Source organism: Chitinophaga sp. GbtcB8, assembly GCF_019091455.1.
Classification (GTDB): Bacteria; Bacteroidota; Bacteroidia; order Chitinophagales; family Chitinophagaceae; genus Chitinophaga.
This window is the reverse complement of record NZ_JAGXJN010000002.1, coordinates 57,672-115,342: the sequence shown is the minus strand read 5'-3', so window position 1 is coordinate 115,342 and position 57,671 is coordinate 57,672. Positions and strand designations below refer to the sequence as shown.

41 protein-coding genes, 1 tRNA gene and 1 pseudogene (1 of these 43 only partly in view) are annotated in these 57,671 nt (G+C 48.5%); 22 read left to right on the top strand and 21 right to left on the bottom strand.

Translation table 11 applies throughout. The annotated features are described in order from the left end of the window. Positions 1-467: 467 nt before the first annotated feature. The 4 genes from KVT36_RS03520 to KVT36_RS03505 all read left to right on the top strand — a co-directional run bounded on the left by KVT36_RS03520 (position 468) and on the right by KVT36_RS03505 (position 5,540). Positions 468-1,562: a VWA domain-containing protein gene (locus KVT36_RS03520; RefSeq protein WP_217602118.1), complete on the top strand. Its 1,095-nt coding sequence runs from the start codon at positions 468-470 to the stop codon at positions 1,560-1,562. Between the two features lie 100 nt (positions 1,563-1,662). Next, positions 1,663-3,174 carry a sigma 54-interacting transcriptional regulator gene (locus tag KVT36_RS03515; protein ID WP_217602117.1) on the top strand — a complete coding sequence of 504 codons (1,512 nt, stop codon included), beginning with the start codon at positions 1,663-1,665 and terminating at the stop codon, positions 3,172-3,174. A 209-nt stretch (positions 3,175-3,383) separates the two neighbouring features. Further along, positions 3,384-4,682, top strand: coding sequence for a Gfo/Idh/MocA family protein (locus KVT36_RS03510; RefSeq protein ID WP_217602116.1), 1,299 nt, complete (start codon positions 3,384-3,386; stop codon positions 4,680-4,682). A gap of 120 nt (positions 4,683-4,802) precedes the next feature. After that, on the top strand, positions 4,803-5,540 hold the full coding sequence (locus tag KVT36_RS03505) for a DUF1080 domain-containing protein (protein ID WP_217602115.1): 738 nt from the start codon (positions 4,803-4,805) through the stop codon (positions 5,538-5,540). Here KVT36_RS03505 and KVT36_RS03500 read toward each other — a convergent pair. Both KVT36_RS03500 and KVT36_RS03495 read right to left on the bottom strand, forming a co-directional pair. Next, complete coding sequence (locus KVT36_RS03500; RefSeq protein ID WP_217602114.1) at positions 5,535-6,026, bottom strand: GNAT family N-acetyltransferase; 492 nt, start codon at positions 6,024-6,026, stop codon at positions 5,535-5,537. The genes KVT36_RS03505 and KVT36_RS03500 overlap by 6 nt on opposite strands. Before the next feature lie 75 nt (positions 6,027-6,101). Next, positions 6,102-6,172 (bottom strand) — tRNA-Cys (locus KVT36_RS03495). A 180-nt stretch (positions 6,173-6,352) separates the two neighbouring features. Between KVT36_RS03495 and KVT36_RS03490 the strand changes: the two genes are divergently transcribed. Both KVT36_RS03490 and dapF read left to right on the top strand, forming a co-directional pair. Continuing rightward, on the top strand, positions 6,353-7,231 hold the full coding sequence (locus tag KVT36_RS03490; RefSeq protein WP_217602113.1) for a nucleoside phosphorylase: 879 nt from the start codon (positions 6,353-6,355) through the stop codon (positions 7,229-7,231). A gap of 137 nt (positions 7,232-7,368) precedes the next feature. Continuing rightward, on the top strand, positions 7,369-8,151 hold the full coding sequence (gene dapF, locus KVT36_RS03485) for a diaminopimelate epimerase (protein WP_217602112.1): 783 nt from the start codon (positions 7,369-7,371) through the stop codon (positions 8,149-8,151). A 113-nt stretch (positions 8,152-8,264) separates the two neighbouring features. Here dapF and KVT36_RS33120 read toward each other — a convergent pair. After that, a pseudogene (locus tag KVT36_RS33120) lies at positions 8,265-8,372 on the bottom strand (hypothetical protein); the annotation flags it as partial. Here KVT36_RS33120 and KVT36_RS03480 point away from each other — a divergent pair. The 4 genes from KVT36_RS03480 to KVT36_RS03465 all read left to right on the top strand — a co-directional run bounded on the left by KVT36_RS03480 (position 8,323) and on the right by KVT36_RS03465 (position 14,796). Continuing rightward, positions 8,323-9,219: a magnesium transporter CorA family protein gene (locus KVT36_RS03480; RefSeq protein WP_368669998.1), complete on the top strand. Its 897-nt coding sequence runs from the start codon at positions 8,323-8,325 to the stop codon at positions 9,217-9,219. The pseudogene KVT36_RS33120 and the gene KVT36_RS03480 overlap by 50 nt on opposite strands. 34 nt (positions 9,220-9,253) lie before the next feature. Continuing rightward, positions 9,254-9,703 (top strand): NUDIX domain-containing protein, encoded by a 450-nt coding sequence (locus KVT36_RS03475; RefSeq protein WP_217602111.1) that lies wholly within the window; start codon positions 9,254-9,256, stop codon positions 9,701-9,703. A 227-nt stretch (positions 9,704-9,930) separates the two neighbouring features. Further along, positions 9,931-13,095, top strand: a complete 3,165-nt coding sequence (locus tag KVT36_RS03470) for a SusC/RagA family TonB-linked outer membrane protein (protein ID WP_217602110.1) — start codon at positions 9,931-9,933, stop codon at positions 13,093-13,095. 24 nt (positions 13,096-13,119) lie between these two features. Next, positions 13,120-14,796 carry a RagB/SusD family nutrient uptake outer membrane protein gene (locus tag KVT36_RS03465; RefSeq protein ID WP_217602109.1) on the top strand — a complete coding sequence of 559 codons (1,677 nt, stop codon included), beginning with the start codon at positions 13,120-13,122 and terminating at the stop codon, positions 14,794-14,796. Positions 14,797-14,909: 113 nt separating this feature from the next. Here the strand turns inward: KVT36_RS03465 and KVT36_RS03460 are convergent, their stop codons facing one another. The 3 genes from KVT36_RS03460 to KVT36_RS03450 are packed head-to-tail and all read right to left on the bottom strand — an operon-like array spanning position 14,910 to position 16,743. Then, positions 14,910-15,656: a class I SAM-dependent methyltransferase gene (locus KVT36_RS03460; RefSeq protein ID WP_217602108.1), complete on the bottom strand. Its 747-nt coding sequence runs from the start codon at positions 15,654-15,656 to the stop codon at positions 14,910-14,912. A gap of 50 nt (positions 15,657-15,706) precedes the next feature. Beyond that, entirely contained in the window at positions 15,707-16,489 is a 783-nt protein-coding gene (locus tag KVT36_RS03455; RefSeq protein WP_217602107.1) for a queuosine precursor transporter, read from the bottom strand. Next, positions 16,486-16,743 carry a hypothetical protein gene (locus KVT36_RS03450; protein WP_217602106.1) on the bottom strand — a complete coding sequence of 86 codons (258 nt, stop codon included), beginning with the start codon at positions 16,741-16,743 and terminating at the stop codon, positions 16,486-16,488. The genes KVT36_RS03455 and KVT36_RS03450 overlap by 4 nt, the downstream gene beginning before the upstream one ends. Before the next feature lie 151 nt (positions 16,744-16,894). Between KVT36_RS03450 and KVT36_RS03445 the strand changes: the two genes are divergently transcribed. Both KVT36_RS03445 and KVT36_RS03440 read left to right on the top strand, forming a co-directional pair. Further along, positions 16,895-19,408: a YfhO family protein gene (locus KVT36_RS03445; protein ID WP_217602105.1), complete on the top strand. Its 2,514-nt coding sequence runs from the start codon at positions 16,895-16,897 to the stop codon at positions 19,406-19,408. Continuing rightward, positions 19,405-20,535 (top strand): glycosyltransferase family 4 protein, encoded by a 1,131-nt coding sequence (locus KVT36_RS03440; protein WP_217602104.1) that lies wholly within the window; start codon positions 19,405-19,407, stop codon positions 20,533-20,535. The genes KVT36_RS03445 and KVT36_RS03440 overlap by 4 nt, the downstream gene beginning before the upstream one ends. Before the next feature lie 8 nt (positions 20,536-20,543). Here KVT36_RS03440 and KVT36_RS03435 read toward each other — a convergent pair whose 3' ends face one another. The 4 genes from KVT36_RS03435 to KVT36_RS03420 all read right to left on the bottom strand — a co-directional run bounded on the left by KVT36_RS03435 (position 20,544) and on the right by KVT36_RS03420 (position 24,309). Next, positions 20,544-21,371 carry a methyltransferase domain-containing protein gene (locus KVT36_RS03435; protein ID WP_217602103.1) on the bottom strand — a complete coding sequence of 276 codons (828 nt, stop codon included), beginning with the start codon at positions 21,369-21,371 and terminating at the stop codon, positions 20,544-20,546. Between the two features lie 90 nt (positions 21,372-21,461). Next, entirely contained in the window at positions 21,462-22,466 is a 1,005-nt protein-coding gene (locus tag KVT36_RS03430; RefSeq protein ID WP_217602102.1) for a glycosyltransferase family 2 protein, read from the bottom strand. A 5-nt stretch (positions 22,467-22,471) separates the two neighbouring features. Further along, positions 22,472-23,419 (bottom strand): glycosyltransferase, encoded by a 948-nt coding sequence (locus KVT36_RS03425; RefSeq protein ID WP_217602101.1) that lies wholly within the window; start codon positions 23,417-23,419, stop codon positions 22,472-22,474. Then, the gene (locus tag KVT36_RS03420; RefSeq protein ID WP_217602100.1) at positions 23,416-24,309 is read right to left on the bottom strand and encodes a glycosyltransferase; all 894 of its coding nucleotides are present in this window, start codon (positions 24,307-24,309) and stop codon (positions 23,416-23,418) included. Before KVT36_RS03420 ends, KVT36_RS03425 begins: the two co-directional genes overlap by 4 nt. A 92-nt stretch (positions 24,310-24,401) precedes the next feature. On the opposite strand from KVT36_RS03420, the gene KVT36_RS03415 reads away from it, so the two are divergent. Then, entirely contained in the window at positions 24,402-25,904 is a 1,503-nt protein-coding gene (locus KVT36_RS03415) for a lipopolysaccharide biosynthesis protein (RefSeq protein WP_217602099.1), read from the top strand. Positions 25,905-25,906: 2 nt separating this feature from the next. Here the strand turns inward: KVT36_RS03415 and KVT36_RS03410 are convergent, their stop codons facing one another. The 4 genes from KVT36_RS03410 to KVT36_RS03395 all read right to left on the bottom strand — a co-directional run bounded on the left by KVT36_RS03410 (position 25,907) and on the right by KVT36_RS03395 (position 29,014). Next, positions 25,907-26,638 (bottom strand): class I SAM-dependent methyltransferase, encoded by a 732-nt coding sequence (locus KVT36_RS03410; protein WP_217602098.1) that lies wholly within the window; start codon positions 26,636-26,638, stop codon positions 25,907-25,909. Continuing rightward, positions 26,628-27,389 (bottom strand): methyltransferase domain-containing protein, encoded by a 762-nt coding sequence (locus KVT36_RS03405; RefSeq protein ID WP_217602097.1) that lies wholly within the window; start codon positions 27,387-27,389, stop codon positions 26,628-26,630. The genes KVT36_RS03410 and KVT36_RS03405 overlap by 11 nt, the downstream gene beginning before the upstream one ends. After that, positions 27,382-28,224, bottom strand: coding sequence for a glycosyltransferase family A protein (locus KVT36_RS03400; protein ID WP_217602096.1), 843 nt, complete (start codon positions 28,222-28,224; stop codon positions 27,382-27,384). Before KVT36_RS03400 ends, KVT36_RS03405 begins: the two co-directional genes overlap by 8 nt. Before the next feature lie 118 nt (positions 28,225-28,342). After that, the gene (locus KVT36_RS03395; protein ID WP_217602095.1) at positions 28,343-29,014 is read right to left on the bottom strand and encodes a C40 family peptidase; all 672 of its coding nucleotides are present in this window, start codon (positions 29,012-29,014) and stop codon (positions 28,343-28,345) included. Between the two features lie 196 nt (positions 29,015-29,210). On the opposite strand from KVT36_RS03395, the gene dnaE reads away from it, so the two are divergent. The 3 genes from dnaE to KVT36_RS03380 all read left to right on the top strand — a co-directional run bounded on the left by dnaE (position 29,211) and on the right by KVT36_RS03380 (position 34,588). After that, positions 29,211-32,852, top strand: a complete 3,642-nt coding sequence (gene dnaE / locus KVT36_RS03390; protein ID WP_217602094.1) for a DNA polymerase III subunit alpha — start codon at positions 29,211-29,213, stop codon at positions 32,850-32,852. Positions 32,853-33,107: 255 nt separating this feature from the next. After that, positions 33,108-33,425: a thioredoxin gene (gene trxA / locus KVT36_RS03385; RefSeq protein ID WP_089909655.1), complete on the top strand. Its 318-nt coding sequence runs from the start codon at positions 33,108-33,110 to the stop codon at positions 33,423-33,425. Between the two features lie 110 nt (positions 33,426-33,535). Continuing rightward, a complete protein-coding gene (locus KVT36_RS03380; RefSeq protein ID WP_217602093.1) occupies positions 33,536-34,588 on the top strand; it encodes a class I fructose-bisphosphate aldolase in 1,053 nt (350 codons plus the stop codon). 3 nt (positions 34,589-34,591) lie between these two features. Here KVT36_RS03380 and KVT36_RS03375 read toward each other — a convergent pair whose 3' ends face one another. Next, positions 34,592-38,425: a gliding motility-associated C-terminal domain-containing protein gene (locus KVT36_RS03375; protein ID WP_217602092.1), complete on the bottom strand. Its 3,834-nt coding sequence runs from the start codon at positions 38,423-38,425 to the stop codon at positions 34,592-34,594. A gap of 137 nt (positions 38,426-38,562) precedes the next feature. Further along, positions 38,563-39,651, bottom strand: a complete 1,089-nt coding sequence (locus KVT36_RS03370; RefSeq protein WP_217602091.1) for a hypothetical protein — start codon at positions 39,649-39,651, stop codon at positions 38,563-38,565. 163 nt (positions 39,652-39,814) lie between these two features. Between KVT36_RS03370 and KVT36_RS03365 the strand changes: the two genes are divergently transcribed. The 3 genes from KVT36_RS03365 (at position 39,815) to mqnE (ending at position 44,948) form a co-directional block, all read left to right on the top strand. Further along, entirely contained in the window at positions 39,815-41,506 is a 1,692-nt protein-coding gene (locus KVT36_RS03365) for a nucleoside transporter C-terminal domain-containing protein (RefSeq protein ID WP_217602090.1), read from the top strand. Positions 41,507-41,634: 128 nt separating this feature from the next. After that, complete coding sequence (locus KVT36_RS03360; protein WP_217602089.1) at positions 41,635-43,767, top strand: M43 family zinc metalloprotease; 2,133 nt, start codon at positions 41,635-41,637, stop codon at positions 43,765-43,767. 2 nt (positions 43,768-43,769) lie between these two features. Next, positions 43,770-44,948 (top strand): aminofutalosine synthase MqnE, encoded by a 1,179-nt coding sequence (gene mqnE, locus KVT36_RS03355; RefSeq protein WP_254639827.1) that lies wholly within the window; start codon positions 43,770-43,772, stop codon positions 44,946-44,948. Between the two features lie 106 nt (positions 44,949-45,054). On the opposite strand, the gene KVT36_RS03350 is transcribed toward mqnE, so the two are convergent. Next, positions 45,055-46,344 carry a Gfo/Idh/MocA family protein gene (locus KVT36_RS03350; RefSeq protein ID WP_217602087.1) on the bottom strand — a complete coding sequence of 430 codons (1,290 nt, stop codon included), beginning with the start codon at positions 46,342-46,344 and terminating at the stop codon, positions 45,055-45,057. Between the two features lie 123 nt (positions 46,345-46,467). Between KVT36_RS03350 and KVT36_RS03345 the strand changes: the two genes are divergently transcribed. After that, positions 46,468-47,016: a DUF192 domain-containing protein gene (locus KVT36_RS03345; protein ID WP_254639826.1), complete on the top strand. Its 549-nt coding sequence runs from the start codon at positions 46,468-46,470 to the stop codon at positions 47,014-47,016. Between the two features lie 111 nt (positions 47,017-47,127). On the opposite strand, the gene KVT36_RS03340 is transcribed toward KVT36_RS03345, so the two are convergent. The 4 genes from KVT36_RS03340 to smc all read right to left on the bottom strand — a co-directional run bounded on the left by KVT36_RS03340 (position 47,128) and on the right by smc (position 54,135). Next, positions 47,128-49,431: a c-type cytochrome gene (locus KVT36_RS03340; protein ID WP_217602086.1), complete on the bottom strand. Its 2,304-nt coding sequence runs from the start codon at positions 49,429-49,431 to the stop codon at positions 47,128-47,130. Positions 49,432-49,554: 123 nt separating this feature from the next. Then, entirely contained in the window at positions 49,555-50,019 is a 465-nt protein-coding gene (locus KVT36_RS03335; protein WP_217602085.1) for an RES family NAD+ phosphorylase, read from the bottom strand. 8 nt (positions 50,020-50,027) lie between these two features. Continuing rightward, a complete protein-coding gene (locus tag KVT36_RS03330) occupies positions 50,028-50,537 on the bottom strand; it encodes an antitoxin Xre-like helix-turn-helix domain-containing protein (protein WP_217602084.1) in 510 nt (169 codons plus the stop codon). 67 nt (positions 50,538-50,604) lie between these two features. Beyond that, positions 50,605-54,135 (bottom strand): chromosome segregation protein SMC, encoded by a 3,531-nt coding sequence (gene smc / locus KVT36_RS03325; RefSeq protein WP_217602083.1) that lies wholly within the window; start codon positions 54,133-54,135, stop codon positions 50,605-50,607. Positions 54,136-54,515: 380 nt separating this feature from the next. Here smc and KVT36_RS03320 point away from each other — a divergent pair, with 380 nt between their 5' ends. Both KVT36_RS03320 and KVT36_RS03315 read left to right on the top strand, forming a co-directional pair. Beyond that, positions 54,516-56,951 carry a TonB-dependent receptor gene (locus KVT36_RS03320; protein ID WP_217602082.1) on the top strand — a complete coding sequence of 812 codons (2,436 nt, stop codon included), beginning with the start codon at positions 54,516-54,518 and terminating at the stop codon, positions 56,949-56,951. 338 nt (positions 56,952-57,289) lie between these two features. Beyond that, positions 57,290-57,671, top strand: the 5' end (the start) of a protein-coding gene (locus tag KVT36_RS03315) for an FUSC family membrane protein (RefSeq protein WP_217602081.1). 1,832 nt of this gene lie beyond the right edge of the window; the window shows 382 of its 2,214 coding nt (coding positions 1-382); the start codon lies at positions 57,290-57,292; its stop codon lies off the right edge, out of view.

The window sequence follows — 57,671 nt, the reverse complement described above, 5'->3', positions numbered from 1 at the left end:
TTTGTTCAAAAGGCGAAATATGCTTTGTTCAAAAGACGGCCCGCGATCATATTTCTATCTTGTTACGAAGGTCAAACTTTAACTTAGCTATCCAATCCCACCACCAATCACAAAAGCCCTGCTTAACTGCCAGCTATTCTCCATTCGCTTCCATCTCCGAAAACCGCTAACTGCTAATTGCCAACCGCTAACTGCTAATTGATAATTCGTAATTCCCAATTCTCTCCTCTTTTCCGTAATTTTAGAAAATGAAAACGGAGATGCATTAAAAACGGAAAAAAAGACACTACACGGAGGCAACCAAAGCGCCTTCTCTTACGAAATCATTAAAAATTCAATTTACACGATCGTCTTCACGCTTTAAAAAGAACGGAACCCACAGATCTCACGAAAGCACTTCGATCTATGGATCTCCCTGAAGACCAATCATTACGGTGCATTAATCATAGGATGAAATCAAAATTCAGATGAGAGGATTACAATTTTCCAGGTTTGTGCCTGGTGAAGATGACAAATCGCCCTTTGAGAAGCTCCTGAACCTTTTTACACAGTTGCTTACTTATACCAGCGGCGATGTTACGGAAGCCCTCCAATGGCTTACAGAGCTGGATAAAGAATACAACCTGACCAATGAAGAATATGGTATAGGCGATTTTATACAGGAGCTGAAAGACAAAGGTTATATCCGGGAAAATGAAGAGAGCGGCCAGATCAGCATTACCGCCAAAACCGAACAGGATATCCGCAAAAAAGCATTGGAAGAGATCTTCGGCAAGCTGAAGAAATCTACCATGGGGGATCATAATATCCGCAAATCCGGCCAGGGCGATGAGCTGAATGCAGACACCCGCGCCTACCAGTTCGGCGATCCGCTGGAACAGATAGATGTTACGGACTCCCTCCGCAATGCGCAGATCAACCACGGCATTGAAGCCTTTTCCATTAACCAGGACGACCTGGTAATAAAGGAAACCGACTTCAAAACACAAACCAGCACCGCGCTCATGATCGATATCTCACACTCCATGATCCTGTATGGCGAGGACCGCATTACCCCCGCCAAAAAGGTGGCCATGGCGCTAAGTGAGCTGATCACCACCCGCTATCCCAAGGATACGCTGGATATTATTGTGTTTGGAAACGATGCCTGGCAAATAGAGATCAAAGACCTGCCCTACCTGCAGGTAGGCCCTTACCATACCAACACGGTAGCCGGCCTGGAGCTGGCCATGGACATCCTGCGCCGCCGCCGCAACCCTAACAAGCAGATCTTTATGATCACGGATGGCAAACCCACCTGCCTGAAGAACGGGAAGCAGTACTATAAGAACAGCTTTGGCCTGGACCGCAAGATCCTGAACCGTACGCTGAACCTAGCCGCACAATGTAAAAAGCTGAAAATACCCATCACCACCTTCATGGTAGCCTCCGATCCCTGGCTGCAGAAATTTGTGACGGAATTTACAGAAACCAACAACGGTAAGGCCTTTTTCTCCGGCCTCGACAAACTGGGACAGTTCCTGTTCTACGACTTTGAAAGCGGGAAAAAGAAAATGCTGTAATTAACACACATCAATTTTAACACACCATTAATACCGGGATACACTATTATTGTAGCAGTACCCGACTATTAATTATTAATTCTTCATTATTAATTATTGTATGAATACGAACATAAGAACGCTGGGAGAACTGAAAAAGAGCGGCTATAAACCTAAAACAGTAAAGGAAGAGATCAGGCAAAACCTCATTCGTAAACTGCAACAGAAAGAAAATACCTTCCCCGGCATCATCGGTTATGATGATACGGTGATACCCGATACGGAAAGAGCCCTGCTGTCACGCCACAACATTTTATTCTTAGGGCTGCGCGGCCAGGCCAAAACACGCATGGCCCGCCAGATGATAGAGCTGCTGGATGAATACATTCCCATCATAGCAGGATCAGAAGTGAATGATAACCCTTTTGATCCACTGTCACGCTACGGCCGCGACCTTGTAGCGGAAAAGGGCGATCAAACGCCCATTGAATGGATCTCCCGCGATGCACGCTACGGCGAAAAGCTGGCCACGCCGGATGTATCCGTAGCAGACCTTATCGGGGATATAGATCCCATTAAAGCAGCTAACCTGAAGCTGAGTTATGCAGATGAGCGCGTGATCCACTTCGGCATCATTCCCCGCTCCAACCGCGGCATTTTTGTGATCAACGAGCTGCCCGATCTGCAGGCCCGTATACAGGTAGCCCTGTTCAACATTCTCCAGGAAGGCGATATACAGATCAGGGGTTTCAAAGTGCGCATGCCGCTGGATATCCTGTTCGTATTCACCGCTAACCCGGAAGATTATACGAACCGCGGCGCCATCGTAACACCGCTGAAAGACCGTATTGAAAGCCAGATCGTTACCCACTATCCCAAAACAGTGGAGAACTCCCTGCTGATCACGGAACAGGAAGCTGATGTGCACGATGAGCAGAAAGGGAAAGTACATTTATCCGACCTGGTAAAACGCCTCATAGAGCAGGTAGCATTTGAAGCCCGCAACAGCGAGTACGTGGATAAAAAGAGCGGCGTATCCGCCCGCTTAACCATTGCCGCATATGAAAATGCAGTAAGCGCCGGCGAACGCAGGGCCATCATCAACAAAGAAAAGGAAACGCACGTTCGTATAGCCGACCTGCAGGGTATTGTACCCGCCATTACCGGTAAAATAGAGCTGGTGTATGAAGGGGAGCAGGAAGGCCCGCTGCAGGTAGCATTTAACCTGCTGGATAAAGCCATGCGCACCCTGTTCTCCAACTACTTCCCGAACCCGGATTCATTTAAAAAGCGCAGCAAACAGGCAGCCGCAGCCCAGGAAAACCCTTACCGTGCCGTTATTCAATGGTTTGATAAAGGAAATACTGTGAACCTGCTGCAGGATGTAGGCGATAAACAATATGAAACCGCGCTCCAGAAAGTAGATGGCCTGAAGGACCTGATCAAGGGCAAGTTCCCGCACACCAATGGCAAAGAGCAGCTGCTGCTCATGGAATTTGTGCTGCATGGCCTGGCAGCCTACTCCCTCATCAGCAAAAAGATGGTGGAGAACGAAACCCGCTTCAGCGACCTGCTTGGCACCATGATGAACTTCACCATGGGCAACGAAGAACAGGAAGAAGATACATTCTAACATGTGGCTTACCTTATACTCAAAATGTCCTGCACTCACCCTGCAGGACATTTTTTTTACCCTCCGCCCTTAAAGAAGGTATTCATTTGTTTCATTCTGGTTGTTATTTTTTGCATTTTTACTTTTTACTTTCTCCCTTTTTGCTTTTTGCTGCTGCATTTGCTATCTTGTCTTGCTAACCTTTCCACGAACTAACACAACACACAGTTATGAACAATTCCCGACGAGATTTCATCCGCTCCGCCTCCACCATGGTGGCCGCGGCAGCCATGCCTTCCGCATTAAATGCATTTCCAAAATTAGTGGCCCCCAGCGACCGCCTGAATGTAGCCGCTATCGGCATCAACGGCATGGGCTGGGCCGACCTCACCGCCATGCTCAAAAACCCGGCAGCACAGTGCGTAGCCCTCTGTGATGTCGATAAAAATGTGCTGGACAAACGTGCCGCTGAGCTGGCGCAGAAAGGCATTAAGGTAAAAACGTATAGTGATTACCGTAAGCTGCTGGAAAGTAAGGATATTGATGCCGTTATCATTGGCACACCAGACCATTGGCACGCCCTGCAAATGACAGAGGCCTGCGCCGCAGGAAAAGATGTGTATGTGGAAAAACCTATCGGCAATTCCATAGCCGAATGTAATGCCATGGTAGCCGCGCAGGAGCGCCACCAGCGCGTAGTACAGGTAGGCCAGTGGCAACGCAGCCAGCAGCATTTTAAAGATGCCATCGACTTTGTATACTCCGGCAAGCTGGGCCAGGTACGCCTGGTAAAAGCCTGGGCATATATGGGCTGGATGAAGTCCATCCCCAAAAAGCCCGACGGTACTCCGCCCGCTGGTGTAGATTATGACATGTGGCTGGGCCCTGCGCTAAAACGGCCTTTTAACCCTAACCGCTTTCACTTTAACTTCCGTTGGTATTGGGATTACGCAGGTGGCCTCATGACCGACTGGGGCGTGCACCTGCTGGATTATGCGTTCCTGGGCATGAAAGCTCAGCGTCCGAAATCCATAATGGCCGCAGGCGGTAAGTTTGCTTACCCGGATGATGCAGCCGAAACACCGGACACCCTCACTACCGTATATGAATTTGATGGGTTCAACATTCAGTGGGAACACGCCATTGGTATTGATGGTGGCCCCTATGGCCGCGATCATGGTATAGCCTTCATTGGCAATAACGGTACCCTGGTGCTGGACCGCGGCGGCTGGGAAGTGATCCCCGAAAAGGATAAGATGGAAGCTGTGCCCCGTAAACCCAAGGTAGATGATGGCTTGGACCTCCACACCAAAAACTTTGTAGAAGTAGTGAAGTCGCGCAAATTCAGCGATTTGCATACTCCTATACAAGCTGGTGCCAACGTTGCCATTAATGCCCAGATGGGTAACATTGCCTTTAAAACCGGCAAAAAGATCTATTGGGATGCCGCCAATAACCGCTTTAAAGATGAAGAAGCCAACAAGTTCCTGGCCGCTCAGTATCACAACGGTTATAACATTCCGAAATAATGTGCAAATGTGCAGATATGCAGATGTGCAATACAGCCGTCTGCATACCTGCACATCCGTACACTTACCCTCATCTGCACATCTGCATATTTCCATATCTGCACATCAAAACTTGATTTCATGTACTTCCGCATAACCACCCTTTTATTTTTATTTGCTATCAGCGCACACGCACAAAACAATACGCAAATGAAGCCAGAAGAAACCGAAGTATGGGAGCCCGTGCCCAAAGTAGTTACACCCGGCACATCCACCAACACCGCACCAAGCGATGCTATCATCCTGTTCGATGGTAAGAACCTGGATCAATGGGCAAACGATAAAGGCGGCCCGGCTGCCTGGGAATTAAAGAACGGTATAGTAACTGTAGTAAAAGGCGCCGGCACCATTCAAACCAAAGAAAAGTTTGAAGATTTCCAGCTGCACATAGAATGGCGTACACCCGAAAAAGTGGTAGGCGAAAGCCAGGGCCGCGGCAACAGCGGCATTTTTATGCAGGGCTTATATGAGCTGCAGGTATTGGATAACTATAATAACCGCACCTACTCCAACGGGCAGGCCGGCAGCTTTTATAAACAAAAAATTCCTTTGGTAAATGTGTGTAAGAAACCCGGTGAATGGCAAACCTATGACGTAATATGGACCGCACCGCGCTTTAATACCGATGGCTCATTGAAATCACCTGCACGTGCTACCGTATTGCAGAATGGAGTGTTGGTACAGAATAATGTGGAGCTGGAGGGAGGAACATTATATATCGGAAAGCCGGCTTATAAACAACATGGTCCCGGCCCCATCATCCTGCAGGATCATGGCAACCCGGTAAGCTACCGGAATATCTGGATCAGGACCTTATAACGCAGTATCCCCTTCCAGCGGCATAGACAGGTACACGGCGTTGCTGATAGGGTTGTCGTAATAAGCGGCAATAGGCTGAAATCCCAGGGAAGTGTACAGGTCTATGGCAGGCCGCATATGCGCCAGCGTGTCCAGCAGCATGCGGTGATAACCCAGCGCTTTACCTGCTTCCACGGCTTTGGCGGCCAGCTGTTTACCAATACCGCGTCCTTTATAGGCATCGCGTACGAATAAACGCTTCATTTCGCAGGTAGTGTTATCAAAACGGCGTACCGCTACACAACCCGCTGCATGGCCGTCAACCTTGGCCATAAACAAAGCTCCGATAGGTGCGGCGTAATTATCAGGAAGCGCCAGCAATTCCTCCTCAAAACGCTGAAAGCTCAGGTCCACGCTCAACCACGATGCATACTCGCGGAAAAGGGATTTCACCTGCTCCAGTTCTTCAGCGCTGCTTTTCTCAGTTATTTGAATAATTTCCAGCATACTGATTTTTAAGTTTGTAATATTCCGAAAACGCAAAAAGCCTCCTGAGTTTCAGAAGGCTTTTTATCCGGAGTGAGGTACCGAGCAGATCCGACCTGCTGTAAAAGGTTTTGCAGACCTCTGCCTGGCCACTCGGCCACGGTACCATTTTCCTTTTATCTTAGTCCTCTCCGCCTCAGGCGAACACGGAACCGTCGATTTTTGTAGGACTGCAAAGGTAGTGTTTTTTATATATTAATCAAATAAAAATTGACAAATATGTACCGCCCCATCCACCCCGCAACTAGCAGCAGATCACTTACATTTGCAGCATAATTCAGTAACCCATGCAAGATCGTATAGCAGAATCAGAGTTTATCCTCAACAGCCGCGGCGCCGTGTACCACCTGGATGTAAGGCCCGAAGAACTGGCCGCCACCATCATTACCGTAGGAGATCCGGACCGTGTGCAGCAGGTAAGCCAGCACTTTGATAAGGTAGAGCACAAGTCTAATCACCGCGAGTTTGTAACCCATACCGGTTATATCGGCAGCAAACGTCTCAGCGTAGTATCTACCGGCATTGGTACGGATAATATAGATATTGTGCTCAATGAGCTGGATGCGCTGGCCAACATCGACTTTAACACCCGCTTTATAAAACAAAAACCGGTACGCCTGCAGATCATTCGCCTGGGTACCTCCGGTGCATTAAATGAGCATATACCTGTAGATGCTTATGTGGTATCCTCTTTTGGTTTAGGGCTCGATAATCTGCTGCCCTGGTATGAGCTGGAAAATACGGCTGATGAAAAGGCCATGCTGGCCGCTTTCAGCCAGCAGGTAACTTTACGGCCCGGCAGCGCTAATCCTTACCTGGCAGCAGCATCCACAGACCTGTCAAAACATTTCCAGGAAGGTTATCATACAGGCATTACCGTTACCTGCCCGGGATTTTATGCACCCCAGGGCCGTGCGCTCAGGGGCCGCCTCTCCCACCCGCAGCTGCTGGAACAGCTTACCGGTTTTGGGTTTGAATCACACCGTATTACCAACTTTGAAATGGAAACTGCCGGCATCTATGGCCTGGGGCGCGTTTTAGGCCATGATTGTTTATCCATCAGCACTATCGTAGCCAACCGTATCCGCCAGGAGTTCAGCAAAGACGGCGCAGCAGCAGTACAACGCATGATTGAGAAATCAGTGGAGATCATTGCCGCGTTGTAATTCGCAAAACGCTTAACGCCGAATGCTTAACGCTAATGCAGCGATGCTATATCTGCATTCAGGCATAACATAATCAGCATTAAGCGTTTTGCGTTAAGCATTAAGCATTCAATTCTAATTCGTAATTTTGCTCCGCTATGACTCTCCACTTCTACAAATACCAGGGCACCGGCAATGATTTCGTGATCATGGACAACCGCGACGGCCGTTATGATGCGCTCACTAACCAGCAGGTTCACGACCTGTGCCACCGGCGTTTTGGTATTGGCGCTGATGGCCTGATGCTGCTCAATACCCAGCCCGGCTACGACTTTGGCATGAAGTATTACAATGCCGACGGTAATGAAAGCAGCATGTGCGGCAATGGTGGCCGCTGCCTCACCGCATTTGCCCGTAAAATGGGCCTTACGCAGGAAAAGCTGCGCTTCCTGGCCGTTGATGGCCCGCATGAAGCCACTATGACCGGCGATAGCTGGGTGAACCTGAAAATGCAGGACGTGGATTCCGTAGAACATGGCCCCCTTTATTTTTACCTCAATACCGGCTCCCCCCACTTTGTAAAGTTCGTGAACGATGTACAGTCACTGGACGTATTTACAGAAGGCCGCCAGATCCGTTATAACGACCGCTTTGCCGCAGAAGGCACCAATGTGAACTTTGTACAGGAGCAGGATAAAGGCATTTTTGTACGCACCTACGAACGCGGGGTGGAAGATGAAACCTACTCCTGCGGCACCGGGGTTACTGCCGCCGCCCTTACCGCCGCCGGACCTGAAACAAAAGAATACCGCATACCCGTACAAACCCTAGGCGGTAACCTGGAAGTACGGTTCACCAAAACCGGCGAGCGCACTTTTCAGGATATCTGGCTCTGCGGCCCTGCTACCCTCGTATTTGAAGGCCAGGTAACAATTAATTAATAATAGAAATGAATAATGAAGCAGGCCGGTTTCCCGCCCTGCGCAGCACCTTTTAAAACCGCTGCCCCCCGCCCCACGTCTATTCATTATTCATTCTTAATTATTAATTATAACTACCTTTGCGCCCGGATGATCCAATACTTCATAAATAAGGACGGTAAAACTATCGAGATCAATGATGCCGAAAACGGCGCCTGGGTGAATATTGCCCCGCCTTTGAAGCAGGCAGAATTTGAGCAGCTGTCCGAAGAGCTGGATATTCCGCTGGACTTCCTCACGGATTCATTGGATATAGATGAAAAGTCCCGCTTTGAGCTGGAGGACGATGTAAAGCTGATCGTGATCAAAACCCCTACGGAAAACAATTCCATCAATGAAAGCGATGCCTATTACATCACCATCCCTATTGTGATCATCCTTACCCACAACCAGATCCTTACTGTAAACTCTTTCGATAACGCCGCCATTAAAAAGTTCCTGAACACCTTCCATAACCGCCATCCTGAAAAGCGGAACATGATGGTGTTAAAGATCTTTGAAAAGGTGGTAATGAACTTCCTTGATTACCTGAAGGAGATTAACCAGCGCCGCAACCAGCTGGAACAAAAGCTGTACGACAGTAACCGTAATGAGGAGCTGTTATACCTGATGCGGATCCAGAAAAGCCTGGTATACTTTGTAACAGCCCTGCGCAGCAATGAGCTGGTGTTAATGAAGCTGGCACGCACCAACTTCCTGGGCCTGAATGATGATGAGAAGGAATTTCTGAATGACCTGATCGTAGATACTTCCCAGGCATTGGAAATGGCCAACGTGTACACCAACATCTTAAGCAGCACCATGGATGCTTTTGCCAGCATCATTTCCAATAACCTGAACCTGGTAATGAAACGTTTAACCTCCATTACCATTGTGCTTACCTTTCCTGTACTGGTATCCAGCATTTATGGTATGAACGTGGATATCCCCTACCAGCACTCCCCGCACGCATTCTACATCCCCGTAATACTCTCCATCGTGATCTCTGTGATCATGAGCTGGTATTTCATGAAGAAGAAGTGGTTTTAATTATATTTACCGGAACAAAATACAAGTATTAATTATGAGCTGTTTCAACGTGCGCGTGTACGGTATTATGATCAATGAACAAAAGCAGGTGCTGGTAAGCGATGAATACATCCGCGGCGGCTATTACACCAAGTTTCCCGGTGGCGGGCTTGAGTTTGGCGAAGGCACACTCGAATGCATCATCCGCGAATGGCAGGAAGAGCTAAGCCAGCAGGTAGAAGTAGTAGAACATATCTACACCACAGATTTTTTCCAGATCTCTGCGTTCGACGGCACTACGCAGATCATCTCTATCTATTACCTTGTAAAACCCATCTCTCCCTTTACCGCCCCTATTTTAAACCAGCCCTTTGACTTTGAGATCCCCGAAGGCGTTACCGAAGTAGAAGGTGTACGCTGGATCAGCTGGGATGAGTTTAATGCCGCCACCGTAACCCTGCCCATTGATAAAGTTGTGGCCGACCTGGTAAAAGTTAAATATTAATATAGGCGTTCCCGGTACTCCTTCCCTTTTATCCCCATACCCTTATCCGGTATTTCGTGTAATGCTAATCGTTACCCTCCCCGCCCCTAACATATTAACAAAAACAATATTGATACACTCATCAATAAATTAACTATTTTTCAATAGAAGACACACTAGAAAAGTATATTCTCGTAAACCGTTCTATGTCAATCTAATCAACCAAAATCCAACTAAAATCCTATCACATGCTGAAAACTCTAATATTATTCTTTTTAGCGTTATTGTGGGGCGGAATTAACTTGTTTGGACAAAAAACCATTATTTCCGGGAAAGTTATCGATGAATCAGGAGCTGCAATTATTGGGGCTACCATCATCGAAAAAGGTACCAAAACAGGTACCATCACCATGCCCGATGGCACCTTTAAAATTTCCGCCAAACCAGCCACAAAGCTAATTGTATCAGCTATCGGTTTCACCACCCGGGAGCTAACCGCTACTGACAACCTCACCGTACAGCTGCACCTGGACACCAGATCCCTGGGTGAAATTGTAGTCACCGGCGTAGGTGTAGCCACCAGCAAGAAAAAGCTGGCATTTGCCGTGGAATCCGTAACAGCCGACAAGCTGCCCCAGGCTCCTACCGCGTCGGTAGATCAGGCCCTGGTAGGTAAGATCGCCGGCGCACAGATCTCCAGCACCAGCGGGGTGCCCGGTGCACAAACCAACATCCTGCTGCGCGGTATCAACACCATTAATGCACTGGGCCGCGGCACCACTCCCATGATCCTGCTGGATGGTATTCAGCTGAGCGCCACTAGCTTAAACAGCATTGACCTCAACGCCGTAGAGCGGGTGGAAGTGGTGCAGGGCGCCGCAGCAGCCACCATTTACGGCGCACAGGGCGCCAACGGCGTAATACAGCTGTTCTCTAAAAAAGGCAAGGCCGGGAAAATGAATGTTGATGTATCTTCCAGCGTATCCCGCAACGAAGTGCTGAACGTTGGTGATCTGCGTAAAGCCAGGTTCAACAACTTTCAAACCAATGCAGCCGGCGAAGTAGTAGGCTCCTCCGGCGCGCCGCTCAGCTGGGACCCTAACACCGGCATTTACAAGGAGAACATCATCTACAACTCACTGGACCCTAACGGTAAGGCAGATAAACCTTATGACAAGAACCTGAAGTATTACGATCATTTCAAAATGTTCTTCAAGCCCACTACCACCTACAACACCTCCATAGTAGTATCCGGCGGCAGTGAAAAAATGGATTACGCCTTTGCCGTATCCAACAATCACCAGGAAAGTATTTTCAAAAATAACGGCGCTTACGACCGCAGTAATTTTTCCGTGAACGTAGGCACAGAGCTGTATAAGGGGCTGAAGTTCCGCAGTATTACTCAGCTCATTTACACAAAGAACACCATAGAGAACCAGAACGTGATCTATGCCATTAACAATGCCCGCCCCTTTGCTAATTATGATGATGTAATGAGCGATGGCAACTACTCCTATTATTATGGAGATGCCGTTGGCGTAAACGCCAATAACCCCAACTACAACGCCCAGTACACGGATGCCACGGGCAATAAGGTAGATATAGTGCAAACATTTAACCTGAACTATAAGCTGCCAAAATTCCTGGAGCTGGATGCCAAATACGGTATCAACTACCAGCGTAATGATTCTACCTTTATTTACGGCGATCAGTCGGATAACCTGAATGTGATCAATCAGCGGGGCTGGTTATCCAACTATAATAATACCGATGCCACCGGGGAAATGACAAAGTATAATGTAAGTGTGTTCTTCCAGCATTTCACCGGCACCGCTACTTTTAACACAGATTTTCAGAAGGATTTCAGCCTGGGTCTTCCCATAAAAACCGCCACTACAGCAGCTTTCGACTGGCGTTATAATACCTTCAAACAATACATCACGCACGGGGAAGGCACGCCCTCCTTTGCACCGCATACCTTAAAGGATTACGCCACCCGTAATATTGATATGGACCTGAAAGAGCCGTTTGTAACCTTCGGCTATCTTGTGAACCAGCGTATTGAATGGGGTGATATTGCCGGTATTTCCGGGGGCTTCAGAAGCGATTATTCCTCCGCCTTCGGTAAAGGCTCCAAACCCTTTACCTTCCCCCGTGGCGATGCTTATGTAAGATTATCGTCTCTGAACTTCTGGCAGGATGGCGGCGTAGGCGGCATTATCACAGAGTTTAAGCTGCGCGCCGCCTATGGCGAAGCCGGCATACAACCCGGGCCTTTTCAGCGTTATACGGTGCTAACACCCCGCAGTGTAGGCGCCGGCAGCGTGTTGTATCCCGGTGTTGCACAACGTAATCCTAACCTGGATGTGGAAGTATCCAAAGAGTTTGAAGCCGGCACAGACCTCTCTTTCAACATCCTTAAAGGCAGCTGGCTGCAGAATGCAGGCCTCTCTGTTACTTACTGGAAACGCAGCACCAATAACGCCATTTATGATACAGATGCACCTGCATCATCCGGTACAGGTACATTGGTAGATAATGCCTTTTCCCTGGAATCCAAAGGCTGGCAGGCATCTCTGAACATCGGTGTATTATCCGCCCCGGACTTCTCCTGGGATCTTACTACCAACTTAAGCAGGCAGTCGTCTGAAATAACAGCAGTAAGCGGCAACCCGGTAGTGATCCTTTCCTCCGCAGGCAGCACCAACTATGTACTGGCGCCGGGTTTAAAGGTGGGGCAGATCTTTGGCAATAAAGCACTGCACTCCCTGGAAGACAGGGATGCCAGCGGCAACCTTTATATAGCTGAAGCAGATAAAGGCAGCTACGAAGTAGCCAGCAACGGGTATGTAGTGAACAAGGCCACCAAGCAGCCCGTGTTTTCACCTGAAAAAGTAAGCTTTGGTGATCCTAACCCTAAGTTAAACATGTCGTTCATCAACTACTTTTCCTTTAAAGACTTTGTAACCTTCTCCATGCAATGGGACTGGATCAATGGCAGCCATCTGTATAACCAGACCAAGGAATGGATGTACCGTGATGGTATTCACAGCGATTACGAAAAACCCATTACCATTAATGGCGAAACCGGCGCCTGGACAGCCTTTTACCGTGGCGTATACCAGGCCCAGGGTAACAACGGCACCAAGGATTATTTCTATGAGGACGCCTCTTTTATGCGTTTACGGAACCTGTCCGTAGGCTTTGACTTTGCCCGGTTCTTTAAAATAAAAGGTATCCGGAAAATACAGCTGGTACTAACCGGCCGCAACCTGGTTACCCTTACCAATTACACAGGTATGGACCCGGAGATCAGCTCCGGCAGCGCCAACTCGCCCTGGGACCGCGGTACAGACCACAACACCATGCCTAACTACAAGTCTTACCAGGCAGGCCTGAATCTTGGTTTCTAACGTCAACACCTAAACGCAAAAATTATGACTATCAATAGACAAACAAAATATATACCGCTGGTTGTATCCCTGCTTTGCATGCTGGCCTGTAAAAGTCAGCTGGATATCAATGATCCTAACCAGCCCTCACCGGGAAGCGCCGCCACAGAAAAAGGCATTGTAGCCCTGGGCCAGGGCATTTACGTAAGCGGGTTTTATGATCTTAAGTATTATGATGCGGTAATAGGCCGCTTCTGGTCAGGCGCCATAGGCTTCCAGGAGCAAATGGGCGACGTAATAGGTATGGAAGCCGCCAACGAATACATGAACCAGTTAGGCTGCCCGGATAAGGTTACGCTGGACGATGGCACCGTAGTGCCCAGCCCCGGCTTTCCCGCCAAACAGCTGCTGCTCATACGCGCCATTAACAGTAATGCTGAAGCAGGCGCCAACCCGCTCTTTTACGAATGGGCCTACATGTACCAGCTCAATAAGAACTGTAACCTGGTGCTGGCCGCGCTGGATAAGGTGCAGTTCAGTGGCGATGCAGCCACCAAAAAAAATGTGGTAAAAGCCTGGGCCTACTGGTGGAAAGGTTATGTGTATTCCCGCATTGGCTCCCTTTATTATGCCGGTATCATTAACGACGATCTGGGTGTTGCGGATGATCCTAAAACCACTAACAACAACTACGTATCAAAAGAAACCATGATAGCCGCAGCCAACGCTAAGCTGGATACGGCCGCACAATTACTCACCGGCCTTTCTGCCGGGGCAGATTATAATGCCCTACTCAGTAAGCTGATCCCTGCTTTTTACCAGGTAGGTAAAGGCGGCGTGCTTACCCCGGATATGTGGATCCGTAACATCAATACGCTCAAAGCCCGCAACCTGCTGGTAAATACTACGGTAGATGCCATGCCCGCCACCCGCTGGGACAGCATTCTTACCCTTAGCAACAATGGCATACAGCAGAATGATTTTGTATTCACCGGCCGCTCAGACCAGCTGGGCGATATTATTGCCGCAGCAGATGGCACCGTGGCAGCCAGGGTTACCAGCACAGATCCCGGTGGCAGTGGATACAGCATCAGCGAGCGCTTAATACAGGATTTTAAACCCGGCGACAAACGCCTGGATAACAACTTTGAAGCCGGCACCACCTGGATCGGTAATGCGGACCGTGGTAACTCCTTTAACACCAATCATGCACTGATCAATGGCGGTAAAAAAATAAGCGGTGTAATTGTATATAGCAATACCGGCGTTGGCGCAACAGAAATGTACCTGGCCGGCAGCTGGGAAGAAAATGAGCTGATGAAAGCAGAAGCCACTATGTACAAAGATAATTTCAGCCCCGCCGCTATTATATCCGGCATGGCGTTGATTGATGTTGTACGGAATGCGCAGGGCGCCGGCTTAGCGCCCACCGTGGCAGCTACCGCTGCTGCCGCCAAAGAAGAGCTGCGTAAGGAAAGAAGGATAGGCCTGTTGTTCCGCGCCCTCTCCTTCTACGACGCCCGCCGCTGGAAGGTGATTGATCCCGTATCCAAAGGCGGAGGCCGTACCGGCTGTGTGGTAATAGACCGCTCCGGCAACATTAATACCAATGCAACTATAGATTACAGCTTCCTGGATTACTGGGATGTTCCGGATAATGAAGTAGCTAATAATCCGCCTGGCTCCGGCGCTGCGCCGGTAAAAAATCCGCGCACAGAGTAAGGAATGTAAAATGTAAAATTTCAAATGCTAAATGTAAAAGTGGAATGCAGTCCCTTATTCGCTGCATTCCACTTTTATATTTGAAATTTTACATTTAAGATTTTACATTCTCATCACGCTGTTTTCTGCGCCACTGTGATCAAATGGAACGGGGCTCCATCCTGCTGGTACAACGTGGTAAAACCGCATGCCTCCAGCATTTGTTTCATCAGCTCCAGGCTAAATACATGATGATGTGCGCGGCGGTACAGCAGGTTTTGCTGTATCTGGCTGGCCAGCTCTTCATGCGTGCCTTCCTTTTCATCCATTACATGCAGGCGTATGATCTCGTCAAAGTGTGTGTTATCATCTTCGCCCACATTATTTTTATGATCCTGCTGCAAATGTTCCAGCGTAGTATACGGCCGGTTAATATCAAACGTATGGCGTTTGTCCGGCAGCACCAGCACCAGCTGCCCGCCGGGTTTTAATACCCGCTTCCATTCATACAGGGCTTTCAGCGGGTTAGCCACATGCTCCAGGCAATGGCAGGATAGTACAAAGTCGTAGCTGTTATCTGCAATGCCCTGCAGGTCGGTAGCCTCGCGTATGAATTGGTAGCCTGTTTTGTTATAATAGTGAAAGTTGTTGCCCTCCTGTATCTGCCCTTCCCAAATGGTGTTGGTGCTGAAGTTAGCGCCATCTATTTGTTCTGCAAACAGGTACACCGGAAAATATCCCTTTACCGCAAACAGCGCGCTGGGCCCGCCAATTTCAATTCCCTTCTTACCGCGCAGCTGTGCGCTGTAATTGATCAGCTTTCGCTTGGCCGGTCTTCTGATGTAAGATCCCCAGGTGGTGATTGCATCTTTTAATTGCATGTCGTTGTGTTATGTCTTAATATATATTACACGCCTGCAAAAACTATTCCTTACTCCTCGCTAAGCCCCATGGCGCTGGCTTTCATCTTAGCGGTGGTTTCTTTGCCCAGGTAATGTTCTATACGCTTTTCCAGCAAATAGATCAGGGGTGTAAGTACAATAGCCATGGTGAATTTGTAAATATAGTTCACCAGGCAAATGGCCAGCACCTGCTGCCATGTCCAGTTACTCCCCAGTTTAAATGCAATAAATAATACAATAAAACTATCTACCAGCTGCGATACAACGGTAGATCCGGTGGCCCGCAGCCAGATATGTTTATCGCCCGTGCGTTTTTTAATGCGGTGAAATACAGTAACATCCACTATCTGGCTTACCAGGAAGGCAATAACGCTGCCCGCAATGATCCACATGCCCTGCCCAAAGATCCCGGTAAAAGCCGTTTGCATATTCGGCAGGCCATCAGCCGTTTTACTGCCTATCCAGAAATCAGCTGGCGGCACTTCAATAGCCAGGAAAAACATCAGGAAAGCATACAGGATCAGCGCCACAGCTGTATAGGAAATGCGGCGTACCGCTTTGGGACCGTAATATTCATTCACCACATCCGTCATTACAAACTCCAGCGGCCATAACAATACCCCACAGGTAAGGTTAAACGATAATCCGCTTTGCCCGAAAATGGTAAAAGTATGTACCGGCAGGCCCAGTAAGCGTTCCAGGGAAAAGATCTTACCGCCTATACATTCCGCTATCAGCGCGTTGGCCACAAAAAAACAGGAGAAAATGACAAACAGCTTGGTGGGCCGGTCTTTCAGAAGATGATTGATCATACCAGTATTTGAACTAATAATATTGACAGGTTAAGGATCAGCAGGTAGCCGGGTAGCTCTCCCCAGCTTACCTTGCGCAGCAACAGCAATACAATGGCCAGCACACTGCTCAGCATATTGGCCCAGGGCGCCACCAGGATCCCCAGTACGATCACGGAATTGAAAAGCCACGCAAAGCGCTCCCCATGCTCTGTAATACGCAACAGCCACACTGCGAGGTAGCAAAGATTGCATATAAAAACGAATTTCAACAAAATTTTAACGAAGCGCATGCAGCGAAAATAGTAATATTAGTGAATAGTCTATAGCCGGTGGACCATCGGCCATAGACCCCTTGACTACTAACAACTATGAACTTTAAATAATATATTTGCTACTTATCTGTTTTAAAAGCTTACCATAAATATGAAGAATAACTGGCTGAAAACGCTTTTGCCGCACATTATAGTAGTGGTGGCATTTCTGGTACTGGCAGTGCTGTATTGCAAACCCGCCCTGGATGGCAAAGTATTAGGCCAAAGCGATGTAATTCAATGGAAAGGCATGGCCAAAGAATCATTGGATTACAAGGAAAAACATGGTATTACCCCCCTGTGGACCACCAGCATGTTCGGTGGTATGCCCACTTACCAGATCTCTTCAGAAAGCCCCTACAACTATGGGCAGATCATCCCTATCATATTAACACTCAACCTGCCTAAACCTATTAACGTATTGTTCCTGGCAGCGTTAACTTTTTATATTTTATGCATCGTGCTGCGGGTAAATCCCTGGATAGGTTTCATTGGCGCAGTAGCGTACGCCTATTCCAGTTATATGCCCATCATCCTCTCAGCAGGGCATGATACCAAGTCCGTAGCCCTGGCCTATTTACCGGGCGTAATAGCCGGTATAATGCTGGTGCTCAGGCGGCAATACCTCTTAGGCGCGGGCCTCACCGCATTATTTTTAGGTTATTTTATAGAAGCCAATCACCTGCAGATCACGTATTACTTCTTTTTACTGCTGGCCGTTATTGCCATCGTATTTGCAGTGATCACCATTCGTGAAAAGGATTATAAACACCTGCTCATCTCCTCCGGAGTAGTGCTGGCAGCCGTATTGGTAGGTATGAGCTATAACGCCATGCGTTTATGGACCACCTACGAATATTCCCATGCCAGTAACCGGGGTGGTAAGTCAGAGCTTACACCGCTGCCCGGGCAGGAAGGCAATAAAACGGCCGGCGGCCTGGATAAAGATTATGCCTTCCAGTGGAGCTATGGCAAGTTTGAAACCTTTACCCTGATGGCGCCTAACATTTACGGTGGCAGCTCCGGCGGCGAATTAAGTACCGGTTCGGAAACTTATAAGCAGCTGTCTGCCATGGGCGTACCCGCCGTACAGGCTGAAAATATGATCAAACACTGGCCTTTATATTGGGGCGATCAGTCCCTGCTGGGCACCAGCGGCCCGGTATACCTGGGTATTGTAGTATGTTTCCTGGCAATACTGGCCCTGTTCCTCATAAAGTCCTGGCATAAGTGGTGGCTGGTAGCAGTAACGGTGTTCGGTATTTTCCTGGCCTGGGGCAGCAACTTTGCAGCTTTCAACTATTTCCTGTTTGATCATTTACCTTTTTACAGCAAGTTCCGCGCACCTTCACAGGCGCTCATTTTCCCGCAGCTCACTTTTGCGGTGCTGGCCGTAATGGGCCTGAATGAGCTCATCACCAGCCAGCTGCCCAAAGCAGAGCTGCTTAAAAAACTGAAGTTCACCGGCATGATCACCAGCGGCATTCTGGTATTGTTGCTGCTGGCATCCACCTCCCTGTCTTACACCAACTTTTCCAATAACCCGGAAACACCCGGTACCGATAACCAGTTCCAGTCACAGCTTACGCAAATGGCGCGGGGCGATAATGCGATCGTGGAAAGTATGATGAAAGCCCTGCGGGAAGACCGTGCTACCCTGTACCGCAATGATGTATTCCGCTCCCTGGTGCTCACCGGCCTGGTATTCGGCCTCTTATGGTTTTTCCTGTCAGGTAAGCTGAATAAGAATTTACTCATAGGCGGCGTAGTAGTATTAGTGCTGTTTGACCTGTTGCAGGTAGATAAACGTTACCTGAGCAGCGATGATTTTATGGATGAAGCCAGCTACGGCGATCCATTCCAGCCCACAGCAGCCGATCAGCAAATATTACAGGATAAAGATCCCTACTACCGGGTATTTAACCTCACTGCTCCCAGTGGTCCGTTTAATGATGCCATGACCTCCTACTTCCACAAAAGTGTAGGCGGTTACCACGCAGCCAAGCTGCAGCTGTACTTAGATCTCATCGAACGCCAGATCAGCAAGAACAACATACAGGTGCTGAACATGCTCAATACCAAGTACGTAATACAGTCCGGCCAGAACGGGCCTACCGTGGCCCGCAACCCGGATGCGCTGGGCAATGCATGGTTTGTAAAACATATCCAGTGGGTGCCGAATGCTGATGCGGAAATGAGTGCAATGGACCACTTTGATCCCAAAGATACCGTGATAATAGACCAGCGTTATAAAGCAGATGTGAAAAGCGAACCGGTGTATGATTCTGCTGCCAGCATTCATTTAATTGCCAATAATCTGAACACCATCTCTTACGAATACAACGCGGCCACCCCACAGTTTGCCGTGTTCTCTGAAGTATATTATGAAAAAGGCTGGAATGCCTTTATAGACGGTCAAAAGGCGCCCTACGCCCGCGTGAACTATGCGCTGCGCGGTATGCTGGTACCTGCCGGTAAGCACACCATTGAGTTTAAGTTTGAACCGGTATCTTATTACGCAGGTATTAAAATATCCCTGTTCAGCTTTGTAGTGATGATGGTGCTTATTATCGGCTCGTTTGCATTGTACATTATACAGCAGCGCAAAAAAGCGGTTCCGGCATGATGCATGTATTGAGTATCGCGCCTTACCCATACCTGCCAGCCAGGAAAGGGGGCGAGTTATTCATAGCTGGTTATTATGCAGCCCTGGCGCATTATTGCCGGCTTACCGTGGTATCTGTGCAGGCCAACCAGGCAGAAGGGCCTTTGCCCTATGCACTATGGCCGCTGTTTACCAATAGCCGTACCCGTTATCTCAATATTTTTTATGCAGGTCAGCTGGCAAAAGCTATCCGGCAAAAAAATGTGCAGCTGCTGCAAATAGAGCATCCCTACATGGGATGGATGGCCGTATGGCTGCAGGCACGCACCGGCCGCAGGTTTATAGTACATTCCCACAATATAGAAGCAGCCCGTTTCCGCAGCATGGGCAAAAAATGGTGGTCACTGTTATGGGCCTATGAAAAATGGGTACACCGCAAAGCAGCCCACAGCTTTTTCATTAGCCGGGAAGATGCTGATACCGCCATTCAGGAATACGGCCTGGATCCGCAAAAGGTAAGCGTAGCCCCTTATGGTATTACAGCGCCACCGGCTGTTACCAATCCTGCTGCCTTGCGCGCACAGGTTTGCACGCGCCATAATATACCATCCAACAGCACTATTTTTTACTTTAACGGGGCGCTGGGCTACCAGCCCAACCAGCAGGCCGTGCGCAAAATATTAACGGATATAGATCCTTTGCTGCAAAAAACAGCAGCCTCCCCTTATGTAATACTTATTAGCGGAAAAGGTTTACCAGCTGAGCTGGCGGCCCAGGTAAAAGCTACTAATGGCAGTGTTATGTACACTGGTTTTGTAAATGATATCGGGGAGTACTTTGCAGCAGCAGATGTGTTCATTAATCCCGTAATGGAAGGTGGTGGTGTAAAAACCAAGGTGCTGGAAGCACTAGCATGGCAGAAAACAGTGGTATCTACCGCCAGCGGGGCCATAGGTGTAAATACAAACGTATGTGGCAATAAGCTGCTGGTAGCGCCGGATAATGACTGGCAGCAGTTCATAACGCTTATGCTGCAGCAAAATAATACAGCGGAAGCTACTCCCCCTTCTTTCTTTGAATATTACAGCAATACTAATATTGCAAGGGATGCTTCCGCTGTGATGCAGGCCCTTACAGCCCGCCCTTAATAATATACTTAGTGTTTTATAGCTACGAACATGGTACGGTTGTAATACTGCGTATAGTTTTCGCGGAAAAGGTCACCGGTGTAGTCAAATTGTTCAAATACACTGTTAAACCCGGCGGCATGCATTGCTTTGGTAAGCTCTTTTTTCGTTAGCCAGAAAGAGCGGTGGTTGTTATAGGAAGCCCACAGCAGCTTTTCTATCTTCTCTTTTTTAGTGCCCGGGGTCCATTCCTTAAACCAGCGGCCCTTATAACCTTCATTCTCTGTAATGGGCGACAGGCGGTAGTTATACTGGTGTTCAAATAAGCGCGTACGTTTCTGGATAGGCGCTATAAAATATTTATTTAAAGGCCCCAGCTGATAGCGTACATCTCTTTCCGGTGCAAAATGCGTATTTAACAGCAACATTTTGGTAGTGCACTCGCTGATCAGTTTCAGGAACTGTGCAGGATCGTTCAGATGGTACAGCAGGCCATAACAAAGCGTAATATCAAATTTGCCGTAGTTGCCCATGTTCCGCACATCATCCTGCGCAAAGTTTAAGTTGGAAAGGCCCAGGTTATCCTTTACGTAGTTACAATTCTCTATGTTCTCAGCCCTTGCTTCAATACCCAGGCTATCAAAACCCATTCTCGCAAATTCAGCAGCATAACCGCCTTCCAGGCAGCCCAGGTCTACCACGCGCATCTTGCTTCTGTCGCCTGCTGTTGGGGGAATAAAGAGATCAACGGTCTTTTTTATAGATGACCAAACAGCGCTGTCCGACAATAAAATGGAATCATCTCCCATGGTTTTTTGGCCGTTGTTCAGCAAAATGTTGTGTGCGGTGAATTTCATAGATGTTTTAAATGGATTATTGTTGGCTACAATTAAATATTATTACTAACTACATATAATTCAAAGATACAATATTTACTAAATACTCAATTACAACACTTTATAAAAGTGCGGTTTATTGCGTATGATGGTAGGAGCAATAGCCCAAAGCCGGCCTACATTCCCTGCCAGCTGCCCTGTTTTAGGCCATAGCTTAAACGGGTTCCGTAACCTGGCTGCATTCCCTATAAAGCTGCATATAAAGGCCACCGGCACAGCAAAAGTATAATTAAATAACAGTATAAAGAACCATAGTACCCCGTACTGCTTGCGCACCCGCAGGTGGTTGGAAAGCATCAGCTGAAAACCTTTGCGGCTATACAGGTCATAATAACCTTTATCATTGGTTTCAAAAGCAGCATTGGCGCTTTCACCCTGCAGGTGTATCACATGCAGGTCGCCATACACCACCAGCTGCCCTACTTTTTTAATACGGCTGCACCATTCCGTTTCTTCTGCATACAGGAAAAAGTCCTCATCCATCAGCCCCGCTTTTTCAACCGTGCTTTTTTTCACCATCAGGTAAGCGCCGTTGATCCAGTCCACCATCTGCTCCGTTTCAGCAACGCGTACATTAGGTACTTTGGTTTGCAGCGCATAACCCAGCCAGCGCAAGAAACCGCCCCAGTAAGGCAATGGCAGCAGGTGATTTAATCCCCCTTTCATAAAGTAATTACCGGTTATCTGCGGGCTGCCATCCGGGTTTAACAGCTGCACTGCGCAGGCAGCGTAGTCAGAAGCGCGGAAGCGGCTTACACAACCATCCAGCGCATGGTCCAGTACAATTGTATCAGGGTTCAGCAGCAGCAGCATATCGCCATGGGCTATACGTAAACCGGCATTATTGCCACGGGAAAACCCGGCGTTGTAGCCCATTTGCAGCCAGCGTACCTGCGGGTATTGCTGTAGTATCACCTGCTCGCTGTTATCCTGTGAATCATTATCCACCACAATAATTTCGTAGCTGATAGCGGTGGTTTGCTGTATAATGGATTGTATGCAGTCCAGTATCAGGGCGGCGCTTTTATAATTAACAATAATAATTGAAAGGTCCATACTGGTTATAGCCTTTTACGGAATAAATAGGAGAAGGTCATCAGCAGCTTGGATATAACGCCTATCCGCAGCACACGCAAGGGAAACTGCCTTTGTAAAGTGATCATTTGCCGCACAGGAACAGGAATATCCCCTTCCAGCCCGGATGAGCGCAGGTCTGCCACCTGCCTTATTTCCAGGTTGCGCAGCATACGCCAGAAAAAATCATATACGTAAATATCATTCAGCGCTTTTAAGGAGAATTTGCGCAGTAAATAAAAGTTCTCCGGTATCTCCACCTCCCGTACCCGAAAGCAGTCGCGCGTGATCTGCTCCCCGCTGATACCAACATTCACCAGCACTTCATCTATATACACAAACTTCGGATTGGCCTGTAATACCTGCATATAAAAGTCAATGTCCACCACCCAGCGGGTCTTTACATCATACCGGTAAGCGGGTTTGTTGCGGTGCATAATAACGCTGGGCGGTCCTATAAAATTGCGCTGGAACAGGTTCACGGGCGATTGCTGTAACAGCCGCTGGTAAAAGGCATTACAATGCACATCTTCAATATCGCCGGTTTGCAGGTAATGATTGCTATAGGCGGTATATACAAAATCACAGTCAGGGTTGGCATCCAGCGCAGCAGCCATTTTTTCCAGGGCCTGCGGCTGCGCCAGCCAATCATCATCATGTAATATTTTAATATAGGCGCCGCTGGCTTTATCGTAGCAGGTATTCCAGTTGGCCGGCATGCCATGCGCCGGGGTGTTCTTATAATACTGTATGGGCAGCTGCTGCTGGAACTGTTGTACCACCTGGTGTACGCTTTCATCCGGGCTGTCGTCCGTAATAATTACTTCCCAGCTGCTGCACTGCTGCGTAGCCAGCGATGCCAGCGCCCGCAGCAGGAACTCCGGGTTCTTATACGCCGGTATGCAAACAGATATTTTAATATTGCTATTGGTCATGATCTCCTTTCCAGTGTTTTTTTAATAGGGTACAGCAGCAGCTTGCCTACATCTGCCCAGCGGCCCGGTTGTTTCCAGGCGCCGGCAGCCAGTATCCACCTGCAGCGTACCGCTTCGCTAATTGGCTCTTTCATTAAACGGTTTAACCAGTAGCTGGTTACTTTTTTTTCCGCGGTGGCTACAGCAGCTTCCCCCGCTGCCCCCGGCGCCAGGGCTGGTAAAGGCACCTGGTTAATATGGCGGTGAAAATGTATGGCATGATTGATCCATGCTTCGCCAAAGCTGCCCATGGAATCATGCAAAAGGTCTATATCAAACACCACGCCTGTCATATAATGCTGGGATACACGCAGGCTGATGTCCAGGTCATAAAAATGGAAGCCCGGCAGCTTTTCCTCGTCAAAAGGGTACTGCTGCCACACGGTTTTACGCATGCACAGCCACACGCCATCCAGGGTACGCACGCTTACCAGGTTATCCGGCTGCCCTGCCGGGTGCAGGTATACCCGCTGCGGTGCGCCGCTTTTGCCTGCCTGGAAAATATTGCAGCAGTCAAATGCCGGCTGCCCCGTAGCCCAGCCGGAAATGGCCGCGCTTTTATACCGGCTGCCGGCCAGCCCTATAAGGCCCAGGGCCTCCTGCTGTGCAAAATGTGCGGCCGTTCTTGCTCCCCACTCTGGGGTTAAAAAGGTCACATCATCATGCACAAAGCACAAAATATCATACGCTGCCTCCGCAGCCCCGGTATTATAACCTTTACAAATGCCCCCCAGCTCCTTCGCATTGGTGATCACCAATATTTCATACGGTACGCCAATGGTAGCCGCTATATTGGCTTTTACCTTTTCAATGCGGCCATTGTCGGCAGAACAGATGATAACAGAGATCATAATAACAGTACAATAAATTCCAAAAAGCTTAAAAATACAAACTTTCCTATAATGCATGATTTTTGCCATCTTTACAACCAAGCAACAGGAAAATGGGCATAATCAGGAAACAAAGTATTACTTCCTCCTTTATTATATACACCGGCTTTTTTATAGGCGCAATTAATACCTGGCTTTTTACAACCGGCCACTATTTTACCGCGGCAGAATACGGCTTAATAGGCATTCTCCTGAATATAGCCCAATACTTCTTTGCATTGGCCAACCTGGGCACCCTTCCTGTATTATACCGCTTTTATCCTTATTACCGGGATAATCTTCCCCTGCAAAAGCGCGATCTGTTTGGCAAAGCTACCATTATAGCCATCATTGGTTTTGTAGCGGTATGCCTGTGCTCTTTCCTGTTTAAAGACCTGGTAGTAACTAAATTCGGCACCAACTCCCCCCTGCTCATAAAATATTTTTATACCGTTTACCCCCTCAGCTTATTCCTGTTACTGTTTTCCCTGCTGGAAGCACAGGCCTGGAACCACTTTTCATCGGTAGCCGCTAACTTTCAGAAAGAGCTGGTCATGCGGCTGTTCACCTCTTTCCTGATTATCCTGTTCCTGTTTAAGGTATTGAACTACGAAGGTTTTATTAACCTGTTCTCTTTCGTATATGCATTTATTTTCCTGGGGCTGCTGATCTACCTGTACCGCAAAGGACAGATCTCCTTTGCGCTGAAAACCAGCGTGGTTACCCGCCGCCTGCGTAAAAAAATGATCTCCCTGGGCGCCTTTGTTTACATGGTGGCTTTGTTTACCATATTAGCCAAGAACTTCGATAACTTTATTATCAGCAGCGTACTGGGACTTGCACAAAACGGCATCTTTACTTTTGCCTCTTACATTACCTCTACCATGGAAGGGCCGCAACGTGGCCTCATAGCGGTTTCTGTGCCTATTATTGCACAGGCCTGGAAAGATAAGGACATGAAGCGGATAGAAAGCATTTACCGCAAAACCGCGTTGAACATGCTGCTGTTCTCCTGCTTCCTGTTTGGCTTAATATGGCTCAACTATCACAATGCATTTGAGATATTGAACATTAACCGCTCTTACCTGGCAGGACAAAACGTATTGTTATTACTGGGCCTTACCAAAATAGTGGAGCTGGGCACCGGCGTAAATGCACAGATCATTGTAACCTCCCGCTACTGGAAAGTAGACCTGGTTACCACCGCTGCGCTGCTTTGTATCTTAATACCGCTCAATTACCTGCTCATTAAAAAATATGGTATTGACGGTTCTGCAGCAGCCTCGCTCATAGCCTACATCATCTTTAACCTCATACGTTATATATTCATATGGGTGAAGTTTAAGATGCAGCCTTTTACCTGGCGCAATGCCGCGGTGATTGTTATTACCGTGATCGGTTATTGGGTGGCGCATTCCTTCATAAATATGCATTCTGCCCTGCTGGATGCAATAGTGCAATCCACCGTGTATGTGGTTGTTTGCGCAGCACTCATTGTTCCATTAAGGGTATCAGATGATCTGAACCGCCTGTATGCATTGGGCCTGGAACGGGTGAAAAGAGTATTGGGAAGATAAGCCTACAGCGGCTTACGCGCCACTATAATATAATTCAGCGTAAACACATCATCAAAATAACGCTTATCCAGCCAGATGAAGAAACGGTTATAGGGTACAATGAGTTTTAAACGGAGGAACAGCAGCTTAATAATGCGGGACCTTAACGTGCGGTATTTGCGGGTAGAGAGTAATACATTTAACCATAGCTGGCTGATAGCTGCCCATTTGCCCCCATTGGATTTGATCTTTATAACCTCAAACCCGTATTTTTCAAAGAGGAATTTAAGGCCATGTTTGGAGAACCGGAAAAAGTCGTACGGCTCTTCATGCAGCTCCCAGTTAAAAGGAGCCGTGAAAATAGCATGCCCGCCTGGTTTTAATACCCGGAAAGATTCCTTTACCATTCCATGATGGTCAGCCACATGTTCTATTACCTGGGTTGAAAAAACAGTATCAAAAGCCTGGTCACCATAACATAAGTCATTAGCCGGGCACAGGTTATCTACTACATTCAAACTGCTTTGCACAATATCACAGCCAATATAGCTGCTTACCCTGTTTTTGAACAGGTCTTCATAGGGTTTGTTACCGCAGCCTACATCCAGCAGCTGCCCGCTGGCGTATTGGGTGGCTGCTTCCGCAATATCATGGCGTATAAAATGAAGCACCAGATGGTACGGATTGGTAACGGATGATATGCTGGTGCTGGAGAGCCGCTCTATGCCTGCTTCCCGGGAGGTATCAGTCTGCATTTTTCTTCAGATATTTACGTTTGAACATATACCACTTCCAGTTCAGGAATCCCCAGGTGCTGCGCGTCAGGTTTATATGGCGGGTTTTCTTATCCAGCAATGCGGGATGTATACGGGTCAGGTATTGCGGGTTCGTGATCTCCGCTGTTTGCTGCAGCGCAGGATAGCGGCTTAAAGCCTCCTTTTTTACATACAGCAGGGTGTTTTGCTGATACCAGTATTCAACACCTTCCTTTTTCCATAATAAGGGGCGCATAATATCAACCGGCACATAACCTTGTTCTACAAAAAGCCGGGCCCAGTATTCAGGATATTGTTCGTTAATATGATAAGTACCTTCCTGCCCCGGTATGGCCGCGGAAAACAGCACCACATCACTGAGGGAGGTAAGCGTGCTTACAAACTGCCGCGCGCAGCTATCCGGCAAATGCTCTCCTACTTCCATGGAAATAGCCAGGTCATACCGCCGCCCTAAGGATAACGGTTGTTTCAGGTCTTTGAATAAAACCTTATCTGCCGGCACTTTCAGCGTTTCCGGCTTTACATAAGGGCCTTCCACACCCTGGTAATCCTGTATGTTCAGCTCCTCGCTCACTACTTTCAGCCATACGCCGCTGCCGCAGCCCACATCTATTATGTTCTGCGGATGAATAAAACCGTTTACGATCGGCAATACACGCTGTGCAGAGGAATAGGAGTTCTTTTCCAGCAGATCAAAAAAACGGTCGTCATATTTTTGTGCCTCAATCATAGAGAAATCCTTTATACATTTTGTTATCCCTCAGTAAGCGGTTATAGTAAGCAGGAAAGAATTTCTGCAAAAAGAACCGTTTTGCATATCTCCAGGGCTTTTTCTTAATACGGTATAATAACAGCTGCTGGCCAAATGCAAAATCCAGCTGCTCCGGGTATTTTTTAATGAAATATTCCTCAATAGCATTTTGCTTGGCAATGTTGGCATTCAGCGTTCTGATCATAGACTGCTGGTTCACACGGTAGTCAAACAGCACTTCCTCCACATAATGAAAACGGTGCCCCTTAAAAGCTATCCGCAGCCACAGGTCCCAATCCTCGCAGCCCATTATCTTCATATTATCATAATAGCCCACTTCCTCCACAACAGACCGGCGTACTACAGCACAGGCATCAATAAAATTTCCTAACATTAAGCGCTGCAGGTTAAAGGCGCCCGGTTTCCAAATGCCCTTTCTGTCCCCAAAATATTGCGCATCTCCATACACCACCGCCACATCAGGATGCTGATCTAAAATGTTAATGCCATGAGTAAGGTAAGCGGGATAAATGCAGTTGTCTGCATCCAGTGGTAAAAGGTACCGGCCTTTGGCAGCGCGTATGCCTGTGTTACGGGCAGCGCCCAGGCCCTGGTTTTCCTGGAATATCACATGGTACCCCTGGTTGCTGAGCTCCTGCAGGTAGGTATTGGTAGCAGCGTCTGTAGATCCATCGTTGACAATGATCAGCTCATACAGGTCAGCATCACAGGCAGCCAGGCTTTTCAGCGCGTCTTGTAAAAAATGCCCCTGGTTATAGCAGGGTATAATGATCGATACTATTGGATTGCCCATGTTTGCTAGCACGGTTTTATACAGCAGTTGGTAAGCAGCTACACCGCTGTTCTACCACAGTTCCGGATTTCAAAAGTAAAAGTTAAAAGCAGACTATACAAATTTCCGGCCAGTTAGCCTACTCTACCCTGCCACCGCCTGTATAATACTTTGTCCAATACGTTTCATTCAGGTCGCTGATCATTACACCCGCGCTGGTAGAAGCATGTACAAAACGGTCATGGTCCAGGTATACGCCTACATGTGATACCCGCTTCTTTTGCCCGATGCTGAAGAACACCAGGTCCCCTTCCTGCAGCTCACTGCGGGAGCGCAGCTTTTTGGTTTGCTCATACATTTGCTGGGAAGTGCCGCTAAAGCTTTCGCGGAAAACAACAGACAGCAGTGTGCTTACAAAAGCAGAACAATCCACCCCCTCTTTGTTCTTACCACCAAAGCGGTACGGTGTGCCCCACCAGTCTTCAATAAAACCGTACAGGCGGTAATTATTCACCGTTTCCACCGCCACATCCAGCAGCTGGGCATATTTGAACTGCCAGGCCTGTGCATTTTCAATATAGGTGCTGCCGGACGTAAAAGCGCTGCTGTTTAAAGTAGCATATCCGCCGCCTTTAGCGTAAGTGGAGCTGCTGCCCCGGTTCATGCTAATGCCGTCCAGGAACTGCACATTTTGCTTATTGGCCGTGGTAGTGGATTTACCACCGGCCGGTTTTCGTAAAGAGGAACAGGAACTCATTACCCCTACACCCATGAACAGCATTACCCAAAAAGTTCCTTTGCTAAAACCCATAAGCCTTTATTAAAAATTTTCGCCAAGTTAATGATAAAATCCTAATATGTTAATACCTATGCCATACCGCTGGCAGGCAGCATACATTCTCAACTCCGCTAAACGCAGGTTTGTGGAAAAACATTTCATGCCGTGACGATTTTTTATAGGAATTTTACAGCCAGGAGTAACAAACCAGGACAGACCAGATTAGCACATGCAATTCTCTCACTTACACGTACATACGCAATATTCCCTGTTGGATGGGGCCGCAGATATTAAATCATTGTATAAGAAAGCAATGGCCGGCAATATGCCCGCCCTGGCCATTACAGACCATGGTAACATGTTTGGCGTATTCCAGTTTGTGGCAGAGGCATATAACAATAAGCTGAACCCGGCAGACCCAAAGGATAAACGCCTGAAAGTAAAGCCCATTGTGGGCTGTGAGTTTTACGTAGTAGACCATCGCCACAAACGCGCCTTTACCCGGGAAGAAAAAGATATCCGCTACCACCAGGTGCTGCTGGCCAAAAATGAGCAGGGCTACCGCAACCTCATTAAGCTATGCTCTTTAGGTTATATTGAAGGGCTGTACGGTAAATATCCCCGTATTGATAAAGAACTGATCCTGCAGTACCATGAGGGGCTGATAGCCACCACCTGCTGCCTGGGCGCCTCCGTACCTAAAACCATCCTCAAAAAAGGGGAAGATGCCGGAGAAGAGGAATTTAAATGGTGGCTGAATATTTTCGGAGAGGACTTTTACGTGGAAATGCAGCGCCACGGCATCCCGGAGCAGGAGAAAGTGAACGAGGTGCTGCTGCGCTACGCAGCAAAGCACAACGTAAAGATCATTGCGTCCAACGATTCCCATTACGTAGACCAGGAAGATGCCAATGCGCACGACATCCTGCTGTGTATAAACACCGGTGAAAAGAAAGCCACTCCTACCATGAAGGAGTTTGCGGATGATGATGTATCCGTAAAGAACAAACGTTTCGCATTCTATAACGACCAGTTCTATTTCAAGACCACGGAAGAGATGAGTAAGCTCTTTCATGATCTGCCACAGGCCATTGACAATACCCAGGAAATAGTAGATAAAGTAGAGCTGCTGGACCTGAAAAAGGACATCCTGCTGCCCAACTTTCCCATACCTAAGGAGTTTTTTACCCAGGACCAGTACCTGCGCCACATTACCATGGAAGGCGCCCGCCAGCGTTACCAGGAGTGGACGCCGGAAATTGAGGAACGCATCAACTTTGAGCTGCAGGTAATTGAGAACATGGGTTTTGCCGGTTACTTCCTGATTGTATCCGACTTTATTAAAGCCGGCCGCGACCTGGGAGTGTTCATAGGCCCGGGCCGCGGTTCTGCCGCCGGTTCCGCAGTGGCTTATTGCATTGGCATTACCAATATAGATCCCATTAAGTATAACCTCCTGTTCGAACGTTTCCTGAACCCGGAACGTAAGAGCATGCCCGATATTGATACGGACTTTGATGATGAAGGCCGGCAAAAGGTAATTGACTACGTAGTACAGAAATACGGCCGTAACCAGGTAGCGCAGATCATTACCTACGGTACCATGGCCGCTAAAATGAGCATCAAGGACGTAGCCCGCGTAATGGACCTGCCGCTGCCGGAAAGTAACGCCCTGGCCAAGCTGGTGCCGGAAAAACCAGGTATCCAGCTGGACCGTATTTTCAATGCCCCCATTGACGGCGGTGAAAAAAGCCTGTCAGAAAAAGAAGGCCTGGGCGGGGAAGAGCTGGAAAATGTGAGAAAGCTGCGGGAGCTGATCAAAGGCGATGACCTGGCCGGCGAAGTGCTGCGCGAAGCCTGTGTGCTGGAAGGTTCCGTGCGTAACACGGGTATCCACGCCGCCGGTATCATCATTGCCCCCAGGGACCTGTCAGAACTCATCCCCGTATCTACCGCCAAGGATTCTGACCTGCTGGTAACCCAGTTTGAAGGCAGCATTATTGAAAGCGCCGGCGTAATTAAAATGGACTTCCTGGGGCTGAAAACCCTCACCATTATTAAAGGCGCGCTGGAGCTCATTAAACAGAACCACGGGGTAGAAATTGATATAGATTATATTCCGCTGGACGATGCAAAAACCTATGAGCTGTACCAAAAGGGCGAAACCAATGGTACGTTCCAGTTTGAGTCGCCCGGCATGCAAAAATACCTCCGCGAGCTAAAACCAGATAGGTTTGATGACCTGATTGCCATGAACGCCCTGTACCGCCCGGGCCCGCTGGAGTACATTCCTACCTTTATACGCCGTAAGCACGGCCTGGAGCCCGTGCAGTACGATCTGGCAGATATGGAGGAATACCTGAACGATACCTACGGTATTACCGTGTACCAGGAACAGGTGATGCTGCTGAGCCAGAAGCTGGCCGGCTTCTCCAAAGGAGATGCGGACATTCTGCGTAAAGCCATGGGTAAAAAGCAAAAGGCCGTGCTGGATAAAATGAAATCCCAGTTCATGACCGGCTGTGCGGAAAGGGGCCATGATCCCAAGATGTGCGATAAGGTATGGACCGACTGGGAAGCATTTGCCTCTTACGCATTCAACAAATCCCACTCCACCTGTTACGCCTTTGTAGCATACCAGACCGCTTACCTGAAAGCCCACTACCCTGCGGAATATATGTCGGCGGTGCTGAACAACGCCAGCAACATTGAAAAGATCACCTTCTTTATGGAAGAGTGTAAACGCATGGGGCTGGATGTATTGCCGCCGGATGTGAACGAATCCTTCAAAGGTTTTGCAGTAAATAAAAGAGGGCAGGTACGTTTTGGCCTGGCGGGTTTAAAAGGTGTAGGTGAAAATGCTATTGAGAACCTGCTGGAAGAACGTAAGCGGAACGGCGCCTACACCAGCGTATTTGATATGATCAAACGGGTGAACCAGCGGGCGGTGAACAAAAAATCACTGGAAGCCCTGGCCATGTCAGGCGCCCTGGACTGCTTCCCGGCCCTGCACCGTGCACAGTACTTCCATAAGCTGGAAAATGAAACCATGACCGGCCTGGATAAGATCATAAAGTTCGGTAACCAGGTATCTGCCGGCTCGTCATCCGCAGGCAGCCTGTTTGGCGATGAGGATATGCCGGATGTGGAACCGCCTAAGATCCCCCCCTGCGATCCCTGGCCGCTGATCCTGAAGCTGAATAATGAGCGGGATGTAACCGGCATTTACCTATCCGGCCACCCGCTGGATGATTACCGCTTTGAAAGCAAATACTACCACATGAATGCCGTGTCGGAGCTGGTGGAGTACCAGTCGGAGCTTACCATGCCCGGTGGCGGTGGTAAAGGCAAGGAACGCAATTTCCGCCTGGCAGTATATGTAACCAATGCGCAGGAAAGGATCTCCCGCAATAACCGCCAGTTTGGTATTATGACCATTGAGGATTATAGCGGTAAGTTTGAATTTGCCTTGTGGAGCGAGGACTTTATCCGGTTTGCACCTTACCTCAAAAGCGGCCTGTGCCTATTCATAAACGGGGGCTTTAAAGCCAAACGCTTTAATGATGCGGAGTACGAGTTTAAGGTAACCAGCATGCAGCTGCTGCAGGAAGTAAAGAAAACGCATACCAAACAGGTATATCTTACCACCATGCCCAAATTCATAACGCGGGAAGTAGTGGATTTCCTGTGCGATAATGCTACTAAATACCCCGGTAACAGCGAGTTATACCTGCAGCTGATAGACCGGGATAATGAGTGGGCCGTAAAGCTGCATACCTTTAACCGGCATATTGAAATGAATGACGAGTTGGCGCAGTTTTTGGCCAAACAACCTGACATTGAGATCTATGTAGAAACGCCCGGCAGGTAATAACGAATGTTACAACCATTAGTTATCACCCGGTTAGGCAAGAAAGTAGCTGATAGGCAATACCGGCATAGATACAATCAATAAGTAGGGTGTCAAAAATGCAGTAACTTGCGCCTTGGATTGAAAATTGAAGTAGTAGAATATTGTAAAGATGAGGCAATGGAACACGGGAAAGGGTATCATTCAAACACTGAACGTTAGACTTCTTGCTTCAATCCTTTAATTTGAAATCATATAACTTTAAATATATCAAATATGGCTTTAGAATTCACTGATTCAAACTTTCAGACAGAAGTACTGACCTCCGATAAATTAAGTGTAGTTGATTTTTGGGCTGAATGGTGTGGTCCTTGTCGCGCTATAGGTCCGGTTATTGAAGATCTGTCTAAAGATTACGCCGGTAAGGTAAATGTAGGTAAGGTAAATGTGGATCACAATCCGCAGTTATCCATCAACTACGGTATTACCAGCATACCTGCCATCCTGTTCATTAAAGACGGTCAGGTAGTAGACAAGCAGGTGGGCGCGGCTCCCCGCTCAGTACTGGAAAAGAAAATACAGTCACACCTGTAATAGTTTATTTCTATATAAACGCATAAGAAAGCGCTCCGGTTATCCGGGGCGCTTTTGTTTTACGCATGGATCAATTTTTGCTGCCCCTCACCCTGTAAAACTGTCTCCCCATGCAACTCACCCAACATTTCCCCGAACAGGAGTTAAAAGACCTGCTGGAACATACCTGCCAGGCCATTCCCAGAGATCAGCTGCACCTTCCCGGCCCGGATGCTGTAGAGCGGCTGTTCCTGCCCAGTAACCGCCCCCCGCAGGTATTGCGTAACCTGGCAGCCCTGTACGGCCATGGGCGCCTGGCCGGCACCGGTTATGCCTCCATTCTCCCGGTTGACCAGGATATTGAGCACAGCGCAGGCAGCGCCTTTGCTCCCAATCCCATATACTTTGACCCGGAAAACATTCTGAAGCTGGCGGTAGAAGGCGGCTGTAATGCCGTAGCCACCACCTTCGGGCACCTGGCCTTATTCTCCCGCACCTATGCGCATAAAATGCCTTTTATTGTAAAGCTCAATCATAATGAGCTGCTCTCCTATCCCAATAAATACGACCAGGTATTGTTTGGCACCGTAAAAGATGCCTGGAACCTGGGCGCTGCTGCCGTAGGCGCTACCATTTACTTTGGCAGCCAGGAATCTACCCGGCAGATCGTGGAAATAGCACAGGCCTTTGAAGAAGCGCACAGCCTGGGGCTGCCCACCATTTTGTGGTGTTACCTGCGCAATAAAGCCTTTGTAAAAGATGGTAAGGACTATCATACCGCCGCTGATCTCACGGGCCAGGCCATTCACATCGGCGCCACCATACAGGCCGACCTGGTAAAACAAAAGCTCCCGGACCTGAACGGCGGTTTTACTGCTTTGCAGTTTGGCAAATCACACCCGGCTATGTACGATAAGCTTACTACCAATCATCCCATTGATCTGTGCCGCTACCAGGTGCTGAATGGGTATGCCGGCCGTATTGGCCTCATTAATTCCGGCGGGGAATCCAAAGGAGAAAAGGATCTTACGGAAGCCCTGCGCTCCGCCATCATCAACAAACGCGCAGGCGGCACAGGGCTTATCTTAGGCCGCAAAGCATTTCAGCGCCCTTTCAAAGAAGGGGTTCAGCTGCTGAATGCCGTACAGGATGTGTATTTAAATAAGGAGGTTACCGTTGCGTGAGGATCATCGCATGAGCATAAACGTCCCCTTCTGCATCAGCACATTTTTCTCATTGCCATAATACGTATACTGCACTATATACACATACGCGCCCATTGGCTGTAAAACGTCCTTGTAGCGGCCATCCCAGCCGGTTTTCATATCAAGGGTTTCATACAGCAGCTGTCCCCAGCGGTTATAGATCTGCAGGTGATAGCTGCTCACCCCTTTTACTTTAGGACGGAACACATCGTTCTTACCATCTCCGTTGGGAGTAAATGCATTCGGCACATACAGGGAAAGGTTGTAAGACAATAATACATTCACAGTATCTGCCGGTACACAGTTCTTACCGGTTAACGTACGCACAATATACCGGGTGGGATGCATAGGCTGTGCAACAGGCGCAGCGCAGGTTTCGCAGCTCAGCCCTTCGGTGGGCGTCCATATGTAATCCGGTGCATTCACCGCCACCAGCTGTATGGATTCACCGATGTTAATGGTAATATCCCTGTTCAGAATAGTTACCGGCGGCAGGTCCAGGTTATTGATCCGTATAGTTGTATCAGCGGTACAGCCACGGGCATCTGTAATCTGCAGCGTATAATCCCCTTCACCCAGGTTATTCATTAAAGTGGTGTTAACCGGCGCGCTATTCCAGTATACATCATAGGGTGGTGTACCGCCGCTCAGGCGTATATCGGCGCTGCCATTCTGCCGCTTGCACAGCTCATCTTCTTTGGTCACCTGCATAGCCACTGCAACAGGGTCAATAAGCGTTACCAGGAAGCTATCTATACAAACATCATTATGGGTATACACCGTATAAGCGCCGCCACCCAGGTTGTTAAAGGTATTGCCCGTTTGGTAGGATGATCCGTTAATGGCATATTCAAACGGCGGCACGCCCTGCTGCACCTGCACACTGATCGTACCATCTGCCACACCCATACAGCTGGGCATCATCATGCTGCCGGTAGTGTTCAAGATCCGGTTTTGATCCACGCTTACGGTTACCGGTTGGGATACCTCACAGCCCAGCTGATCCTGTACCCTTACCGTATAATTGCCGGCCTGCAGGTTATTAAAAGTATTGCTGCTTACAGGGCCGTTTGCATCCAGGTAATAGCTGTACGGCTGCGTACCCCCGGTAGGCGTTAGTACAATGCTGCCGGTAGGCTGGTTACAATCAATAGCTGTTATTACCGGGTTTAATTGCATTACCTGGCTCATGTTCACCACCACATCATCCTGCGCAGTACAGCCGCCGTTATTCACGGTTACACTGTAGGTGCCGGATTGGCTTACGGTAATTTTTTGCGTGGCAGCGCCGGTGCTCCACTGGTAGCGCAAACCTGCGCCGGCACCGGCATCCAGCTCAACCTCCATACCATCGCACACGGTGTGGTCAGTACCCAGGTTCACTACCGGCGGCGCCAGCACCACAATGGTTTTACAGAACACGCTTGGGGAAGGCAGCAGCTCATCCGCAACCAGGTTAATGGTATAGGTGCCCGGGGCATTATAGCTCACCGCCGGGGGCTGTTGTAATGTGGATGATGGTATGCTGGCATTATTACACCCGCTGAACACCAGCCTTGAAATAGTATTGTTATCTACATTGGTAACAAAAGCATACAGACTATTGCCTTCCCGGAACAGGGTGGAAATACTATGCGGAAAGCTCATACCGCCGCTGCTGCCTAATGATACACCGGATACTGCGCCGGTAATACTTCCCTGAAAATCTATCCTTACCAGGTCGCTGGTACTTTCATTTACGGCCAGGCCATAGATTCTGCCGCAATCATGCAGCACACACAGGTCGCGCGGTTGGTTCAGCACGTTACCCGGGTTGCCCAGGTTCATTGCTGCAGGTGTATTCAGTAATGATGCGCCAAAATCCAGACGGGTAAGCGAATTATTATTGCGGTTAGTGATCAGCACATACCAGTTGCCGTTTTCCTGCAGGGTAAAAATACCGGTGGGAAAATCCAGGTTGCCCAGGTTCCCCAGGTTAGTGCCTACCGGCGGGTTCTGGAAAGTGGTGCCAAAATCAAAACGGGTAATAGTATTGTTATAAGCATTCACGGTAAGGCCATACCAATGGCCGCCTTCCTGGAAAGTGTACAGGTCTGCGGGGTAGTTCAGGTTGCCAATATTGCCCCAGTCAGTGGCCGTGGGCGCCGGGTTAGCAAGGGAAGTGCCCAGGTCCACTTTTACAATTTTAGCAGCGCTGTTTATTCCACCCAGCACAATAACATGCCAGCCATCTGCATCCTGCACAACCTGCACCCCTTCTGTATTAGCAGGAATTATATTGCCAAAGTTCCCGAGGTTGGTAGCCGTAGGCGTGTTTAAAAGGTTGGTACCAAAATCAAGCCTTACAAGATCATTGCGGCCATTGTTGGTTACAAAGCCATAATAGTTATTGCCTTCTTTGGCAGTGGCAATAAATACCGGCCGGTCAAGGGTACCGCCCATGCCGCCCAGGTTAGTGATCTGCGGCGCATTATACAGGCTGCCCGAGCAAAAGTTCCAGTAATAGGTGCTGGCGCCGGTAGTAGTATTGGTAATATTCACCGGCGCATTTACGCATACCGTATCCGGCGCTGTAAAGCTGGCAGCAGCGGGCGTTACAGGCCGGGGCAGCACTTCAATGGTTTTACAGAAGGCGCCCTGTGTGGCTAAGCCTTCATCTGTAATAAGGTTAATAGTATAGGTGCCCGGGGCGTTGTAAAAATAGGATGGCGGCTGTTGCAGCGTGGACGACGGTATACTGGCATTGGTACAGTTACTGAACTCTACTCTTGCAAGTGTGTTATTATGCGCATTCACAATAAACGCAAACAAACTGTTACTTTCCCTGAAAAGCGTGGAAATGGAGTGAGGAAAGCTTAAGTTGGCGCTGTTACCTAATGATACGCCGGATACATTGCTCGTAATGTTACCACTAAAATCCAATCGTACAATATCGTTGGAATTGGCATTCACAGCCAGGCCAAATATCTTCCCGCAATCATGCAATATGCTCAGGTCCCTGGGCGCATTCAAAGTATTATCGGGGTTACCCAGGTTTACAGCTGTTGGTGTGTTCAGCAGCGAACTGCCAAAATCCCAGCGGCTAATAGTGTTGGACTGCATATTAGTTATAAATACATGCCAGCTGCCATTATCCTGTGTGGCAAATATGCCATCCGGGTAATCCAGGTTACCTAAATTCCCCAGGTTTACACCCGTAGGAGGATTCTGAAATGAAGTTCCAAAATCAAAACGGGTAACCGTATTATTATAGGCATTTACGGTAAAGCCATACCATTGGTTATTCTCCTTTGTTATAAAAAGATCATGGGGGTAATCCAGGTTACCTATATTACCCCAGTTTATACCAGTAGGGCTGTTATTAGCCAGCGAAGGACCAAAATCAACTTTTGATATAGCCGATCCCGGAAGCGGGCCTCCGACAACCAGCACATGCCACCCGTCAGCATCCGCTACTACCTGCAATCCTTCTGTACTCACAGGGATTGCACCGCCTACCGTTCCAAGATTGGTAACTACAGGCGTATTCAATAAGCTGTTACCAAAATAAAGTTTTACCAGGATAGGGCTGGAAGCGCTGTTATTAGTAAAAAAAGCATAATAATCATTGCCTTCTTTGGCGATAGCTATGAATACCGGCACATCCATGCCTGGTATACTTCCCAGGTTGGTGATCTGCGGCGGATTATACAGGCTGCCGGGGCAAAAGTTCCAGAACCAGGTGGTGGCGCCGGCAGTAGTATTGGTGATGTTAACAGGGTCGTTTACATAAACCGTATTAGAGGCTGTAAAAGAGGTTTGGGCCTGTACATACATATGGGTTAATAGGCAGCACAATATAGTGCTAACCGGGGCAAGGGATATTCGCATTTCTGATTAATGACTACGTGTACTCTATATACAAAAGTAATGTTTTCAATCACACAAGGCAAATATCACATATATCATATACATTATACCTTCTCCACCAAAGCCAGGTAACGCCTCCGCTGCTCTTCCAGCGTAAATTTAGGATCAGCGTTTATACCAGCCCGTTTCTCCTGCAGCAGCTCAGGGTTAGCGGCAATAGCCTTTAGCATGCTATGCAGGTCCGGCACCTGGTAAAACAGCGCATGCTGCGCCAGATCGCCCCAGCTGCTGAACGATTGTTCCATTAACAGGGGTATTCCATATCCGAATGAGAGGTTATAGGCGCCGGAAATACGGGTAGTTAAATACTCCTGGAACTTATGCACACCCGGGTGCAGCAGCGGCAGTATAAGGTCTGTTTGCCGCATCCACGCATCAAATACCGCCTGCGGTACCAGCTCCGGCCCAAAGGTAACCAGCTGCTCCCGCTGTTGCGGCGGCAGGGCGGCCAGCTGCGCTGCAATGTCCGGGTCGCGCTCGGGGTAAAAACCGCCCAGGAAAATAATCTTCATATTGGCCGGCAGCCCGTATTGCTTAACCTGTTCCAGCAGGCCGGCATAGTTCCGGCGGCTGCTTTCAATGCTGCCCGGCACACTTACCCAGCATTCATGCGGCGGTTTGGATATAGGCGTGCCCGTATGAGGGAAAAATACCGGGTAAAAACTGCCTACCGTAGTGCCTTTCCTGGCATGTATATGGGGCAGCAGCGCATCGTTCAGCACAAAGAATTTTTTCACTTTCAAACCCACTATTTGCCGCATGGTAAAGCTGTTATTAAGCTTGCGGGCATTATGCACCACGCCGGTAATATTAATGCGGGTAAATAATAAGCGCAGCACCAGGTCGCGCACCAGGGATATTTCCGTGGTATTGATCACCAGGTGGCTGATATTATGCTCCTTTAAATACTGTTTAACACGGGGCACTACCTCTCCGCGGGCATTGGCAGTATCATGCAGCTGGTGCCCGCTAATGCCTTCCATTTTCTCCAGCTCCGGCCACAGGTGCCGGTTACAGATCACATGCACTTCATAGGCCGGCTGCAGGAAAAGTACCTGCGCATACAGGCATTCTACATGCGATCCGCCCAGTTCCAGTAATACGATCTTCTTTTTTCCCGTTTGTTGCTGCATATGGTTCCCCTGAATAGTTAGTCCCGCAAAGGTGAAGAAAATATGTAAAAAAACGCCCATACCTACACTTTTATGTAAAAACTTTATCCCTGGTAATAACTTAATTGCTGAAACACGTATTTTCCCTTTTATTTGCTGCTTATTTGCTTAACTCTATCTAAATATGTCTTTTCACTGGTATAATCTGATGCGCGGCGGCATAGGCATGCTTTTCCTGGTTGCCGTGTGTTTTCTGCTTAGCAATAACAAACGGGCTATCGACTGGAAACTGGTAGGTATGGGCATTTTTGCCCAGGTAATGTTTGCCATGGGCGTGCTCAATACCCGTATTGGCGATCAGCCGGTATTCTGGCTGGCCTTCGGGATCATCGTAATATACATGATCGTGAACCGCATCAGGAAGATGAAAGAACCGGTGGAAGCTGAAAATGCAGTAGATGATCATGGAAACCCTGTGGTGGTGAACAGCAAACGCCTGGAGGCGGATGCTGCCAGCATAACGCTGTCCCTGGCCTGCCTGGTCGTGTTCTTTTTCGGCATTATCCGTTGCACGCAATTCAAGCTCCCTAATTTATCCATCACGGTCAGTATTGGTATTTTGTGGGCGCTCATATGGCTGCTCTTCAAAAAGAACAAGATAGAGCTGATCAAATGGACCATCCTGGCCGTTTGCCTGCTGCTCACCGTATGCGTATATACTAAGTTATGCCCGCCGGATATCTTTAAGATCATCCTGGAAAAAGTATCCGGCTCTTTTGTGGACCTCATTAACCTGAGCCACAAAGGCACGGAATTTATTTTCGGTAACCTGGCCGATCCCAATGGCAGCTGGGCCTACGTATTTGCCGTACAGGTGCTGCCCAACATTATTTTCTTTGCCGCATTATCCTCTATCCTGTATTACCTGGGCGTGTTACAGAAGATCGTATATGTGTTTGCGTACCTGCTTAATAAATTAAAAATTTCCGGGGCAGAAAGCTTATCCACCGCCGCTAATATCTTCCTGGGGCAAACAGAAGCCCCGCTGATGATACGCCCTTACCTGGAAGCCATGAACCGCTCTGAAATACTCTGTATCATGATCGGGGGTATGGCCAATACCGCCGGCAGCGTGCTGGCAGCCTATGTAGGCATGTTAGGCGGTACGGACATTGATCAGCAGCACTACTTTGCCCTGCACATGCTTAGCCAGTCTATCATGAGCGCACCGGCCGCCATTGTGGTATCCAAAATATTATTCCCGCAAACGCATGATGATGAAATATCCAAAGAGTTAAAGATCCCCAAGGAAAAGCTGGGCGATAACTTCCTGGATGCTCTTTCACTGGGTACTACCGATGGCCTGAAGCTGGCCGTGAACGTAGGCGCCATGCTGCTGGTATTTACCGCCATGATGTATGTGGCCAATGCCCTTATGGGATGGGTAGGTAATATCACCAGCCTGAATACGCAGGTAGCCATCGCAACCCATGGCCGTTACCAGGAGCTATCCCTGCAAATGATACTGGGTTATGTATTTGCACCGGTGGCATGGTTAATTGGCGTGGCGCAGCAGGACATGGTTTCCATTGGGCAGCTGCTGGGAGAAAAAACCATTCTGAACGAGTTTGTAGCCTATATATCATTGGGCAATATGAAGGCAGCCAATGCCATTCATGACCCTAAATCCTTGCTCATAGCCACTTATGCGTTATGTGGTTTTGCAAACTTTGCGTCTATAGGCATCCAGATCGGTGGGATTAGCCAGCTGGCGCCTAACCAGCGCAGGAACCTTACGGAGCTGGGTGTAAAATCACTGATAGGTGGTACCATTGCCTGCCTGATGTGCGGTTGTATTGCGGGTGCTTTAATTTAATCTCTAACAACTGTCGTTTCATCGATTCTTACAGTAGGTTCACATTTAAGATTGTATCTTGCTGTAAAGCAAATCACCAAAAATAGCAACAATTGCGCACGCCGGCCCTCCTACTCCTATGCTTATTAGTGTATCTGTTACCGTTGCAGGCACAACGTACCTGCGCTACGGAAGATGCTATCCGTAATAAGATCCAGCGATACCCTTATCTGCAGCAGCAGCACGACGCTATGGAACAGCGCCTGATCAAGGCAGTGAGCCTGAAAAAACAGCAGGCCATCCTGCTCAAAGGCACGGCAGAACCAGTGGTGAACATACCCGTAGTAGTACACGTAGTGCTCTCTAACCCCGCCCTGGTCACTGATGCGCAGATAGCGACACAAATACAGGTCTTAAACGAAGATTATACAGGCGCCAACGCGGATACCAATGCGGTACCCGCTGCATGGAAAGCCATTATCGGCAATTCCGCCATCAATTTTTGCCTGGCGCAACGCACGCCGGATGGGGACCCCTCCAACGGCATTGTGCGTGTAACCACTACCCATGGCCCGTTTGATGCAGGCACCAATTCCGCCTACGAAGTAAAGTACAGCGCCACCGGCGGCTCTGATGCCTGGGACGCAGACCGTTACCTGAATATATGGGTATGTAATATGGGCAATGGCTACCTGGGCGTAGCCACCCCTCCGGACAATACCTTCCCGGCCGCAGAACAGGGTGTGGTGGTCTTATACACCGCTTTTGGCACCACCGGCAGCGCTACCGGCACCTTTGCCGGCGGCCGCACTGCCACACATGAAATAGGCCACTACTTTGGCTTGCGCCATATCTGGGGAGATGATGATGGCGATGGCTCCGTTGCCCGCTGTACCGTGGATGACGGTATTGACGATACCCCCCTGCAGGGCAAACGTACCTATGGCTGCCCCGGTTTCCCGCAAACAGATGTTTGCAGCAGCACCGCACCCGGCTTCATGTTCATGAACTACATGGATTATACGGACGATGCCTGCATGCACCTGTTTACCGCAGACCAGGCCACCCGTATGCGTTATGTGCTGGATAACATCCGCAGCTCCCTGCTTACCTCCGATGGTTGTACGCCGGTGAACCTGAAGAGCAACGATGCCGGAGTAACCACCGTCAACTCGCCCTTAGGACAAATATGCAGCACCGGTTTTGCACCTGCTGTAATATTGAAGAACAGGGGCGCGCAAACACTTACCAGCGTACAGATCACGTACCGGGTAGATGGTGGCACCCCGCAAACCCTTAACTGGACCGGCAGCCTGCCCCTGTTACAACAGGTAGGGGTACAATTACCTGCCGGTACTGTTGGTACAGGCTCGCATATCATTACCGCCTATACCTCCCTGCCTAATGGCGTGGCAGATGAAGCGCCGGAAAATGATACCGCAGCTGCCAGCTTCCGGTATTTTACACCGGCCAGCCTGCCTTTATCAGAAGGATTTGAAACCGCCACCTTCCCGCCTGCCAATGGCTGGGACCTGTGGAACCCTGACAATGGGTTTACCTGGGAGCTTACCCGCGATGCGGCGAAGGCTGGCAGTCAATCTATTGTAATGCGTAACCTGGGTTATAATACAAATGGCGCAGTAGATGACCTGTACACACCGGTGATCAATGCGCAGGGATTTGATTCCGTATTCCTGTTCTTTGACGTAGCCGCAGCCGTGCAAACCAGCCTGAATGCAGTGAATAACCCCTGGGATTCCCTGCAGGTGCTGGTAACTACGGATTGCGGGCAAACGCTAAATAACGTGTATAACAAATGGGGGCCTAACCTGGTAACCCACACCACGCCTATCTCCACAGAGTTTATACCTACAGCTGGCGAGTGGCGCAGAGATTCGGTGAACCTTACCTCCTTTATCCCGGCCGGCCAGTTCCGGGTGGTGTTCCGCAATATTTCCAATTTCGAGAATAATATTTACCTGGATAATATCAACATCGTCACTAAAACCACTAATACCTTCCTGAAGGAACAAGGTTTTACCGTAACCCCCAATCCCTTTAATACACAGGTATTTGTAACGTTCCTGGAAGCACCTGCCGACCTGGATGCCATTGCTATTTACAATACCCAGGGGCAGCTGGTTACCCGGCAGCAGGGTACGGCCATCAATAGCAGCAACCGCTTCACCTTCGATTTGGTAAATGAGCCAAATGGTGTTTATTTTGTAAAATTAATTTACAGGAATAGGACCAAGACCGTTAAAATAATTAAAGTTAGATGACGATGAGAACGACAGAATATCCTGCTGTAAGTACGCTGCTGCAGCAGCCCAACCTGGATGCAGACCTAAAAAAGATAGGAGAAAAAGTGCTGGCCCAGCAGCGGATCACACCGGAAGAGGGCATCATCCTGTTTGAAAAAGGGGATGTAACATTTTTAGGCGCCCTGGCCAACCAGATGAGGGAACGCCTGCACGGGCATAAAACCTACTTTAACCGCAACTTTCATATAGAGCCTACCAACGTTTGCATTTTCACCTGCAAGTTCTGCGCCTACTCCCGCTCCTATAAACACAAGGAAGAAGGCTGGGAACTCAGCACAGAGCAGATGCTGGACATTGTAAAAGGCTATGATGGCAAACCCGTAACAGAAGTACATATTGTAGGCGGGGTACATCCTAAAATGAACATGGACTTCTTCTGTGACCTGATGCGCAAAATAAAGGCCCACCGCCCGGATCTGCACATTAAAGGTTTTACTGCCGTGGAGCTGGATTATATGTTCCGCAAGGCAAAGGTAAGCGTGGAAGAAGGCATGCGTATTATGAACGAAGCCGGCCTGCAATCCATGCCAGGCGGCGGTGCAGAGATCTTTGCGCCGGAGATCCGTTCACAGATCTGCCATGATAAGGTAGATGCAGAAGGCTGGTTAAACATTCACCGCGCTGCGCACAATTTAGGCATGCACACCAATGCCACCATGCTGTACGGCCATATAGAAGAATACCATCACCGCATAGATCATATGGAACGCCTGCGCCAGCTGCAGGACGAGACCCATGGCTTCAATACCTTTATACCGCTGAAGTTCCGTAACAAGGATAATGAAATGTCGCATGTAAAGGAATCCGGTATTATCGAGGATCTGAAGATGTATGCCGTAGCGCGTTTGTATATGGATAACTTCCCCCACCTGAAAGCCTACTGGCCTATGCTGGGCAGAAGCACCTCACAGCTCACCTTATCCTTTGGGGTAAATGACCTGGACGGCACTATTGACGATACTACCAAGATATACTCTATGGCTGGTGCGGAAGAACAAAACCCTTCCCTGAACACTGCGCAGCTGGCCATGCTCATTAAACAAGCCGGCCGCCGCCCCGTAGAACGTGATACCGTGTACAACGAGATCAAAGACTACACGGACGAGGTGTTTACAGAAGAAGAACTTTCTAAAAATTAATGCTTAACGCAAAACGCTTAATGCTTAACGCTAATGCAGCGGAGGTATGTCCACCTCCAAACATAACATAATCAGCGTTCAGCATTAAGCGTTCGGCATTTTGCATTCACACCGGGTACTCCCATTCTCCCCTATACTTCCTTTGCAACAGCTTATTCGCCTCTTCATCATTTTTAATCAGCTGCTTTTCCCCATCCCACTCAATACTACGGCCTAATTTATAAGACAGCATACCCAGCAGGCTCATATTGGTAGAGCGTTGCCCGATGGCAATATCGCATACCGGCGAATGGTTTTGCTGAACAGATTGCATAAAATCCGCCCACAGCTCCGGGATGTTCTGATCATCAGGTTTATGCAGTACCGGCGCTTCATGAATTATAGATTTATTCTTGTCAGATGGGTAAAAGGTCCAGCCATCCAGCCAGCCCATATGAAAGGTGCCTTCCGTGCCGTAAAAGTAACAGCCTACATTACTCTTTTCCGCTTCATTACCAGCATACATGCGGTGTTCCCAGGTAGCGGTAAAGGATTCAAATTCAAAGATCACATTCTGCGTATCCGGTGCATCGGTATTATCTTTTTTAATGAAACGGTTGGCGGAGGAAAACACTTTGCGCGGGTACTTTTCCTCTGTCCACCACAGGATCTGGTCCATCCAGTGAATACCCCAATCGCCCAGCTGCCCGTTGGCATAATCCAGGTATTGCCGGAAACCTTTGGGGTGAATGGTAGGGTTGTAGGGATGTAAAGGCGCCGGTCCGCACCACATATCCCAGTTCAGGCCCTGCGGCACGCTTTCATCTGCTACTTTTTTACCTTCTCCCCCGCCGTAATGCACAAAAGCCCGTACCATTCCTATTTTCCCGGCTTTGCCGGATTTCAGGAAGTTAATGCCGGAAATATTATGTGGCGATACCCGGCGGTGCGTACCTACCTGTACCACCCGGTTATATTGACGTGCCGCTTTAACCATAGCCTTCCCTTCGTTAATGGTATGGCAGATGGGTTTTTCCACATACACATGCGCCCCCTGCTGCATGGCTGCAATGGCAATAAGCGGGTGCCAGTGATCCGGCGTAGCTACGATCACTACTTCCGGTTTTTCTTTATGCAGCAGCTCACGGTAATCCCTATACGTTTTAGGCTTATCCGATGTAAGGGTATTAATAACCATGAGCGCAGCATTTGCCTGCCGTTCATCCACATCACAGATGGCTGCCAGCTTACAGCCGCCGTGCTGCAGGGCGCTGCGTAAAATATTCATGCCCCACCAGCCGGAGCCAATGAGCACCAGCTTATAGGGCGCTGTACGTTGTAAGGATGATAACAGAGGTAATGCGGAGTAAACAACTCCTGCCTGTGCAGTGTTTTTGAGGAATGATCTGCGATGCATATGTGTGGAATTTTAGTAAGCAGAAGGCATAAAGCACAAAGCTAAAAGCAGGGATCCAGGGCTTTATGCTTTGCGCTTTTAGCTTTGAGCTTAAAAATAAAAAACTTTCCTAACTTCAGGGTCATGAGACCTGTAAAAATGCTGATAACTACTTCTAAATGGATCTTCAACGTGGCTTTTTGCCTTTACATTGCCGGCTGTGGCAACCGTACTGCCAATAACACTGCCGCCACTACTACCACCGATACATCCACGGTGGCTGCTCCCACAGATAATGGACCTCAGTTCAAAAAAGAGGGTGAGCTGTATTTTATTGGCAAGGCCAAGAACGATACCCTCCACAAGATAGATATGGAGGTAGCCGAAACAGACGATGAAAGAGCCCAGGGCCTGATGCGCCGCAGATCCATGACAGACGGGCAGGGCATGTTATTCGTTTTTACGGAAGCTGCCGAACAATCCTTTTGGATGAAGGATACCTACATTTCCCTGGATATTATTTATGTAGATGATAAAAAGGAGATCGTATCCATCCAGAAATACACCACCCCACAGTCAGAAGAAAGCCTGCCCTCCTTCAAAAAGGCGCAGTATGTAGTAGAAGTGAATGCCGGTTTCTGCGATAAGTATCATATAGGCTTTGGAGACAAAATTGCGTTCAGCAAAAACTAATTACGAATTATGCTGAGTGCTAAACGCAAAACGCTCAACGCAGAATGCACTAACATAACATAATTAGCGTTAAGCATTCTGCGTTGAGCGTTTTGCACTCAGCTTAATTCATTACTTCAGCTCCTCCGCTGTAAACCCTTTCTCACGGCCCTTATACTGCTGCCGCACTTTCTGCACATCCTGCTCCGTTAACGGCGCTGCTTTATTGCTCCAGGCATTACGGATAAAGCTGATCACTTCCGCAATATCACTATCAGAAAATTCATCGTTGCTGCCAATACCGGGCATCTCCCCGCTTACTTCCGGCGCTTTGTACACTTTTCCATTTACGTTCACGGGACCACTCAGGCCAAACAATACAATAGCTGCTACTTTATGCTTATCACCCTTCACCCATTGCGATTCATTTAACGGTGGCGCCAGGGATTGAATGCCGTTACCGTCATCTCCATGGCAGGTTTGACAAACCGTTTTAAAGATCCTGGCCCCCCGGGGGTACGCTTTCACCAAACCTTCATTCAGCTTGGCTTTGCGCCGGTTATCAATATCCTTTAATACCTTTTGCAGGCGTTTACGTATCAATAAGGTAGTATCTGCATTCCAGCTGCTCACCTGGTCCAGCAGCTGCTGTTCATGGCCGGCATTGTTCCCGATCAGCGCATCTGCTACATAACGGTCATTAGCATAAGTATGTAATAGCTGTGTTTGCAGCTGGCCTGCGGCCGTAGCATTCAGGCGTTTTATATAAGGCAGCAGCATAGCCACAGAAGGCGCCTGCAATACACTTTGCTGTAAAGGAACAATCAGCTGCAATACCCGGTTCACCTGTTGTGGTGTAATAACAGCCGGCATTGCAGCCAGCGCCTGCACGCGCAGGTAAGGGTTCTTATTTTTTAATACCGCCGCTACATCTTCTACCTGCAGCTGGCCTAAACCTTCCAGGGTCCACATAACATGCAGCAGGCCCCAGGCCTGTTTAATGGTATCCTGCTGTAAGCGGGCCCGCAGCTGCGGTACCAGCGTGGTATAGTGATGGTCTATGATCATTTGCTGCGCACGGTCACGTACCCAGCCATTCGGATGGTCTAACAATTCCAGCAGCTTCGCCGGATCATCAGGTAACGTTACCGGCTGTACGTTATTTGCCTTGGCAGGTATTACCCGGTAAATACGGCCGCAGTTCAGCGGTTGGGTAAGGTTGCGGCTTTTGATCTCGTTCTTCAGGTAAGGTGTAAGGTAAGTTTTGTGCTGTATAATGCCGCGGTACATATCCAGTATATACATAGCCCCATCCGGCCCGGTGTACAGGCTCACCGGTCTGAAACGCTCGTCTGTGCTGGCCAGGAACTCCTTCCCGGCATAGGCCTGCTTACCGGTAACAATATATCCGCTATCCTGCAGCAGGTTACGTTTAATAAGATTGGCAGAAGGTTCTGCTACGAAGGCGTTGCCATCATAAGCCTCACCAAACAGCCCGCCGCGGTATACCAGGGGTCCGCAGGCAGCAGTAAAATTCACCAGGCGCAGGCTGTCATCCAGCACGCCCTTCTGGTAACCGCGGTTCACACCTGGTGTAGGGCGTATGGGATATACCCGGTTATCCGGTACAATATGTTCATCAAAACCAGCCACTGTGCGCTGTGCGGTGTTATTGGCGCCCAGGCCGGGACTAAAATAATCGCCCAGTAAGTTCTCAGAGTTGTTATTGTAAAACAAGCGGCCGTAGTTATCCTGCGTAATGCCCCACTGTCCGCGGAAATGGGTGTGCTCTATCAGCCATTTATTTCCGGCCTTACGGTAACGCTTATCTGATTTTGCGTTGTAGATCCAGTTGTCCATGGCCCGCAAAAGCCCGTTGGGCTGGTGTTCTACGTTACCGCCTTCTGTATACTTATCATCCACCAGTATTTTTTTTCCGGCATGGTCTCCATTGTTCTCAACATACCACAGCTTGGGTGGCTCTGCTATCAGTACCCCGTTTTCCACCAGGCAAATAGCGCGGGGCAGCACCAGTGAATCCATGAACTCTTTACGGCTGTCCACTACCCCGTCTTTATTAGTATCTTCCAGTATCACCACTTTACCATTACGCATATCTTCGCCGGTGCCTGAGGTGTCCGGCATGTACCCCATCATTTCCAGCACCCACATACGGCCCTTTTCGTCAAAGGTCATGGCCACAGGTACGGATACTTGCGGTTCCGCCGCTACCAGCTGCACTTTAAAGCCCTCTTCCACCTGGATATGTTCCAGCGAAGTTTTGGCGTCCAGCACAGGCGATTCTGCAAACTTTTCCCGCATGGCCAGGGAATCCGTTTGGTGTTTGTCTTTTTTTTCTGAAGTGTTAGGCTGACAAGAAATAATACATATTGCCCCAGCGGCTAATAAGCTGTAAGAGAGTAACCAGTTTTTCATTCCGCGCTGCTATTTATTTACATCGATTGCAAAAAACTAAAATAAGGTACGTTGGAGGAATATGCAAATTTAGGGGTTGGGAAAATGATGGGAGGTAGAATGGCGGGATATAGGTAAGGTGATCTATGCTCCCTTTAATATTTCTTCGATCCTTGGATCGGGGATATAACCAGTTACTTCAACCAGTTTTATTTTATTATAGTCCGGGTGGTTGGCGTTGAGCACATAATTAAATTCCTGGGGAATGATGGCGGAAGGCACTTTCAATACAGGATACTTTGCCGCATCATACCAGCGGTTGCCCAAGGGCTGGCATTTTGAATAATCCAGTACATCATTCCAGCCTGCTGCTAATTCCGCAGCGGTAATAGTTTGAATTTTTAGGGAAGATGGAATATCAATGACCATAATGCGGTAATCATCATTAAACCCCTCTCCCTGCCTTCTGACCAGGTTTTCCAGTACAGCCAGCGCCACAGAGCCGGCGGCATATATCACTGCTTTACCAGCCGCTGCCCAGCGGCCATTTGCTTTGGAAGGATTCAGATCTTTGGAGAACTCTTTATAAGCAATTCTAAATACTCTCATTACCCGGGTTAAATAACATCACCGTATGCCAGGCGTTTTAGCTCATCCATGATCAGCTCTACGCCTCCGGTAGTTTTCAGGAAATCTTCCGGCTTTTGTGGTTTGCCGAAAAAAGGTTTTTCTAACCAGCGTTTAAAGGGTTCTAAGCCACCAAATATTTTTTCTCCCAACTCAAAAAGTGAAATGATCTTTAACAGATGCTCACCCTGATTAGGGTCTAGTGGCTCTTTATCGGCCAGTTTATTTTTTATGGTTTTGGTAGATATATTCATGGCTGCTGCCAATTCATTCCTGGAAATATTAGCCAGGTCAACAAACTTAATAAAGGTATCAGCATAAACGCCGCTAAGCGCAGCAGTAACTAACTGGTAGTTATTTCTCAGGTCAATATCCTGGAAGGCTTGCTGGATCCTGGAAACATCAGTAGCCGGCAAAGCCCCTTCCCCACTTTCTTTTATGCTTGCAACAGGCGGCATTTTGGTATGCAGAACGCTGCTTGCTTTCATTGCTTTTGCCATAACCTCTTAATTCTCTCCAAATATAGGAATTTTTTCCTGATTCCAAAAGAATTTTTTCCACTATTTGCTAATTCAAGCTCCTGAAATCCACCGGCACCAGCTTACTTACTCCCGGCTCCTGCATGGTTACTCCGTAAATAACATCCACTGCCGCCATTGTTTGCTTGTTATGCGTAACAATAATGAACTGTGAGTTATCAGAGAACTTGCGGATCATGTTGGTGAACTTTCCTACGTTGGCATCATCCAGCGGGGCATCCACCTCATCCAGGATACAGAATGGCGCGGGTTTGATCAGGTAAATGGCAAACAGCAGTGCGGTTGCTGTCAGGGTTTTTTCACCACCGGAAAGCTGGGTAATAGCGGCCGGGCGTTTACCTTTTGGTTTGGCAATGATCTCAATACCGGTTTCGGCCAGGTTCTCCGGCTCATTCAGGATCAGATCACACTGGTCTTCTTCGGTGAACAGGGCTTTGAATACGCGGATGAAGTTTTCCTTCACGGTATTAAAAGTATCCAGGAACTTCTGGTTGGCGGTTGATTCTACTTCCTGGATCGTAGCCATCAGGGATTCCTTGGCAGCCACCAGGTCGTTCTTTTGTTCCAGGATGAACTCATAACGCTTTTTCATTTCCTGGAAAGCCTCAATGGCTGTTGGGTTTATCTCACCCATATTTTCCAGGCGTTTTTTCAAACGCTCTGCGCTGCCCTGCAGCTCATCTACGGGCAGGGTGCTGCTGCGTGCATCATCCAGGATCTCGTCCAGGTTCACTTTAAACTCCACGCTCAGCCTTTCCTTCATGGAGGCCAGCTGCAGCTTCAGCTCATTCACTTTATCCTTAATGGTGTTCAGCATTTGTTCCAGCTGCTCTTTGGCACGCTGGCGGGCACGCAGGGAGCTTTCTTTCTCCTGCAGATGGTTACGGAAGTTGTAGTACTCCTGGTCTTTTTCGTTCAGGGCCTTTTCTTCTTCTTCCTTCTTGCGGAACAGCTCTACCAGTCCGTCATCTGCAACACTCAGCTTATCTTCTGCTGCAGCAATGTTAGCCACTGCATCTTCCAGCTGTGATTTATTATTGGTGATCTGCACATGCAGGTCGCTCAATTGTTTGCGTTTAAAGTCCAGCTCCTGTTTCAGCCCCTGCACCTTGCTCTGCTGGCGGGTATGCTGCAGGTTCTGGTTGTTGAACTGTACGTTGGCCTGGTTGTACTGTTGCTCTGCTTCCTGGGAAGCCCGGTCGGCAGCTACAATGCTGTCGTGCAGGGCATGCACCCTTTCGTTCAGGCCTTCCAATTCGTCCTTCACACCGGCAATACTTTGCTGGTTGGTTTCCAGCGACTGCTGCATTTCTGCCAGGCGTTTGTCGCCGGATTCTATCAGGTGATGGAAGTTCTCAATACGGTTCTGCAGGCCAAACAGCTGGTTATTCAGCTGGTTAATCTTTTCACGGGCCGCATTAATATTATTTTCATTCAGTTGGCTGTTATAGCCTAATACTTCATTGTGTTTATCCTGCAGCTGCTGGCGCAGGTTGCTCACTACTATTTCCAGCGCTTTGATCTCCGCATCCAGCTTTTCCAGGTTCTTGGCGCGGCCCAGCTTCTTACCTTCAAACAATCCTACAGAACCACCACTAAAGCTGTATTTACCGCGGTACATACGGCCGCTCTTTTCTACGATCAGTATATCCTGGTCCGGCATCTGGCCAAAATCCAGCGCAGCTACATCATCCGCCACAAATACTTTACCCAGCAGGTAATTGCCTAATCCTTTATAACGTTCGTCTATTTCCACTACTTCAAGCGCCGGTATGGTGCCGGGAGGGGTGAACAGCTGTCCGCCCTGGTGGTGAAACTGGTCCAGTATAAAGAAGTTGGCCTTTCCCTTTTTATTGAGGTCCAGCAGGCGTATGGCCTGTATGGCTTCTTCTGCGTTGTTCACTACATAGTAGTTCAGGTAAGGCTCCAGCAGGTTTTCTATACAGGTGCGGTAATCTTCCTTACAGAAAAATATATCACTCAGAATAGGCGCCTTATTATTCCAGTCGCTATTCTTTTTCAGGAACTTAATACTTTCGGGGTAACCTTCCAGGCTGTCCACCAGGGATTTTAACAGGTCGTATTCGTTCTTCTTGGAGTCCAGGGTACGGTTCTCATCCGTCAGCTTATCCCGCAGGCCTTCAATATCAGACTGGGTGGCCAGGATCTTGCCTTTGGTCTCTTCCTGGAAACGGACCATGTCTTCCAGGTTGGCTTTACCGTCTTCCAGGGTTTCCTGCAGACCGCTCTTTTCTTCTTCCAGCTGTTGTATCTGCCCCTGCCGGTTCGTCTTTTCTTCCTGTAGCTGCTGTATGCTGCGCTGCAGGTTCTGTACGGAGGTATCGGCTACGGCTACTTTCTTTTCTGCTTCAAATTGCTGGCGTTGCCATTGCTGCTGGTCGCGGCGCAGGGTTTCCAGGCTTTGTTTTTTCTGGTTGAAAAGCTCTTTCTTTTCATCTACCATTTCGTGCAGGGTTTCCAGCTCGTCCTGCATGGTATCAAATACTTCCTGCTCTTCTTCCGCCTGCTTTTCCGTACGTTCAATGGATTCTGATAATCCCTGCAGCTGCCCTTCGGCATTGTTCAGGAAATCACTCAGGTTCTTTTCACGTTCCCGCAGGTAGGTTAGCTGCTGGCTGGCCAGGTTCTTATCATTTTCCCGCGTGCGCACAGTGGCCAGTACTTCATTAAAGGATTTCTGCAATACCTGCAGCTCCCGTTCTTTAGCTACAAAGTGCAGCTTATCTTCTTCTACGGCAGCTTCTTCGGTAGCAATTTCCGCTTCCAGCGCCATTTTGCGGTCTGTTTCTGTTTGCTGTTGCTCGGAAAGGTCTTTAAAGGTGACGTTAAACCCCTCCAGGGCGGCTTTGGCAAGCTCTATGCTGATCTCCCTGTACTCTTTCTTTACCTCGTAATAACGTTCCGCTTTTCTAGCCTGGCTTTCCAGCGTTTTCAGGTTGTTGTTGATCTCAAACAACAGGTCCTCAATACGGTTCAGGTCACCCTCCGTAGCATCCAGCTTGGTCTTGGCTTCTTTTTTACGGGTTTTGTAGATGGAGATGCCCGCTGCCTGTTCCAGCATGCGGCGGCGGCTGTTTTCCTTATCCTTAATAATATCATCCACCATGCCCAGCTCAATAATGGCGTAAGAATCGGTACTTACGCCGGTATCCATGAACAGGTTATGGATGTCTTTCAAACGGCAGGCTACATCATTGAGCCTGTACTCACTATCGCCGTTCTTATAAAATTTACGTGTAATGGTAACCGTGGTAAATTCGGTGGGCAGCACATTTCGTGTATTCTCAAAGGTGAGGCTCACTTCGGCCATACCACTGGCGGAGCGGCTCTTGGAACCGTTAAATACCAGGCCGGCCTGGTTATCTGAACGCAGGTTGCTGATCTTGTGTTCCCCTATCACCCACCGGATGGAGTCAATGATATTACTTTTGCCGCAGCCGTTCGGTCCTATTACACCTGTGATCCCCTCGTCAAAATTTAAAACGGTTTTGTCGGCAAAACTTTTGAAGCCTTTGATTTCTAATGTTTTTAAACGCACAGTTGCTCCGGGTTTATTTTTTTAAAGCTGTCAAAGATAACTACGATTCACATATTGCCTACACGTAATTTGTGCAAATGAATTAGTAATTTAACAGCGTAAGCCGGATTAAACTGTTTTTTTTATACACAGTTGTGTATAAATCCTTTTAAAATCAGCCGAAACAAACTGGTTTACAGCTTATTATAATGGAATGTTCGACTTTTACTTAAACCCTTAACCAATGGCCTGGCAGAGTAGCTGATCAACAATTGAACGATTATTTTTAGTTTGCCGGTGCTTATACTGTAGAAGATTGCAGACCCGATGAAAAACCTGAAAGAAACCCTTGCATAACCGAAATCAAAACGGAACATGTACGCCAACATGCAACACCCATTATGAAAAATGGTATCCTAACCCTGCTGACCGGAATACTGTCATGCCCTTTGCTTGCCCATGCCCAAAAACCCGCATCCCTGCACATTACCGGCCAGGTGGCTGATAGCGCTTCCCGCAAACCCATTGGTTACGCCACCATTACCTTATTAAAAGCTGCCGGCCTGCAGCCGGTACTGAACACCCTTACGGATGAACAGGGACGTTTTACCATGCCTAATCTCAGCGCCGGCCGTTACCAGCTTGGCATCAGCATCACCGGGTATACCGCCCGCATCCTGGAACCCTTTACACTGGATTCCCTGCACCCATATTATGCCCAGCCGCCCCTGTACCTGCCCGCTGCCCTACAGCAGCTAAAGGCCGTAACAGTAGCCGGGCAAAAACCCCTGCTGGAAGTCAAGGACGACCGGCTGGTATATAACGTGGAAAATGACCTGAACAAAGACCAGCTAACCGCTGCTGAAATGCTGCGCCGCGTACCCATGGTAACAGTAGACCCGGAAGGCAACGTACAGCTTAAAGGCAGCAGCAGCTTTAAAATACTGCTGAACGGTAAAAGCACCACTATGCTGGCCAGAAATCCTAAAGAGGCCCTGCGCGCTTTCCCGGCCGGCGTGATCAAAAGTATAGAGGTGATCACCCAGCCCTCTGCAAAATATGATGCAGAAGGCGCAGCCGGTATCATTAACATTATTACCAGGCATACTATTAATGGCTATAATGGTAACCTGTATGCCAATGATAACAGCCGCGGGTTTGCAGGCGCAGGCGGCTCCCTGAATGCCCGCATAGGCCAGGTAGGTGTGGCAGCCTACGCAGGCGCCAGCTATTTCCGTAACAAAGGCCGCTCAGAAGGCCTGCGGGAAAACTACCTGTATGGCAACCAAAGCACATTGATACAGAATGGCAACAGCATCTTTGACGGCACCTATTATTTTGGTAACCTGGAGCTGAGCTATGACCTGGACAGCACCAGCAGCCTGAGTGTGTATGGCAATGTGAACATCAGCTACAACAGCAACAATGCACCGCAGCAGGTGAAGCTATATGACGAAAGGCAAAAGCTGGAACAAACCGGCAGCTACACCAGCTATACAAACTATAAAAGCCAGGCCTATGACCTTGGGGTGGATTATCAGAAAAGGTTCCGGCAGCCGGACCAAACCCTGAGCCTGTCCTTAAACCGGAATACCGGCAATAATGACCAGCAATCTGATAACCAACAGCTAAATGTGCCGGGTGGTTATACGGGTTTCAGCAATACCAATGATGAGCATAATACTGAAACCACCCTTCAGCTGGACTATACCCAGCCACTACCGCATGGCCAAAAACTGGAAACCGGGGCCAAAGCCATTTTACGCACTATTGAAAGCAGCTACCAGCAGCAGGGTGAAATGAGCATTACCCGCGATCCCATGAACCCGGACCGGAACAACACCTTCAACTACCGGCAAAATGTGCTGGCAGCATATACCACCTATGCCTTTAAAATAAAGAACCGGGTGAATGTGCTGCTGGGCGTCCGCCTGGAACACACACATATTAATGCACATTTTATTGCTAATGACACTTCCTTACGTACTGATTATCTGAATTTTATACCAACAGCCAATATTACCTTTCCCTTGCCTCACATGCAGGCTGTCAGCCTTTCTTACAGCCGCCGCCTGCAACGCCCCTGGGTATGGAATCTGAACCCTTATGTAAATGATAATGACCCGAATAACATTACTTATGGTAACCCTGGCCTGCAACCGGAGCTGAACCACTCCTTTGGATTGAACTATAACATTCTCTTCAAAGGCATACGCCTGCTGGCCGGTATGGATTACACCTTTACCCATAAAGCCATGGAAAGTTACGTAGCCATAGATACCGCAAGCGGTATTACGGCCACCACTTATGCCAACATAGGCCGGCGCAACGCTACTGGTTTTAACCTGAATGTAAGCCTTCAGCCCCTGCCACGCCTGAGCCTGAGCGGCAATTTACGCACCCAGTATACCAGCCTGCAAAGCCGCAATGGTACAGGTCTGCATAATACGGGATGGAGCGCCAACAGTTTCATTAACCTGGACTATGACCTGGGTAAAGGATTTAAAACAGAAGCCGCTTTTTACCTGAACAGCAGCCAGCCCGTTTTGCAGGGCCGTGCACCAGGGTATGTTACCAATAGCTTTACCCTGCGCAAAAGCCTGTTTCACCAGCGGGCCGCCGTAAACCTTACGCTGGACCAACCCTTCCAAAAAGAAATAGCCTGGAAGAACGTGATCCATGATCCATCCTTTTACCGTTCCAACACCTTTTACTACCCGGTACGCGCCATCCGTATTGGTTTTGGCTGGAAATTCGGTCAGCTAAAGGAATCTGTGACACGTAAAAAGGGCGTAAAGAATGATGATGTGAAACAACAGGAAAGCAGCAAGCCGTAAGCTTGCTGGAATTACGGGGCACGAATGCCATTGAAAGTAATTATGATATGAGTAATTGGGTGGTGCAGGGATGCCAGATTACGAGGGAATGCTTAACGCCGAACGCTAAACGCTTAATGCGGCGTATAATGGAAATATATCCAGGCTTCGTGATATTTTATACCAATTCTTTAATGTTCAATATATTGTGTTCTTCACCAGGCGCTGGCTTTGAGCGTTTAGCATTAAGCCTTCTGCGTTCGGCATTAACACCTACCTTTGCATATCGAATTAAAATGGGGGAACAGCAAATTGCACTACTCAATTCGTAATTCGTAATTGACAATTCGTAATTACCCATGCGTTGGCTTACAGAATTTAAGAGTTTTATATTAAGCTACCATTTCAGCAATGGGCTTCGTACAACCATCAGCGTAGTAGTGCCTTCGCTGGTTTGCCTGAGTATGGGCCAGCTGATAATGGGTATTGCTATTTCTACGGGTGCGTTATGCGCAGCCCTGTCAGACCAGCCGGGTACCTTTATCCATAAACGGAACGGTGCATTCATCAGCATTGCCTTAATTTTCCTGACGGCCCTGGGCACAGGCCTGGCATCGCCCTACCCTTACATAATGGCGCCCTGGATCGTAGTCTGCTGTTTTTTCTTCAGCATGCTGCTGGTATATGGTAACCGGGGCGGCAATATAGGCATAGCCTGTTTGCTGGTAATGATCATTATGC

Excerpts from the sequence above, each read along its gene's own strand:
- KVT36_RS03520 (WP_217602118.1), top strand. The coding sequence starts at position 468 with ATGAGAGGATTACAATTTTCCAGGTTTGTGCCTGGTGAAGATGACAAA.
- KVT36_RS03380 (WP_217602093.1), top strand. The coding sequence starts at position 33,536 with ATGCAACTCACCCAACATTTCCCCGAACAGGAGTTAAAAGACCTGCTG.
- KVT36_RS03435 (WP_217602103.1), bottom strand. The coding sequence starts at position 21,371 with ATGAAATTCACCGCACACAACATTTTGCTGAACAACGGCCAAAAAACC.
- KVT36_RS03365 (WP_217602090.1), top strand. The coding sequence starts at position 39,815 with ATGTCTTTTCACTGGTATAATCTGATGCGCGGCGGCATAGGCATGCTT.
- KVT36_RS03395 (WP_217602095.1), bottom strand. The coding sequence starts at position 29,014 with ATGGGTTTTAGCAAAGGAACTTTTTGGGTAATGCTGTTCATGGGTGTA.
- KVT36_RS03500 (WP_217602114.1), bottom strand. The coding sequence starts at position 6,026 with ATGCTGGAAATTATTCAAATAACTGAGAAAAGCAGCGCTGAAGAACTG.
- dapF (WP_217602112.1), top strand. The coding sequence starts at position 7,369 with ATGACTCTCCACTTCTACAAATACCAGGGCACCGGCAATGATTTCGTG.
- KVT36_RS03415 (WP_217602099.1), top strand. The coding sequence starts at position 24,402 with ATGGGCATAATCAGGAAACAAAGTATTACTTCCTCCTTTATTATATAC.
- KVT36_RS03510 (WP_217602116.1), top strand. The coding sequence starts at position 3,384 with ATGAACAATTCCCGACGAGATTTCATCCGCTCCGCCTCCACCATGGTG.
- KVT36_RS03410 (WP_217602098.1), bottom strand. The coding sequence starts at position 26,638 with ATGCAGACTGATACCTCCCGGGAAGCAGGCATAGAGCGGCTCTCCAGC.
- trxA (WP_089909655.1), top strand. The coding sequence starts at position 33,108 with ATGGCTTTAGAATTCACTGATTCAAACTTTCAGACAGAAGTACTGACC.
- KVT36_RS03515 (WP_217602117.1), top strand. The coding sequence starts at position 1,663 with ATGAATACGAACATAAGAACGCTGGGAGAACTGAAAAAGAGCGGCTAT.
- KVT36_RS03400 (WP_217602096.1), bottom strand. The coding sequence starts at position 28,224 with ATGGGCAATCCAATAGTATCGATCATTATACCCTGCTATAACCAGGGG.
- KVT36_RS03330 (WP_217602084.1), bottom strand. The coding sequence starts at position 50,537 with ATGGCAAAAGCAATGAAAGCAAGCAGCGTTCTGCATACCAAAATGCCG.
- KVT36_RS03350 (WP_217602087.1), bottom strand. The coding sequence starts at position 46,344 with ATGCATCGCAGATCATTCCTCAAAAACACTGCACAGGCAGGAGTTGTT.
- KVT36_RS03320 (WP_217602082.1), top strand. The coding sequence starts at position 54,516 with ATGAAAAATGGTATCCTAACCCTGCTGACCGGAATACTGTCATGCCCT.
- KVT36_RS03465 (WP_217602109.1), top strand. The coding sequence starts at position 13,120 with ATGACTATCAATAGACAAACAAAATATATACCGCTGGTTGTATCCCTG.
- KVT36_RS03440 (WP_217602104.1), top strand. The coding sequence starts at position 19,405 with ATGATGCATGTATTGAGTATCGCGCCTTACCCATACCTGCCAGCCAGG.
- KVT36_RS03445 (WP_217602105.1), top strand. The coding sequence starts at position 16,895 with ATGAAGAATAACTGGCTGAAAACGCTTTTGCCGCACATTATAGTAGTG.
- KVT36_RS03455 (WP_217602107.1), bottom strand. The coding sequence starts at position 16,489 with ATGATCAATCATCTTCTGAAAGACCGGCCCACCAAGCTGTTTGTCATT.
- KVT36_RS03420 (WP_217602100.1), bottom strand. The coding sequence starts at position 24,309 with ATGATCTCTGTTATCATCTGTTCTGCCGACAATGGCCGCATTGAAAAG.
- KVT36_RS03340 (WP_217602086.1), bottom strand. The coding sequence starts at position 49,431 with ATGAAAAACTGGTTACTCTCTTACAGCTTATTAGCCGCTGGGGCAATA.
- dnaE (WP_217602094.1), top strand. The coding sequence starts at position 29,211 with ATGCAATTCTCTCACTTACACGTACATACGCAATATTCCCTGTTGGAT.
- KVT36_RS03430 (WP_217602102.1), bottom strand. The coding sequence starts at position 22,466 with ATGGACCTTTCAATTATTATTGTTAATTATAAAAGCGCCGCCCTGATA.
- KVT36_RS03345 (WP_254639826.1), top strand. The coding sequence starts at position 46,468 with ATGAGACCTGTAAAAATGCTGATAACTACTTCTAAATGGATCTTCAAC.
- KVT36_RS03460 (WP_217602108.1), bottom strand. The coding sequence starts at position 15,656 with ATGCAATTAAAAGATGCAATCACCACCTGGGGATCTTACATCAGAAGA.
- KVT36_RS03505 (WP_217602115.1), top strand. The coding sequence starts at position 4,803 with ATGTACTTCCGCATAACCACCCTTTTATTTTTATTTGCTATCAGCGCA.
- KVT36_RS03370 (WP_217602091.1), bottom strand. The coding sequence starts at position 39,651 with ATGCAGCAACAAACGGGAAAAAAGAAGATCGTATTACTGGAACTGGGC.
- mqnE (WP_254639827.1), top strand. The coding sequence starts at position 43,770 with ATGAGAACGACAGAATATCCTGCTGTAAGTACGCTGCTGCAGCAGCCC.
- KVT36_RS03425 (WP_217602101.1), bottom strand. The coding sequence starts at position 23,419 with ATGACCAATAGCAATATTAAAATATCTGTTTGCATACCGGCGTATAAG.
- KVT36_RS03475 (WP_217602111.1), top strand. The coding sequence starts at position 9,254 with ATGAGCTGTTTCAACGTGCGCGTGTACGGTATTATGATCAATGAACAA.
- KVT36_RS03470 (WP_217602110.1), top strand. The coding sequence starts at position 9,931 with ATGCTGAAAACTCTAATATTATTCTTTTTAGCGTTATTGTGGGGCGGA.
- KVT36_RS03405 (WP_217602097.1), bottom strand. The coding sequence starts at position 27,389 with ATGATTGAGGCACAAAAATATGACGACCGTTTTTTTGATCTGCTGGAA.
- KVT36_RS03375 (WP_217602092.1), bottom strand. The coding sequence starts at position 38,425 with ATGTATGTACAGGCCCAAACCTCTTTTACAGCCTCTAATACGGTTTAT.
- KVT36_RS03490 (WP_217602113.1), top strand. The coding sequence starts at position 6,353 with ATGCAAGATCGTATAGCAGAATCAGAGTTTATCCTCAACAGCCGCGGC.
- KVT36_RS03335 (WP_217602085.1), bottom strand. The coding sequence starts at position 50,019 with ATGAGAGTATTTAGAATTGCTTATAAAGAGTTCTCCAAAGATCTGAAT.